The sequence below is a fragment of the Luteimicrobium album genome (assembly GCF_030161555.1).
In the GTDB taxonomy this organism is placed as follows: Bacteria; Actinomycetota; Actinomycetes; order Actinomycetales; family Cellulomonadaceae; genus Luteimicrobium; species Luteimicrobium album.
This window is the reverse complement of the sequence record NZ_BSUK01000001.1, coordinates 2,723,633-2,781,303: the sequence shown is the minus strand read 5'-3', so window position 1 is coordinate 2,781,303 and position 57,671 is coordinate 2,723,633. Positions and strand designations below refer to the sequence as shown.

The 57,671-nt window shown below is 74.2% G+C and carries 51 protein-coding genes and 3 pseudogenes (2 of these 54 running past the window's edge); 26 read left to right on the top strand and 28 right to left on the bottom strand.

Translation table 11 applies throughout. From position 1 onward, the window contains the following. The 3 genes from QQK45_RS14250 to QQK45_RS14240 all read right to left on the bottom strand — a co-directional run. A protein-coding gene (locus tag QQK45_RS14250) for a D-alanyl-D-alanine carboxypeptidase family protein (protein ID WP_284293873.1) crosses the window boundary here: on the bottom strand, window positions 1–783 show its 5' portion. Its footprint begins 609 nt before the window's first position; 783 of the gene's 1,392 nt are visible here — the first part of the coding sequence; the start codon lies at window positions 781–783; its stop codon lies off the left edge, out of view. A gap of 222 nt (window positions 784–1,005) precedes the next feature. Beyond that, the gene (locus tag QQK45_RS14245) at window positions 1,006–2,064 is read right to left on the bottom strand and encodes a hemolysin family protein (protein WP_284293872.1); all 1,059 of its coding nucleotides are present in this window, start codon (window positions 2,062–2,064) and stop codon (window positions 1,006–1,008) included. Continuing rightward, window positions 2,061–3,395 (bottom strand): hemolysin family protein, encoded by a 1,335-nt coding sequence (locus QQK45_RS14240; RefSeq protein ID WP_284293871.1) that lies wholly within the window; start codon window positions 3,393–3,395, stop codon window positions 2,061–2,063. The genes QQK45_RS14245 and QQK45_RS14240 overlap by 4 nt, the downstream gene beginning before the upstream one ends. Window positions 3,396–3,744: 349 nt before the next feature. Here QQK45_RS14240 and QQK45_RS14235 point away from each other — a divergent pair, with 349 nt between their 5' ends. The 6 genes from QQK45_RS14235 to QQK45_RS14210 all read left to right on the top strand — a co-directional run bounded on the left by QQK45_RS14235 (window position 3,745) and on the right by QQK45_RS14210 (window position 12,545). Then, the gene (locus QQK45_RS14235; protein ID WP_284293870.1) at window positions 3,745–4,422 is read left to right on the top strand and encodes a response regulator transcription factor; all 678 of its coding nucleotides are present in this window, start codon (window positions 3,745–3,747) and stop codon (window positions 4,420–4,422) included. Then, on the top strand, window positions 4,419–5,606 hold the full coding sequence (locus QQK45_RS14230) for a HAMP domain-containing sensor histidine kinase (protein ID WP_284293869.1): 1,188 nt from the start codon (window positions 4,419–4,421) through the stop codon (window positions 5,604–5,606). Before QQK45_RS14235 ends, QQK45_RS14230 begins: the two co-directional genes overlap by 4 nt. Before the next feature lie 184 nt (window positions 5,607–5,790). Beyond that, complete coding sequence (locus QQK45_RS14225; protein WP_431310343.1) at window positions 5,791–9,612, top strand: multifunctional oxoglutarate decarboxylase/oxoglutarate dehydrogenase thiamine pyrophosphate-binding subunit/dihydrolipoyllysine-residue succinyltransferase subunit; 3,822 nt, start codon at window positions 5,791–5,793, stop codon at window positions 9,610–9,612. Window positions 9,613–9,772: 160 nt separating this feature from the next. Next, window positions 9,773–10,783 carry an aldo/keto reductase gene (locus tag QQK45_RS14220; protein ID WP_284293867.1) on the top strand — a complete coding sequence of 337 codons (1,011 nt, stop codon included), beginning with the start codon at window positions 9,773–9,775 and terminating at the stop codon, window positions 10,781–10,783. A 4-nt stretch (window positions 10,784–10,787) separates the two neighbouring features. Continuing rightward, window positions 10,788–11,738: an aldose 1-epimerase family protein gene (locus QQK45_RS14215; protein WP_284293866.1), complete on the top strand. Its 951-nt coding sequence runs from the start codon at window positions 10,788–10,790 to the stop codon at window positions 11,736–11,738. Window positions 11,739–11,954: 216 nt separating this feature from the next. Next, entirely contained in the window at window positions 11,955–12,545 is a 591-nt protein-coding gene (locus QQK45_RS14210) for a GDSL-type esterase/lipase family protein (RefSeq protein ID WP_284295060.1), read from the top strand. A 66-nt stretch (window positions 12,546–12,611) separates the two neighbouring features. Here the strand turns inward: QQK45_RS14210 and QQK45_RS14205 are convergent, their stop codons facing one another. Continuing rightward, on the bottom strand, window positions 12,612–13,241 hold the full coding sequence (locus tag QQK45_RS14205) for a PadR family transcriptional regulator (RefSeq protein ID WP_284293865.1): 630 nt from the start codon (window positions 13,239–13,241) through the stop codon (window positions 12,612–12,614). Window positions 13,242–13,332: 91 nt separating this feature from the next. After that, window positions 13,333–14,079 (bottom strand): DUF4097 family beta strand repeat-containing protein, encoded by a 747-nt coding sequence (locus QQK45_RS14200; protein WP_284293864.1) that lies wholly within the window; start codon window positions 14,077–14,079, stop codon window positions 13,333–13,335. A 137-nt stretch (window positions 14,080–14,216) separates the two neighbouring features. Here QQK45_RS14200 and QQK45_RS23310 point away from each other — a divergent pair, with 137 nt between their 5' ends. Beyond that, window positions 14,217–14,291, top strand: a complete 75-nt coding sequence (locus tag QQK45_RS23310; RefSeq protein ID WP_098459088.1) for a 50S ribosomal protein bL37 — start codon at window positions 14,217–14,219, stop codon at window positions 14,289–14,291. An 86-nt stretch (window positions 14,292–14,377) separates the two neighbouring features. On the opposite strand, the gene rsrA is transcribed toward QQK45_RS23310, so the two are convergent. Genes rsrA through QQK45_RS14185 form a run of 3 tightly spaced genes read right to left on the bottom strand, consistent with a single transcriptional unit; the run spans window position 14,378 to window position 16,353 of the window. Continuing rightward, complete coding sequence (rsrA, locus tag QQK45_RS14195; protein ID WP_284293863.1) at window positions 14,378–14,698, bottom strand: mycothiol system anti-sigma-R factor; 321 nt, start codon at window positions 14,696–14,698, stop codon at window positions 14,378–14,380. Further along, window positions 14,695–15,546 carry a sigma-70 family RNA polymerase sigma factor gene (locus QQK45_RS14190; RefSeq protein ID WP_431310281.1) on the bottom strand — a complete coding sequence of 284 codons (852 nt, stop codon included), beginning with the start codon at window positions 15,544–15,546 and terminating at the stop codon, window positions 14,695–14,697. The genes rsrA and QQK45_RS14190 overlap by 4 nt, the downstream gene beginning before the upstream one ends. Window positions 15,547–15,600: 54 nt before the next feature. Beyond that, window positions 15,601–16,353 (bottom strand): MgtC/SapB family protein, encoded by a 753-nt coding sequence (locus tag QQK45_RS14185; RefSeq protein WP_284293861.1) that lies wholly within the window; start codon window positions 16,351–16,353, stop codon window positions 15,601–15,603. Here QQK45_RS14185 and QQK45_RS14180 point away from each other — a divergent pair. From QQK45_RS14180 to hisN, 4 genes are all read left to right on the top strand, one after another. Further along, a complete protein-coding gene (locus tag QQK45_RS14180; RefSeq protein WP_284293859.1) occupies window positions 16,342–16,965 on the top strand; it encodes a DoxX family protein in 624 nt (207 codons plus the stop codon). The two genes, QQK45_RS14185 and QQK45_RS14180, sit on opposite strands and share 12 nt — an antisense overlap. Before the next feature lie 53 nt (window positions 16,966–17,018). Continuing rightward, window positions 17,019–18,359: a 3-phosphoshikimate 1-carboxyvinyltransferase gene (aroA, locus tag QQK45_RS14175; protein ID WP_284293857.1), complete on the top strand. Its 1,341-nt coding sequence runs from the start codon at window positions 17,019–17,021 to the stop codon at window positions 18,357–18,359. Between the two features lie 4 nt (window positions 18,360–18,363). Next, the gene (gene rsgA, locus QQK45_RS14170) at window positions 18,364–19,437 is read left to right on the top strand and encodes a ribosome small subunit-dependent GTPase A (protein ID WP_284293856.1); all 1,074 of its coding nucleotides are present in this window, start codon (window positions 18,364–18,366) and stop codon (window positions 19,435–19,437) included. Window positions 19,438–19,500: 63 nt separating this feature from the next. Continuing rightward, entirely contained in the window at window positions 19,501–20,283 is a 783-nt protein-coding gene (hisN, locus tag QQK45_RS14165; RefSeq protein ID WP_284293854.1) for a histidinol-phosphatase, read from the top strand. A gap of 198 nt (window positions 20,284–20,481) precedes the next feature. On the opposite strand, the gene QQK45_RS14160 is transcribed toward hisN, so the two are convergent. The 3 genes from QQK45_RS14160 to QQK45_RS14150 form a co-directional block, all read right to left on the bottom strand. Further along, window positions 20,482–20,970, bottom strand: a complete 489-nt coding sequence (locus tag QQK45_RS14160; RefSeq protein ID WP_284293853.1) for a DUF6912 family protein — start codon at window positions 20,968–20,970, stop codon at window positions 20,482–20,484. A 4-nt stretch (window positions 20,971–20,974) separates the two neighbouring features. Then, window positions 20,975–21,487, bottom strand: coding sequence for a hypothetical protein (locus tag QQK45_RS14155; protein WP_284293851.1), 513 nt, complete (start codon window positions 21,485–21,487; stop codon window positions 20,975–20,977). Between the two features lie 834 nt (window positions 21,488–22,321). Continuing rightward, window positions 22,322–22,999 carry an SAF domain-containing protein gene (locus QQK45_RS14150; protein ID WP_284293849.1) on the bottom strand — a complete coding sequence of 226 codons (678 nt, stop codon included), beginning with the start codon at window positions 22,997–22,999 and terminating at the stop codon, window positions 22,322–22,324. A gap of 164 nt (window positions 23,000–23,163) precedes the next feature. Here QQK45_RS14150 and QQK45_RS14145 point away from each other — a divergent pair, with 164 nt between their 5' ends. After that, complete coding sequence (locus QQK45_RS14145; RefSeq protein WP_284293847.1) at window positions 23,164–23,385, top strand: helix-turn-helix domain-containing protein; 222 nt, start codon at window positions 23,164–23,166, stop codon at window positions 23,383–23,385. An 84-nt stretch (window positions 23,386–23,469) separates the two neighbouring features. On the opposite strand, the gene QQK45_RS14140 is transcribed toward QQK45_RS14145, so the two are convergent. Beyond that, window positions 23,470–24,084, bottom strand: coding sequence for a hypothetical protein (locus QQK45_RS14140; RefSeq protein ID WP_284293845.1), 615 nt, complete (start codon window positions 24,082–24,084; stop codon window positions 23,470–23,472). 99 nt (window positions 24,085–24,183) lie between these two features. On the opposite strand from QQK45_RS14140, the gene QQK45_RS14135 reads away from it, so the two are divergent. Then, window positions 24,184–25,143, top strand: coding sequence for a LysM peptidoglycan-binding domain-containing protein (locus QQK45_RS14135; protein WP_284293844.1), 960 nt, complete (start codon window positions 24,184–24,186; stop codon window positions 25,141–25,143). Beyond that, window positions 25,140–25,832: an Rv3235 family protein gene (locus QQK45_RS14130; protein WP_284293842.1), complete on the top strand. Its 693-nt coding sequence runs from the start codon at window positions 25,140–25,142 to the stop codon at window positions 25,830–25,832. The genes QQK45_RS14135 and QQK45_RS14130 overlap by 4 nt, the downstream gene beginning before the upstream one ends. A 102-nt stretch (window positions 25,833–25,934) precedes the next feature. Here QQK45_RS14130 and QQK45_RS23305 read toward each other — a convergent pair whose 3' ends face one another. From QQK45_RS23305 to mtrA, 7 genes and pseudogenes are all read right to left on the bottom strand, one after another. Next, window positions 25,935–26,405 (bottom strand): SEC-C metal-binding domain-containing protein, encoded by a 471-nt coding sequence (locus QQK45_RS23305; RefSeq protein ID WP_431310342.1) that lies wholly within the window; start codon window positions 26,403–26,405, stop codon window positions 25,935–25,937. Further along, window positions 26,394–28,892, bottom strand: a pseudogene (gene secA, locus QQK45_RS14125) (preprotein translocase subunit SecA); the annotation flags it as partial. The gene QQK45_RS23305 and the pseudogene secA, both read right to left, overlap by 12 nt. 358 nt (window positions 28,893–29,250) lie before the next feature. Next, entirely contained in the window at window positions 29,251–30,483 is a 1,233-nt protein-coding gene (locus QQK45_RS14120) for a winged helix-turn-helix domain-containing protein (RefSeq protein ID WP_284293837.1), read from the bottom strand. An 80-nt stretch (window positions 30,484–30,563) separates the two neighbouring features. Beyond that, the gene (gene hpf, locus QQK45_RS14115) at window positions 30,564–31,193 is read right to left on the bottom strand and encodes a ribosome hibernation-promoting factor, HPF/YfiA family (protein WP_284295059.1); all 630 of its coding nucleotides are present in this window, start codon (window positions 31,191–31,193) and stop codon (window positions 30,564–30,566) included. A gap of 1,219 nt (window positions 31,194–32,412) precedes the next feature. Then, window positions 32,413–34,179, bottom strand: a complete 1,767-nt coding sequence (locus tag QQK45_RS14110; protein ID WP_284293835.1) for an LpqB family beta-propeller domain-containing protein — start codon at window positions 34,177–34,179, stop codon at window positions 32,413–32,415. Next, the gene (gene mtrB, locus QQK45_RS14105) at window positions 34,176–35,948 is read right to left on the bottom strand and encodes an MtrAB system histidine kinase MtrB (RefSeq protein WP_284293833.1); all 1,773 of its coding nucleotides are present in this window, start codon (window positions 35,946–35,948) and stop codon (window positions 34,176–34,178) included. The genes QQK45_RS14110 and mtrB overlap by 4 nt, the downstream gene beginning before the upstream one ends. A gap of 64 nt (window positions 35,949–36,012) precedes the next feature. After that, window positions 36,013–36,702: an MtrAB system response regulator MtrA gene (mtrA, locus tag QQK45_RS14100; protein WP_284293830.1), complete on the bottom strand. Its 690-nt coding sequence runs from the start codon at window positions 36,700–36,702 to the stop codon at window positions 36,013–36,015. Between the two features lie 30 nt (window positions 36,703–36,732). Here mtrA and QQK45_RS14095 point away from each other — a divergent pair, with 30 nt between their 5' ends. The 8 genes and pseudogenes from QQK45_RS14095 (at window position 36,733) to QQK45_RS14060 (ending at window position 45,820) form a co-directional block, all read left to right on the top strand. Continuing rightward, on the top strand, window positions 36,733–36,867 hold the full coding sequence (locus tag QQK45_RS14095) for a hypothetical protein (RefSeq protein WP_284293828.1): 135 nt from the start codon (window positions 36,733–36,735) through the stop codon (window positions 36,865–36,867). A gap of 550 nt (window positions 36,868–37,417) precedes the next feature. Then, window positions 37,418–38,479: a DUF7847 domain-containing protein gene (locus tag QQK45_RS14090; RefSeq protein ID WP_284293826.1), complete on the top strand. Its 1,062-nt coding sequence runs from the start codon at window positions 37,418–37,420 to the stop codon at window positions 38,477–38,479. Next, window positions 38,476–39,153 carry a DUF4129 domain-containing protein gene (locus QQK45_RS14085; RefSeq protein ID WP_284293825.1) on the top strand — a complete coding sequence of 226 codons (678 nt, stop codon included), beginning with the start codon at window positions 38,476–38,478 and terminating at the stop codon, window positions 39,151–39,153. The genes QQK45_RS14090 and QQK45_RS14085 overlap by 4 nt, the downstream gene beginning before the upstream one ends. Then, complete coding sequence (locus QQK45_RS14080; protein ID WP_284293823.1) at window positions 39,150–40,400, top strand: DUF4350 domain-containing protein; 1,251 nt, start codon at window positions 39,150–39,152, stop codon at window positions 40,398–40,400. Before QQK45_RS14085 ends, QQK45_RS14080 begins: the two co-directional genes overlap by 4 nt. Beyond that, a complete protein-coding gene (locus tag QQK45_RS14075) occupies window positions 40,397–41,419 on the top strand; it encodes an AAA family ATPase (RefSeq protein WP_431310280.1) in 1,023 nt (340 codons plus the stop codon). Before QQK45_RS14080 ends, QQK45_RS14075 begins: the two co-directional genes overlap by 4 nt. A gap of 7 nt (window positions 41,420–41,426) precedes the next feature. After that, complete coding sequence (locus tag QQK45_RS14070) at window positions 41,427–42,722, top strand: DUF58 domain-containing protein (protein ID WP_284293821.1); 1,296 nt, start codon at window positions 41,427–41,429, stop codon at window positions 42,720–42,722. Window positions 42,723–43,700: 978 nt separating this feature from the next. Next, a pseudogene (locus QQK45_RS22390) lies at window positions 43,701–44,744 on the top strand (copper resistance D family protein); the annotation flags it as partial. Next, entirely contained in the window at window positions 44,651–45,820 is a 1,170-nt protein-coding gene (locus QQK45_RS14060) for a cytochrome c oxidase assembly protein (RefSeq protein ID WP_284293819.1), read from the top strand. The pseudogene QQK45_RS22390 and the gene QQK45_RS14060, both read left to right, overlap by 94 nt. 35 nt (window positions 45,821–45,855) lie before the next feature. On the opposite strand, the gene QQK45_RS23300 is transcribed toward QQK45_RS14060, so the two are convergent. Both QQK45_RS23300 and QQK45_RS23295 read right to left on the bottom strand, forming a co-directional pair. Then, window positions 45,856–46,374, bottom strand: a complete 519-nt coding sequence (locus QQK45_RS23300; protein ID WP_431310279.1) for a stage II sporulation protein M — start codon at window positions 46,372–46,374, stop codon at window positions 45,856–45,858. Continuing rightward, window positions 46,281–46,844: a stage II sporulation protein M gene (locus QQK45_RS23295; protein ID WP_431310278.1), complete on the bottom strand. Its 564-nt coding sequence runs from the start codon at window positions 46,842–46,844 to the stop codon at window positions 46,281–46,283. The genes QQK45_RS23300 and QQK45_RS23295 overlap by 94 nt, the downstream gene beginning before the upstream one ends. A gap of 49 nt (window positions 46,845–46,893) precedes the next feature. Here QQK45_RS23295 and QQK45_RS14050 point away from each other — a divergent pair, with 49 nt between their 5' ends. From QQK45_RS14050 to QQK45_RS14035, 4 genes are all read left to right on the top strand, one after another. Further along, window positions 46,894–47,397 carry an RDD family protein gene (locus QQK45_RS14050; RefSeq protein WP_284293818.1) on the top strand — a complete coding sequence of 168 codons (504 nt, stop codon included), beginning with the start codon at window positions 46,894–46,896 and terminating at the stop codon, window positions 47,395–47,397. Further along, entirely contained in the window at window positions 47,394–47,711 is a 318-nt protein-coding gene (locus tag QQK45_RS14045) for a hypothetical protein (RefSeq protein WP_284293816.1), read from the top strand. The genes QQK45_RS14050 and QQK45_RS14045 overlap by 4 nt, the downstream gene beginning before the upstream one ends. 87 nt (window positions 47,712–47,798) lie before the next feature. Next, window positions 47,799–49,682: a SpoIID/LytB domain-containing protein gene (locus QQK45_RS14040; protein WP_284293814.1), complete on the top strand. Its 1,884-nt coding sequence runs from the start codon at window positions 47,799–47,801 to the stop codon at window positions 49,680–49,682. A gap of 118 nt (window positions 49,683–49,800) precedes the next feature. Continuing rightward, on the top strand, window positions 49,801–51,654 hold the full coding sequence (locus QQK45_RS14035) for a SpoIID/LytB domain-containing protein (RefSeq protein ID WP_284293812.1): 1,854 nt from the start codon (window positions 49,801–49,803) through the stop codon (window positions 51,652–51,654). 15 nt (window positions 51,655–51,669) lie between these two features. On the opposite strand, the gene QQK45_RS14030 is transcribed toward QQK45_RS14035, so the two are convergent. The 7 genes and pseudogenes from QQK45_RS14030 to QQK45_RS14000 all read right to left on the bottom strand — a co-directional run. Next, complete coding sequence (locus QQK45_RS14030) at window positions 51,670–52,839, bottom strand: acyltransferase family protein (RefSeq protein WP_284293810.1); 1,170 nt, start codon at window positions 52,837–52,839, stop codon at window positions 51,670–51,672. Window positions 52,840–52,987: 148 nt separating this feature from the next. Further along, window positions 52,988–54,088, bottom strand: a complete 1,101-nt coding sequence (locus QQK45_RS14025) for an acyltransferase family protein (protein WP_284295057.1) — start codon at window positions 54,086–54,088, stop codon at window positions 52,988–52,990. A gap of 480 nt (window positions 54,089–54,568) precedes the next feature. After that, window positions 54,569–55,135 (bottom strand): endonuclease domain-containing protein, encoded by a 567-nt coding sequence (locus tag QQK45_RS14020; RefSeq protein WP_284293808.1) that lies wholly within the window; start codon window positions 55,133–55,135, stop codon window positions 54,569–54,571. Next, window positions 55,132–55,524: a hypothetical protein gene (locus QQK45_RS14015; RefSeq protein WP_284293806.1), complete on the bottom strand. Its 393-nt coding sequence runs from the start codon at window positions 55,522–55,524 to the stop codon at window positions 55,132–55,134. Before QQK45_RS14015 ends, QQK45_RS14020 begins: the two co-directional genes overlap by 4 nt. A gap of 353 nt (window positions 55,525–55,877) precedes the next feature. Beyond that, window positions 55,878–56,545: pseudogene (locus QQK45_RS14010) on the bottom strand (response regulator). Continuing rightward, window positions 56,546–56,704, bottom strand: coding sequence for a hypothetical protein (locus tag QQK45_RS14005; RefSeq protein WP_284293805.1), 159 nt, complete (start codon window positions 56,702–56,704; stop codon window positions 56,546–56,548). Then, window positions 56,701–57,671: the 3' portion of a sensor histidine kinase gene (locus QQK45_RS14000; protein ID WP_284293803.1), read on the bottom strand. 184 nt of this gene lie beyond the right edge of the window; only the last 971 of its 1,155 coding nucleotides appear in the window; its start codon lies off the right edge, out of view; the stop codon is at window positions 56,701–56,703. Before QQK45_RS14000 ends, QQK45_RS14005 begins: the two co-directional genes overlap by 4 nt.

Here is a 57,671-nt window from a genome sequence, read left to right as displayed (position 1 = left end):
CGCGGCGCCCGTGAGCGGGACCGCGATCGTCGCGACGGCGAGCGAGGTGAGGACGGCGACCCGCGGCACCCAGCGGGGACGGTCGCCGCCCGGGCGGGCGCCGGGCTCGAGGTCGACGGCGCCACCGTCGCCCGCACCCGCGCCGCGCCGGTCGCCCGACGGCGACGGTTCGAGGAGGAGCGCCTCCAGCTCGGCCGTCTGCACGTGGGGCCGGTCGTCCTGCTCGAGCGACGGCGCGCCCTGCAGCGGGTGCTCGTGGGCGACGTCCTCGGCGTGCTCGGGGCACGTGGGGCCGACGACGGACGGCGCGGCGACCGCGGGAACGGGGACGGAGGCCGGGACGGCTCGCCCGGTGCGGGGCGCCTCGACCGCGGTGACCCGGGCGACCTGCGGGCCGTGGTGGGCGAACCCGGCCGCGGGCCAGGTGTTCGTGACGCGGGCGGGACCCCGGTTCGGGGCGAGCTCGTCGCGGGCGGGCACCTCGGCGTGCCGCGACTCCTGCTCGGCGGCCGTGAGGAGCATCTCGCGGCGCTGCCGGCGGGTCAGGTAGGGCGCGGAGTCCTCGGCGGTCCGTTCGGGTGCCACGGTCGCGACGGCACGGGGCGCCGTCGCACTCGTGCGGGCCACGGAGGTGGCGGGGCGGGTGGCCGTGACGGGGACGGCGGCGGCGCGGACCGGGGGCGACGGCGGCACGTGCACCACCGGCGCGTCCTGCGCGCGCAGCGCGGCTTCACGGCGCTCGCGGCGGGTCAGCAGCGGGGGCGACGACGTCGCGGGTTCCACGGCACCTCCGGGGTCTCGGGTCGGACGGGAACAGCAGGTACTTCGACGACTCCACACCCGCCGGGAGGGACGTCCCTCCACGGCCGGTGGCCCCCGCGCCGCGCACAGCCTACGCGATCACGGAACGATAACGGAAGCACCCGTGACGAACCGGTGGACGAGCGATGTCACCACGGTCCGGGAATCAGTGGGACACCCGTCCCGGACGGCGGTCCCACGGCCTCACCGTGGCCGCGCCCGGCGCAGCGTGTCGCCACGCTGCATCGCGTCCCTGACCTCGCCGACGAGCTCCTCGAGGATGTCCTCGAGGAACACCACGCCGACGGGCTCGTCGCCGTCACGCACGAGCGCAAGGTGCGCCGCGGAGCGCTGCACGGCCTGCAGGACATCCTCGATCTCGTCGTCGGGCGAGGCGACCGCGAGCGCCCGGACGCGCCACGACGGCACGGGCTCGTCGCGGTCGCCGTTCGTCGCGTACAGGACGTCCTTGAGGTGCAGGTACCCGACCGGCACACCGTCCCGGACCACGGGGAAGCGGCTGAAGCCGGTGCGCGTGACGAGGTGCTCGACGTCGTCGGGGGTGCAGCCCTCCGCGACGGTCACGAGGTCCGCGAGCGGGACCATGACCTCGCGCGCGGTCCGCTCCGAGAACTCGATCGCGCCGGTGAGGAGGCCCTGCTCGTCCTGCAGGACCCCCTCGGCGGCGGAGTGCTCAACGATCGACTGGACCTCCTCGACCGTGAAGGCGGACGCGACCTCGTCGCGCGGCTCGACGCCCGCCGCGCGCACGGCATGGTTGGCGAGCCAGTTGAGCGCGCCGATCACGGGCCGCAGGGCGCGGGCGAGGAGCACGAGCGGCGGCGCGAACAGCATGACCGCGCGGTCGGGACCCGACACCGCGAGGTTCTTGGGCACCATCTCGCCGAGCACGACGTGCAGGTAGACGACGACGGCGAGCGCGAGCACGAGCGCGATCGGGTGCGCGAGGTCGGGGCTCGCGCCGATCGCGTGGAGCGGGACCTCGACCAGATGGGCGAGCGCGGGCTCCGCGACGATGCCGAGGCCGGTCGAGCACACGGTCACGCCGAGCTGCGCGCACGCGAGCATGAGCGACACGTGCTCCATCGCGTAGAGCACGGTGCGGGCGCGGACGTTCCCGGCCGCGGCCAGGGGCTCGATGGAGCTGCGCCGCGCGGACAGGACGGAGAACTCGGCACCGACGAAGAAGGCGTTGCCGAGGAGCAGGACGATGCCGAGGACGAGGCCGGCCGTGGAGCTCATGCCGCACCTCCGTCCGGGCCGGGGACGCCGCCCGCGGCGCTCACCCGGAGCTGCTCGACCCGACGGCCGTCCATCACGTCGACGCGCAGGCGCACGCCCCCGACCTCGACCTCGTCGCCCACGACAGGCACGCGCCCGAGCTCGGTCATGACGAGCCCGCCGAGCGTCTCGTACGCGCCGGACTCGGGGACCTCGAGCCCCGTCTGCTCGGTGAGCTCGTCGGGGCGGAGCTGGCCCTGAACGCGCCACGACCCGTCGCGCAGGGACCGGGCGCCGACGACGCGCGCGTCGTGCTCGTCGGAGACCTCGCCCACGAGCTCCTCGACGACGTCCTCGAGCGTCACGACGCCGGACGTGCCGCCGTACTCGTCGACGACGACCGCCATCTGGAGCCCGAAGCCGCGCAGCTCGACGAGCAGCGGCCCGAGCCCGACGGTCTCGGGGACGCGCGGCGCGTCGACCATGAGCGCGGCGACGGGCACGTCCGCGCGCCGCTCGGCCGGGACCGAGACGGCCCGGCGCACGTGCACGAGGCCGACGACGTCGTCGCGGTCGCGGTCGATCACGGGGAAGCGGGAGTGCCCGGTGGCGCGGACGACGTCGAGCAGCTCGGCGGCGGAGGCCTCCTTGTGCAGGACGTCCATGCGCAGGCGGTCCGTCATGACGTCGACGGCGGTCAGCTCCTCGAGGTCGATCGTGTTGGTGAGGAGCGTCGCGACGCTCTCCTCGAGCGTGCCCTCGGCGGCGGAGCGCCGCACGAGCGCCGCGAGCTCGGTCGACGAACGGGCCCCTGACAGCTCCTCGACGGGCTCGACGCCGACGCGGCGCAGGATCGCGTTGGCGGAGCCGTTGAGCACCACGACCACGGGCCGCGCGGCCGTGGTGAAGGCACGCTGCAGCGGCACGACGAGCCGCGCCGTCGGGTACGGGAGCGAGAGCGCGAAGTTCTTGGGGATGAGCTCGCCGAAGAGCATGGAGAACACGTTCACGACGACGAGCGCAACGATCCCCGCGAGCGCCACGGCGACGCCGCGCGCGAGGGCGGTGTGCCCGAGACCCGCGACGACGAGGTCGTAGAGCGCCGGCTGGGCGGTGTAGCCGAGCAGGATCGTCGTGACCGTGATCCCGACCTGGGCCGAGGACAGCTCGGTCGACAGCTCGGACAGGGCGGTGCGGACGGAGCGGTCGCGCCGGTCCGGCTCGTCGCCGTGCCCGGACCCCTTGAGGACGGCCGGGTCGAGCGTGACGAGGGCGAACTCGCTCGCGACGAACACCGCGGTCCCGGCCGTGAGCACGACACCGAGAACGAGGAGGAGCCAGTCGCTCAGCACGTGGCGCCCACCACCCGGGCGAAGGACGGCCGCCCGGGTCCGCGCACGGCGCGGGCGGGGCGGGAGGGACGAGAGGACCTATGTCGTGGGTCGTCACCGTTCATGGTGCGCACCATCGTATCCGCGCGGGGGCGCCACGGTGCCCGGCACGCCCGGTCCACGAAACCTCCATCGGACGCACAGACCGCGCCCAGCACGACCTCCGGGCAGTTCACACCCCTGTGTGCCAGTCTTTCCCTATGGCACCGAGCTCTCTGCCGTCCGGACAGCCGGGCGGGCGTCCGAACACCCCGGCGGGCAACGTCGTCGGGCGGCCCACCCTCGCCCCACGGGCGAGCCGAACGCGACCGTGCTCGTCGTCGAGGACGAGCCCGCCATCGCGACCGCCATCGCGCAGCGCCTCACGGCCGAGGGCTGGCGGGTCGAGGTCGCGCGCGACGGGCTGTCGGGCGTCGACGCGGCGCTGCGGCTGCGCCCCGACGCCGTGGTCCTCGACGTCATGCTCCCGGGCATCGACGGGCTGGAGGTCACGCGCCGGATCCAGGCCGAGCACCCGCTACCCATCCTCATGCTGACCGCCCGCGACGACGAGACCGACATGATCATCGGGCTCGGCGTCGGCGCCGACGACTACATGACGAAGCCGTTCTCGATGCGCGAGCTCGTCGCGCGCCTCAAGGCGCTGCTGCGGCGCGTGGACCGCGCGGCTCAGGTCGCGTCGTCGCCCGTCGCCCAGCCGCCGCTCGAGGTCGGGGACGTGACCATCGACCAGGCGCAGCGGCGCGTGTACCGGGCCGGCGAGGAGATCCACCTCACGCCCACGGAGTTCGAGCTCCTCGTCATGCTCGCGAGCTCCCCCAAGACCGTGCTGACGCGCGAGAAGCTCCTCGCGGAGGTGTGGGACTGGGCGGACGCATCGGGCACCCGGACCGTCGACTCCCACATCAAGGCGCTGCGCCGCAAGCTCGGCGCGGACCTCATCCGGACCGTGCACGGCGTGGGGTACGCGTTCGAGCCGACGGCATGAGCCGCACCGGCGAGCGCGCCGGGGCCCGGATCGCCCGGGTGCCCGACGTCCGCCCGCTGGACCGCTTCCAGTCGATCCGGATCAAGCTCGGGATCCTCGTCGCGGCGACCGTGACGTTCGCGGCGTTCGTCACCTGGCTGGGCCTGCGCAACCACCTCGGCCCGAGCCGGACGCTGCCGCTCGCGATCGTCCTGTCGCTCCTCCTGACCCAGGTGCTCGCGCGCGGCATGACGTCCCCGCTGCGCGAGATGACGGCGGCCGCGCGCGCCATGGCGGACGGCGACTACACGCGGCGGGTCACCGCGACGAGCCGGGACGAGGTCGGGCAGCTCGCGGGCGCGTTCAACCAGATGGCGAGCGACCTCGCCGCCTCCGACCAGGTGCGCCGCGACCTCATCGCCAACGTCTCGCACGAGCTCCGCACGCCCGTCGCGGCGCTGCACGCCCAGCTCGAGAACGTCGTCGACGGCGTCACCCCCGCGACCCCGGCGACGCTGCAGCAGGCCCTCACCCAGACCGAGCGCCTGTCGCGCCTCGTCGCGTACCTGCTCGACCTGTCGCGCATCGAGGCGGGCGCCGCCGCGCTCAACTACGAGACGATCCCGCTCGGTGACTTCCTCGAGGAGGTCGCGGAGTCGGTGTCCATGCTCGACGCGGGCAAGCAGCTCCAGTACGTCGTCGACGTGACGCCCGAGGACCTCGAGCTCGAGGCCGACCCGGTCCGCCTCGACCAGGTCGTCACGAACCTTCTGCACAACGCGATCCGGTACTCGCCGCAGGACGGTCGGATCCTGCTCGAGGCGACGCTCGCGCCGGGCGGTGACTGGATCGTCGTCGATGTCGTGGACGAGGGGCCCGGCATCGACCCGGAGGACCGCGGGCGGATCTTCGACCGGTTCCAGCGCGGGTCGGCGACGGCGCAGCTCGGCTCGTCCTCGACCGGCGGCACCGGCATCGGCCTCGCGATCGTCCGCTGGGCGGTCGACCTGCACGGCGGGACGATCGAGGTCGCCGACGACGGCGCCGGGGGCGCCCGGATGCGGCTGCGGCTCCCCGTGCACGCGCGCCGCGGGGGCGGGCTCGCCGCTCGGAGTGACGGCCGTCACATTGTCACGGTCACCCGGGTGAAAGAGATACCGGGATACCGAAAGATGGGGCTCGACAACCCCTTTTTTCGGTCCTGACGAGCAGGATTTGCCCTCCTGTTGCCGCCCGTAGAGCCGTTGTGAAGATCCGCGGGATTGCTCGCGTCGCGGGCCGCGCACGTGCCGGTGACAGGAGTGCCGAGGGCCTACGCTGGTACGGGTGGGCGCGCGGTTGTGCGTCCCGACAGCAGACACGAAACGTGTGAAAGTGGGCGATCCCCGAGTGTCCCCGAAGGCTGAGTCAGAGTCGATCAGCGCGCTGCGCGCCTCGTTCGGTGCGAACGAGTGGCTGGTCGACGAGCTCTACGACCAGTACCGCGCCGACAAGAACTCCGTCGATCCGGCGTGGTGGGAGTTCTTCGAGGACTACCGTCCGGACGGCGACGACGCCGCGGCCGCCGGTGCTCCGGCGAACGGCGCCACCACGAACGGCGCGGCGACCAACGGCACCGCGGCGAACGGCACGAGCCACACGGCTGCCGCGCCCGCTCCCGTCGCGCCCGCGGCTCCCGCCACGGCTCCCACGCCCCGGGCCGTGCAGCCCGCGCACGAGCCCGCGCTCCCCGCCGAGCCGAGCGCCCCGTCGCCCACGTCCCCCCGCCCCGTCGCGACGGCGCAGCCCGCCACCGCGCCCTACGCCGACGTCCCCGTGGCGCGGTCCGCGAGCGCGCTGCCCGCCGAGGCCACGGACGAAGCCACGAAGCTCCGCGGCCCCGCCGCGCGCGTCGTGACGAACATGGAGGCCAGCCTCCAGGTCCCGACGGCCACGTCGGTGCGCGCCGTGCCCGCCAAGCTGCTCGTCGACAACCGCATCGTCATCAACAACCACCTCGCGCGCACGCGCGGCGGCAAGATCTCGTTCACGCACCTCATCGGCTTCGCGCTGATCGAGGCCGTGGGCGAGATGCCGTCGATGAACGCGTCGTACACGCAGGTCGACGGCAAGCCCGGCATCCTCAACCCGGCGCACGTCAACCTCGGCATCGCGATCGACCTGCCCAAGCCCGACGGCTCGCGCCAGCTCGTGGTGCCCGCCATCAAGGGCACCGAGTCGATGGACTTCGCGCAGTTCTGGAACGCGTACGAGGACATCGTCCGCCGCGCGCGCACCAACAAGCTCACAGTCGACGACTACAGCGGCGTCACGATCTCGCTGACCAACCCGGGCGGCATCGGCACGGTGCACTCCGTCCCGCGCCTCATGAGCGGCCAGGGCGCGATCGTCGGCGTCGGCGCGATGGACTACCCGGCGGAGTTCGCGGGCGCGTCCGAGGAGCAGCTCGCGCGCCTCGGCGTGTCGAAGGTCGTCACGCTGACCTCGACGTACGACCACCGGATCATCCAGGGCGCCGGCTCGGGCGACTTCCTGCGCCTGATCGGCAACAAGCTGCTCGGTCAGGACGGCTTCTACGACCGCGTCTTCGCGGCCCTGCGCATCCCGTACGAGCCGGTCCGCTGGGCGCGCGACAACAGCACGGACCCCGAGGCGGAGGCCGTCAAGCCGGCCCGCATCGCCGAGCTGATCCACGCGTACCGGTCGCGCGGCCACCTCATGGCCGACACCGACCCGCTGACCTACCGCCAGCGCAAGCACCCCGACCTCGACATCCAGAACCACGGCCTCACCCTGTGGGACCTCGAGCGGACGTTCCCGACCACGGGCTTCGGCGGCAAGACCCAGGACTCCCTGCGCAACATCCTGGGGCTCCTGCGGGACGCGTACTGCCGCACCATCGGCTTCGAGTACATGCACATCGCGGACCCGGCGCAGCGCAAGTGGATCCAGGAGCGCCTCGAGGCCGGGTACGCCCGGACCCCGCGCGAGGACCAGCTGCGGATCCTGCGCCGCCTGAACTCCGCCGAGGCGTTCGAGACCTTCCTCCAGACGAAGTTCGTCGGGCAGAAGCGCTTCTCGCTCGAGGGCGGCGAGTCCGTCATCCCGCTGCTCGACGCGATCCTGTCGCGCGCCGCCGAGAACGGGCTCGACGAGGTCTGCATCGGCATGGCGCACCGCGGCCGCCTCAACGTGCTCGCGAACATCGCCGGCAAGAGCTACGCGCAGATCTTCGCGGAGTTCGAGGGCAACGTGGACCCGAAGTCGGTCCAGGGCTCGGGCGACGTCAAGTACCACCTCGGCACGGAGGGCACGTTCACCGCGGAGTCCGGCGCGCAGACGCAGGTCTACCTCGCGGCGAACCCGTCGCACCTCGAGGCCGTGGACCCGGTGCTCGAGGGCATCGTCCGCGCCAAGCAGGACCTCATCGACCTCGGCGGCGACGGGTTCTCCGTCCTGCCGATCATGATCCACGGCGACGCGGCCTTCGCGGGCCAGGGCGTCGTGTCCGAGGTGCTCAACCTGTCGCAGCTGCGCGGGTACCGCACGGGCGGCACGATCCACGTCATCATCAACAACCAGGTCGGCTTCACGACCGCCCCCTCGTCGTCCCGCTCGACGACGTACGCGACGGACGTCGCGAAGGGCTACCAGATCCCGATCTTCCACGTGAACGGCGACGACCCCGAGGCGTGCGTGCGCGTCGCAGAGCTCGCCTTCGCGTTCCGCGAGCAGTTCGACCGCGACGTCATCATCGACATGGTCTGCTACCGCCGTCGCGGCCACAACGAGGGCGACGACCCGTCGATGACGCAGCCGCTCATGTACAACCTCATCGAGGCCAAGCGGTCGGTCCGCAAGCTCTACACCGAGAACCTCGTGGCCCGCGGCGACCTGACGGTCGAGGAGGCCGAGCAGGCGCTCAAGGACTACCAGACTCAGCTCGAGCGGGTCTTCACCGAGACCCGTGAGGGCGGCTACACGCCGCCCGCCGAGACCGAGCCGATCGCCGGCCTCGAGCGACCCGAGTCCCAGCGCGAGGACGCCGGCACGGTCGTCGGCTGGAAGACGGCGATCAGCCCGGCCGTGCTGGAGCGCGTGGGCGCGGTGCAGGTCTCGCCGCCCGAGGGCTTCACCGTCCACCCGAAGCTCCAGCAGATGCTCGCGAAGCGGCACGAGATGTCGACGCAGGGCGGGATCGACTGGGGCTTCGGCGAGCTCGTCGCGTTCGGCTCGCTCCTCATGGAGGGCACGCCCGTGCGCCTCGCCGGGCAGGACTCGCGCCGCGGCACGTTCGTGCAGCGCCACGCCGTCCTGCACGACCGCGAGACCGGGGCCGAGTGGACGCCGCTGCTGTACCTGTCGGCCGACCAGGAGAAGTTCTGGGTCTACGACTCGTCGCTGTCCGAGTACGCGGCGCTCGGCTTCGAGTACGGCTACTCCGTCGAGCGTCCCGACGCGCTCGTGCTGTGGGAGGCGCAGTTCGGCGACTTCGTCAACGGCGCACAGACGGTCATCGACGAGTTCATCTCGTCCGCGGAGCAGAAGTGGGGCCAGAACGCCTCGCTCGTCATGCTCCTCCCCCACGGCTACGAGGGACAGGGACCCGACCACAGCTCGGCCCGCATCGAGCGGTTCCTGCAGATGTGCGCGGAGGACAACCTCACGGTCGCGCAGCCGTCGACGCCCGCGTCGTACTTCCACCTGCTGCGCCGCCAGGCGTACGCCCGGCCGCGTCGCCCGCTCGTCGTCTTCACCCCGAAGCAGCTGCTGCGCCTCAAGGCGGCGGCGTCGGGCGTCGAGGACTTCACGAGCGGCACGTTCCGCCCGGTGATCGGCGACGAGACCGCGGACCCGACCAAGGTCACGCGCGTGCTGCTGTGCACGGGCCGGGTCTACTACGACCTCCTCGCCGAGCGGGCCGCCCGCAAGGACGAGACCGTCGCGATCGTGCGCCTCGAGCAGCTCTACCCGTTCCCCGAGGACGAGATCCGAGCGGAGCTCGGCCGCTACGCGACGGCCGACGTCGTGTGGGTCCAGGACGAGCCGGAGAACCAGGGTGCCTGGTCGTACGTGCACATCAACCTGCCCGACGACCTGCCCGAGGTGACGGTCGTGTCCCGCCCGGCGTCCGCGTCGACCGCAGCCGGCACCGCCAAGAAGCACAAGGCGCAGGCGGCGACCCTGCTGGAGCAGGCCTTCACGCACTGAGCACCACCTGACGAGGCCCGGCGGCCGGCACGGTCGCCGGGCCTCGTGCCGTCCGAGCGAGCACACTGGACGCGCACACCCCTGCCCGCACCACCGCAGGGGCCACCTGGTCCACGTCGCCACCCCGGTGGCGGACGCGGACCGAGAACGAGGAAGACCCGTGGAACACCACCTCCTCGGCCGCACCGGCCGACTCGTGTCCGTCGTCGGACTGGGGACCTGGCAGCTCGGCACCGACTGGGGTGACGTCAGCGAGGCCGACGCGCACGCCGTGATCGACGCGTCGCTCGAGGCCGGCGTGACGTTCGTCGACACCGCCGACGTCTACGGCGACGGCCGCAGCGAGCAGCTCATCGGCTCCTACCTGGCCGAGCACCCGGGCGCGCAGGTGACCGTCGCCACGAAGATGGGCCGACGCGTCGAGCAGGTTCCCGAGGCCTACACGCTCGACGCCTTCCGCGGGTGGGTCGACCGGTCGCGCACGAACCTGCGGACCGACCGCCTCGACCTCGTGCAGCTCCACTGCCCGCCCACGGCCGTCTACTCCGACGACGCCGTCTTCGACGCGCTCGACACGCTCGTCGACGAGGGCGCGATCGCGGCCTACGGAGTGAGCGTCGAGCGTACCGAGGAGGCGCTGACCGCCATCGCGCGCCCGAACGTCGCCACCGTGCAGATCATCCTCAACGCGTTCCGGCTCAAGCCGCTCGACGAGGTCCTCCCCGCCGCGTCCGAGGCGGGCGTCGGGATCATCGCGCGCGTGCCGCTGGCGTCGGGCCTGCTGTCCGGCCGGTACACGGCGCAGACGACCTTCCCGGACAGCGACCACCGGACGTACAACCGTCACGGTGAGGCGTTCGACGTGGGCGAGACGTTCTCCGGGGTCGACTACGAGACGGGCGTCGAGGCGGCGCAGGAGTTCGCGCGGCTCGTCGAGGAGCTCGGAGCCCCCGACGACGCTGCCCCCGCGCTCACGCCCGCGCAGGCAGCGATCGCGTGGCTGTGGCAGCAGCCCGGCGTGTCGACCGTGATCCCGGGCGCACGCAACGCCGACCAGGCCCGCGCGAACGCCGCGGCCGGCTCGGCGCGCGTCCTGGGCCCGACCTTCGAGCGCGGCGTCCGCCGCATCTACGACGAGCGGTTCCGCGCCGCCCTGCACGAGAAGTGGTGACGCGATGACGGACACGACGACGACCCGGACGACGGCGCACGCCCCGTCGGGCGAGCAGGTGGTCCTGCGCCACGGCGCGCACGAGGCGGTCGTCACCGAGGTGGGTGCGACCCTGCGTGCCTACTGGGTGGACGGGCTCGAGGTGGTCCAGCCCTACGCGGTGGACCAGATCGCGCCCGCGAGCCACGGTGCGGTGCTCGCTCCGTGGCCGAACCGGCTCCAGGACGGCGCCTACACGTTCGACGGCACGGACCACCAGGTCCCCGTCAACGAGGTGGGGCGCATGACGGCGCTCCACGGGCTCGTGTGCTGGGTCCGGTTCGAGGTGACCGCGCGGACGACGACGGACGCCGAGGACGCGGTCGAGCTCACCCACCGGATCGTCCAGACGTCCGGGTACCCGTTCGACGTCGTCGTGACGGTCCGCTACGCGCTGGGCGACGCGGGCCTGACCGTCACGACGACGGCCACGAACGACGGGGCGCGTCGCGCACCGTACGGGCTGGGCTTCCACCCGTGGCTGTCGACGCGCGGCGCGGCGGTCGACGACTGCACGCTGCGCCTCGACGCCGACACGCGCGTCACGACCGACGGCCGGCTGCTGCCGGTGGGCACCGAGCCGGTCGCGGGCCCGTACGACCACCGGGTCGCGTCGACGCTGACGGGCGCCGCGCTCGACGACGCGTTCGTCGGCGTGCTGCGCGACGCGGACGGCCTCTCGTGGGCCGAGCTGGGCACGCCCGACGGGCGCACGACCCGGGTGTGGATGGACGAGACGTTCGGCTCGTGGCAGGTCTGCACGGGCGACTTCATCAACCCGCCGAGCATCCGGCGCAGCGCCGTGGCCGTGGAGCCGCAGACCTGCTACGCGGACGCGTTCCGCACGGGTGAGCTCCTCGTCGTGCTCGAGCCCGGCGCGTCGCACACCTCGCGCTGGGGTCTGACGCTCGCTTGATCTCCCCGTGTGGGCACCCGTTCGGCGGTCCGGGGCAGCTCCGGAACAGCCGAACGGATGCCCACACGCGGTACGGACCGCCGGCTCCCAGGGAACCGGCGGTCCGTACGTCACAATGATCGGGTGGTGGACGCGGACGGACGGAGCACGGTGAAGCAGACGAGCCAGGCCGGCGCCCCGGCACAGGCGGGTGCCGCCGGGGACGACCGCACCGAGCTGCGCGTGTGCGTCGTCGGCGACGAGCTCGTGGCCGGCGCGGGCGACGCGCGGGGCCTGGGCTGGACGGGCCGGGTCGCCGCCCGCACCCGGTTCGACGGCGTCACCGTGGTGATGCCGCTCGCCATCCCGGGCGAGGGCTCGTCGGCCCTGTCGCAGCGCTGGGACGCCGAGACGTCACGCCGGTTCTCGGGCGCTCCCGGGGCGGACAACAGGCTCGTCGTCGCGCTCGGGCGGCACGACGTCGACACCGACCTCTCCCTCGCGCGCAGTCGCCTCAACCTGGCGAACGTCCTCGACGTCGCGGAGCAGCGCCGCCTGCCGACCTTCGTCGTCGGGCCGCCGCCCGGCGCACCCGAGCAGAACGGTCGGCTCCAGGAGCTCTCCGACGCCTACGCCGACGTGGCCAGCCGGCGCCGGGTGCCGTACGTCGACACGTTCGCCCCGCTCGTCGGGCACGAGCAGTGGCTCGGCGACCTCGCGACCGGTCCCACGGGCATGCCCGGCCAGGCCGGCTACGGGCTGATGGCGTGGCTCGTGCTCCACACGGGGTGGCACGCGTGGCTGGGCCTGCCGGACCCTGCTCTCTGACCGCGGCGCGGGGACAGGCGCCCGCAGCCCGGTGAGCAGCAGCGCGACCCCGAGCACGGCCCGCTCCTACCGCAGGGTCGCGCGGATCGCGGCGCGCGCGGAGTCGAGCACGGTGCGCGCGGTCTCGACCGTCACCCGGCTCACGGCGTCGACGGCGTCCGCGCGCCGCAGCTCGGCGCGCAGGTCGTCGCGGAACGCCTGGAGCATCGCGTCGACCTCGCGCCGCGCCCGGTTCGACGCCGCCCGGGCCTGCCGGTCGCGGTCCCGCGCGTCGGACGCCGGTCCTCGAGGCGTGCGACGGGCCTCCTCGCGCGCCTCCTGGGCGGCGAGCGCGAGCTCGGCGCGCAGCCCCTGCATGGAGCTGGCGACGTCCTCGCGCAGCGACTGGGCACGCTCGCGGACCGTCTCGTCGATGCCGCGCTCGAGGCGCGTGACGTCGTCGGCCCGGGCGGCGAGCTCCTCGCGCCCGGCGTCGGTCAGCGCGTAGGGGGCCGTGCGGCCTGAAGCCGCCCTGCGCACGAGGCCCTCCTCCTCGAGCCGCGCGAGCCGCGGGTAGACGGTGCCGGCGCTCGGTCGGTACGTGCCGCCGAACCGGTCCGAGAGCGCGGTGATGAGCTCGTAGCCGTGGCGCGGACCGTCGGCGAGGAGCGCGAGCAGGTACAAGCGGAGCTCGCCGTGCGCGAAGACCGCGACCATCAGGCGTCCCGCCCGTCCGTCGCGCCGGAGTCGGCGTCGGCGTCGTCGGGTGCGCGTCGCTCGAGGACCGTGAGGTCGCCGGACACGACGCTCACGACGACGGAGCCGAGGGCTTCACCCCGTTCAGCACGACACCCTTGTGGTGCCGGTCGACCTGCTCCACGCCGTCCACCGTGACCCGGCCGGACGCGGCGTTCAGACGGAGGCCGAGCCGGTCGACCTGGGGCGCCCGCAGCACGACGTCCCCCGAGACGGCGGAGATCTTCGCGGTGCGCGGGGTGCTCGTCAGGTCGAGCGTGAGGTCGCCGGACACCGTGCTTGCCTTGATGTCGGGGACGTCGCCGGCGAGGGTGACGACGCCCGAGACGCTGGAGCTCGTGACGTCGCCCGTGTGGTCGCGGACCACAAGCTCGCCGGACACCGTGCTGACTGTGAGTTCCCCCGTGCACTGGTCGACCACGACGGGGCCGCCGACGGTCGAGATCTTGGCGGGGCCGCGCAGGCCGGCGACGAGGCCGTCGGCCTTGACCACGGCGAGCTTGAGGGCGACGTCCGCAGGGACGGTGATCTGCACGTCCGCGGACTCGTCCGAGCGGAACAGCCGGAACTTCTCGGCGAAGCCCGCGAAGCCGAGGTTGCGGTAGCCGACCTTCAGCGTGCGGCCGGAGACGTCGACCTCGAGCGGTCGCCCGGTGAGCGCATGGATCTCCACGCGCGCGCCGGGCCCGTCGCCCGCGACGACGTCGACCCTGCCGCGCACGAGCGTGACCTCGAGCTCGGCGACCTTCTCGGCGAGGTCGATCGTGGTGGGCTCCGCCACCGTCCAGTGCTGTCCCATCGCTGTCCTCCGCTCTCGCGCCTGCCGACGCGATATATCTCGTTTCTGCGCACACGCTATATCGCGTTCGTGGCGCTGGCAACCCCCGCCGTGTGGGACCATGGAGGGCGAACCCTCACGACTCGAAGGAGACAGCCATGAGCAAGCGCGGGCGCAAGCGTCGCAGCCGCAAGGGCAACGCCGCGAACCACGGCCGTCGTCCCAACGCCTGAGCATCCTCGGGCAGGACGGCACGAGGCCCCGGTCTCCTCACGGAGACCGGGGCCTCGTCACATCCTGGCCCGGGGTGCCGGGCGCGTCACGCCTCGCGGGTGATGACCGCCGTCGCCGAGAACTGCGCGTACAGCCGGGCACGCAGCGTCTCCGGGGCACGGTCGGCGCACGAGCGGCGCAGCAGCTGACGCACCAGCTCGTCCAGGCTCAGCTCGGCCAGGCACGGCGAGCAGTGCGCGAGGTGCGCGCGCATCCGCGCGGCGTCGTCCTCGGTCATCTCCGAGTCCAGGTACTCCCAGAGGTGCTCGACGACGTGGTCGCACTCCCCGCCCTCGCTCACCGCGTGCGGGATGGGCTCGATGCCCTCGGCGGCATCGGCGTCGCCGGAAGGAACGTTCCTGCTCACGACTGACCTCCCGTGCTCGTCCCCACGAGCCCTCGATCCTGTGCGTAGTCGGCCAGCAGCTCGCGCAGCTGGCGCCGCCCCCGGTGCAGACGCGACATCACGGTGCCGATCGGCGTCCCCATGATCTCCGCGATCTCCTTGTACGGGAAGCCCTCGACGTCCGCGTAGTACACGGCCATCCGGCGATCCTCGGGAAGCTGCTGCAGCGCCGCCTTGATGTCCGAGTCCGGCAGTCGGTCCAGCGCCTCCGCCTCGGCCGAGCGCAGCCCTTGCGACGTGTGCGACGCCGCGCGCGCGATCTGCCAGTCCTCGACGTCCTCCGCGTTCGACTGCAACGGCTCGCGCTGCTTCTTGCGGTAGGAGTTGATGAACGTGTTCGTGAGGATCCGGTACAGCCACGCCTTGAGGTTCGTGCCCGGCTTGTACTGGTGGAACGCCGCGTACGCCTTGGTGAACGTCTCCTGCACCAGGTCCTCGGCGTCCGCCGGGTTCCGGGTCATCCGGAGCGCCGCCGAGTAGAGCTGGTCGAGGTAGGCCAGCGCGTCCCGCTCGAAGCGCGCGGCACGGGCCGCCTCGTCCTCGGTCGCGGGCGCGCGGTCGGTGTCGTCGGGGTCGACGTCGATCGTCGGAGCGGGCGAGCCGGCCTCGGGAGCCGGGTCGCGTGGGGTCTCAGTCATCGCCACCGAGCCTAGTCCCCGAACCTTCGCGGGGCCTGGGCTCGCAGCCCGCCCCGACGCGCCGCGGGGTGCGAGGCGCACCTCGGGCCATGCGGCCGCAGCACCGTCGCCGAAGGGGCCCGGCCGCACGTCGGACCGGACCGGAGGACTCTCGAGCACACCGCACGTCACGCAAGCCAGAACGTCTGCCCGGGCACGGAACATTCCCGCGGACGTGGCACGAGATCAGGGCTCGGTCTCGTCGCCGGTCGCCACCGTGAGGACGCCGTCGAGCTCGCTGAGCGCCCCGACGACGGACTCGACGTCGCCGCGCCCACCCAGCCGGACCGTGCCCTCGACGGACGTCGCGTCGACCGTGCCGGCGTCGGAGGGCACCTGCACGTGCGCGTGTTGCGACGTCGCCAGGTCGCGGACCGCGAACCCCGCGTCGGTCACCACGGCGAGGACCTCGCGCAGGAGCCCGCGCCCGTCGAGGTACTGGACGCGCAGCGCGGGCCACGGCTCGCCGAGGTGGTCGCGCACGAAGCCCGCGAGCGGCGCGAGCAGCAGGATCGCGACGAAGTAGGCGACGGTCGCGACGAGGGCGAGCACGAGCAGGCCCGCCCCCGCGGCGGCACCGACCGCAGCCGTCAGCCAGATGCTCGCCGCCGTCGTCAGGCCGCGCACCGAGCCACGGCGCACGAAGATGATGCCACCGCCGATGAAGCCGAGGCCGGACACGATCTGCGCGGCGACCCGCGACGGGTCGAGGACCACCTGCCCGGGGACCAGCACGTCGGTGAACCCGTACTTGGACACGAGCATGAAGAGCGCCGACCCGAGGCCCACGACTGTGGAGGTCCGCACACCCGCGGACTTCTGCTTGAGCTCGCGCTCGAGCCCGATCGCCGCCGAGAGGACGAACGCGGCACCGAACTCGGCGACCTGGGTCCAGCCCTGGCCCGTCGGCTCGAACGCGAGAGCGGCATGGACGACCACCCGTCCAACGTAGGCGGCGCGGCCGGGCTCGGCACCGCGGACGCGGCCGGGTGGGTGCGCCCCGTCCGCGCGGTGGCGTGCGAGCGGGTGGTGCGACAGTCTGGACGGATGCTGCTGCGACACCTCGCCCGACCGCTCCTCGCCGTCCCGTTCGTGTACGACGGCGTGAGCGCCGCGCTCCGGCCCGCACCCCACGTCGAGGTCACCGAGGCCGCACTCGACCAGGTGGGCGCCGTCGTGCCCGCGGTCCGGGAGGCCACCCGGGGCCGGATCGCCCTCGTCGTCCGGATACACGGGGCGGCGACGGCGGTCGCGGGCCTCTTCCTCGCCGTCCACAAGGCGCCGCGGACGGCCGCGCTCGTGCTCGCCGCCCTGACCGCACCGCTCGCAGTCGCGAACCAACCCGTCACCCGCGGGCCGGGCTCGCGCGACGAGCGCACCGGTCGCTTCGTCAGGGCGCTCGGGCTCACGGGGGCGGCGCTCCTCGCCGCCGCCGACACCGAGGGCCGGCCGGGCGTCCGGTGGCGCGTGCAGCACGCCCGCGACGAGCGGCACGCGCGGCACGAGGCGGTCGACGAGGCCGTGCGCGAGGCCACGGGCGAGGGCGACTGACCACCGGGCGGCCACGCCGTCGACCGCGTGCCCCGGCCCGATAGCCTGAGGTCATGACGACCCCCGGGACCGCGCCGCTCACCGCCCTGCCGACCGACGACGCACCCTGGGCCGCCCCCGTCGCCGACGGCCCGCTCGACGCGACCGTCGAGGTCCCCGGCTCCAAGTCGCTCACCAACCGGCTGCTCGTGCTCGCGGCGCTGGCCGACGGCCCGGGCGTCCTGCGCGGCGCGCTGCGCAGCCGCGACTCCGACCTCATGGTCGCGGGCCTGCGCGCGCTCGGGGTCGGCGTGGAGGTCGACGGGTCGACCGTGCACGTGACCCCCGCGCCCCTGCGCGGCGACGCGGACGTCGACTGCGGCCTCGCGGGCACCGTCATGCGGTTCCTGCCGCCCGTGGCCGCGCTCGCCGACGGCACCGTGCGGTTCGACGGCGACGAGGCCGCGCGCGTCCGTCCGATGGCGCCCGTCCTCGACGCGCTGCTCCAGCTCGGCGTGGGCGTGGACGACGCCGGACGCGGACGACTCCCGTTCACCGTGACCGGCACGGGCGCGGTGCGGGGCGGGACGGTCGACGTCGACGCGTCCGCGTCGAGCCAGTTCGTGTCGGGTCTGCTGCTCGCGGGCGCGCGGTTCGACGAGGGCCTCACGGTCCGCCACGTGGGCTCGCGGCTCCCGTCGCTCCCCCACATCGAGATGACGGTCCTCACGCTGCGCGAGGTGGGCGTCGAGGTCCAGGTCTCGGGCCTGGGCGGTGCGCCCGACGACGTCCCGACCTGGCGGGTCCTGCCCGGCACCGTCGCCGCGCGCGACGTCCGCGTCGAGCCCGACCTGTCGAACGCGGCGCCGTTCCTCGCGGCGGCGCTCGTCGCGGGAGGCTCGGTCCGCGTGCCGGGGTGGCCCGCCGAGACCACGCAGCCCGGTGCTCTCGTCCCCGGCATCCTCGAGCGGATGGGCGGCCGCTGGTCCCTCGACGACGGCGTCCTCACCGTGTCCGGCGACGGCACCGTCCACGGGATCGACGTGGACCTGTCCCCCGCGGGCGAGCTCGCGCCCACGATCGCGGCGCTCGCCGCCGTCGCCGACTCCCCCAGCCGGCTGCGCGGCATCGCGCACCTGCGCGGGCACGAGACGGACCGCCTGGCCGCGCTGCGTGCCGAGATCGTCGCGCTCGGTGGCGGCTGCGAGGAGACCGACGACGGCCTCGCCATCACGCCCGCGCCCCTGCACGGCGGCGTCTGGCACTCGTACGCGGACCACCGGATGGCGACGTCGGGCGCGCTCGTCGGGCTCCGGGTGCCGGGCGTCGAGGTCGAGAACGTGTCCACCACCGCCAAGACCCTGCCGGGCTTCACGGCGCTGTGGTCCGGGATGCTCGCCGGCGGGCGGGGCTGAGCCCGTGGGCCGCCGCGTCCTCGACGAGTCCGACGTCCGGTCGCGCCCGTCGCGCCGCGGCACCCGCCCGCGCACCAAGCAGCGCCCCGCCCACGAGGACGCCCTCGACGGGATGGTGACCGCCGTCGACCGCGGCCGGTACACGCTGCTGCTCGACGAGGACGGGCCCGACGAGCGCACCGTCGTCGCCATGAAGGCGCGCGAACTCAACCGGGACCGCGTCGTGTGCGGCGACCGGGTCGACGTCGTCGGCGACACGAGCGGCGACGAGGGGACGCTCGCCCGGATCGTGCGGATCGGCGAACGCCGGACCGTGCTCCGCCGCACCGCCGACGACACCGACCCCTACGAACGGATCGTCGTCGCGAACGCCGACCAGCTCGTCATCGTCACCGCGCTCGCCCAGCCCGAGCCGCGGACGGGGTTCATCGACCGCTCCGTCGTCGCCGCGTACGTGGCCGGGATGGGAGTCCTGCTGTGCCTCACCAAGGCGGACCTCGCGAGCCCTGACGAGCTGCGCGACCTGTACGAGCCGCTCGGGGTGCGCGTCGTCGTGACGCAGCGGCAGCCGGACGGGTCCGGGGTCGCGGGTGTCGACGTGCTGCGAGAAGCCGTCGCCGGGCGGGTCTCGGTGCTGCTCGGGCACTCGGGCGTCGGGAAGTCGACGCTGGTCAACGCGCTCGTCCCCGGCACCGGACGGGCGACCGGGCACGTCAACGACGTCACGGGCCGTGGCCGGCACACCTCGACCTCCGCGGTCGCGCTCCGGCTCCCCGTGCCCGACGGCGGCCTCGCCCCCGGGGCGCACCGCGGCTGGGTCATCGACACGCCCGGCATCCGGTCGTTCGGGCTCGCCCACGTGGAGGTCGAGGACGTCCTGCACGCGTTCGAGGACCTCGATGCCGTCGCCGTCGAGCGGTGCCCCCGCGGCTGCACGCACCTCGCCGACGCCCCGGACTGCGCGCTCGACGCGTGGGTCGACGAGGCGCCCGACGACGTCACGCGCGAGGCCCGGGCCGCGCGGCTCGCCTCGTTCCGGCGGCTCGTGGAGGCCCGCGCGTCGGGCGAGCGGGACTGACCACAGCCCGCCGGTCCCGCGTGGGTGCGACCGGCCGGGCCGCGCCACCACTACGTTGTCACCATGACCCGCTACGACGACGACCTCCGTCTGGCGCACGTGATCGCCGACCAGGTCGACCAGCACACGATGTCCCGGTTCAAGGCGCTCGACCTGCACGTCGAGACGAAGCCGGACCGCACGCCGGTCTCCGACGCCGACCGCGACGCCGAGCGGATGATCCGGTCCACCCTCGAGCGGGCACGCACCCGCGACGCGATCCTCGGCGAGGAGTTCGGGGCGACGGGGTCGTCGCCGCGGCGGTGGATCCTCGACCCCATCGACGGCACCAAGAACTTCGTCCGCGGCGTGCCCGTGTGGGCGACGCTCATCGGCCTGGTCGACGGCGACGAGGTCGTCGCCGGGCTCGTGTCGGCGCCCGCGCTGGGGCGGCGCTGGTGGGCGGCGAAGGGCTCAGGAGCGTGGACCGGCAAGTCCTTGTCCGCCGCGACGCGCCTCCAGGTCTCCGGCGTGACGGAGCTCGAGGACGCCTCGTTCTCCTACTCCAGCCTCACCGGTTGGGAGGAGCGCGACCGGCTCGACGCGATGCTCGACCTGCACCGCACCGTCTGGCGGACCCGCGCGTTCGGGGACTTCTGGTCCTACGTGCTCGTGGCCGAGGGCGCCGTGGACGTCGCCGCGGAACCCGAGCTCGAGCTCTACGACATGGCGGCGCTCGTGCCGATCGTGACGGAGGCGGGCGGCCGGTTCACGGGCCTCGACGGCAAGCCCGGGCCGTTCAGCGGCAACGCGATCGCCTCCAACGGCCACCTCCACGACGCCGTCCTCGACTACCTCGGCGACTGACCGCGACGTCGACCCCCGCTCGGGGTACCTCGCGAAGGTGGGACGACGACGCGGGGCGTGGGTCGGGTGGACGGCGCGCGATCGTGGCGGGTCTGGCGGGAGCCGAGCGAGGGACGAGCGAGGCGGATGGAAGATCGCGCGCCGACCACCCGACCCGCGCCCACCCCGCCACGGACGCAGACCTGGACCCGGAGCACCTCAGCGAGGCGCCTGGTCCAGCTCCGTCCAGTCGTACCAGAGCAGGTCGCGGTCGACGACGGCCTGGAGCGCGTCGTCGAGGTCCGCCTCGGCGACCTGTCCCACGCGCAACACGTCGGGTCCGGCGTCGGTCTCGTCGACGTGCGCGCACACGACCTGCGCGTCGACGTCGTCGGTGACCTGCACGGTGCTGGGCGACACGTCGTCGCCGGTGGCGAGGGCGTCACCGACGACGGCGTCCGGCACCTCGACGGTCACGACGACGCGCAGCGGCGACGACGCCCCCTGCAGGACGAGCCCGAGCGAGTCGTCGGCGGCGGCGAGCCAGGCGGCGTACTCGAGGCCCTCGTCGTCCTCGTCGGGCAGCTCGGCGCGCAGCGCGGGCGTGACGGCGTGCGCGACGCGCGGAGCGACCGGCCAGGTGGCCCGGCTCGCGGTGGTCGTCACGGTGTCGAGGTCGTCGCGGGTCGCGGGCACGTACAGGCGCATGGCCTCAGTGTGCCCGTTCGAGCGCCTCGCGTCGTACCGGCCCGCCGACGACGGCGCCGTCGGGCTCGGCGTGGACGGGCAGGAGCTCGCGCACCCGGCCCGCGAGCCCGGTGAGCGCGGCCCGGACCGACGACGAGGGCGCGCACTCGGCGATCACCCTGCCCTCGAGCACGGCCCGGTCGCACGCGGCGGGGTCGTCGGGCAGGAGGACGGGCGCGTCGACGCCGGCGTACCGGGCGAGGACGTCGCTCACGGCCTGCGCGGGGCGGGTCCCGCTGGCGCGCCCTCGGACGCGGTTGACGGCGACGACGCGGGGCGCGAGGACGCCTGCGTCGTCGAGGTCCCCGAGGGCCCGGACGAGCCGCTGGATGCCGACCGGGTCGGCCCCTCCGACGACGACCACGACGTCCGCCGCGCCCAGGGCCGACAGGGTGGCGGCGTTGCGCTGCGGCGCGCGCGTGTCGTAGGTGAGGAGCTCGTCGTGCTCGAGCGAGAAGCCGCAGTCGACGACCGTCACGTCGGCGATCTCGCGTGCCTTCTCCCAGACGACGTCGAGCGAGGAGGAGGAGCTCGACCCAGCGCGCCGGCCGCGTGATGCCGGTGAGCACCCGCAGGCGGGCGAGCACGTAGGGACTGAGGCGCGCGAGCGTGACGGCGTCGAGCACGCCCTGGGCCGCCGCCCGCGACGCGGAGGCGAGCCCGACGGACTCGTCGAGCATCCCGAGGAGCTGGGCGACGACCCCGCCGTAGGTGTCCGCGTCGGCGAGCAGTACCTCGACGCCGGTCTCTGCGGTCGCGCCCCGACGACGGCCGGCCCGCCGCCCCGCGCCGGCGAGCTCCGCGGCGAGGTTCACGGCGACGGTCGACCGTCCCGGCGCCCCGGTGGGGCCCCAGACGGCGACGACGCTGCCGGCGCGCCGCACGACGGGTGCCTCCTCGAGCCGGGGCATCGCCCCCGTCTCGGGGCGGGCGGGGTCGCGCAGGGCGTCGCGGACGGTCCCGGCGAGGGTCGCGCCGTCGGCGAGCGCCGTCGTCAGGGCGAGGAGCCGGTCCGGGCCGAGGGCGCGGACGCGCTGCTCCTCGTGCACCACGTCGTCGTGCAGCACGACGACGCGCACCCCGGCCTCGTGGAGCGCCGCGACGGCGGACCGGTCGAGCCCGGTCAGGTCGCTCGACACCACGGCCACGGCGCCGAGACCGGCCGCGGACGCGGCGAGGAGCTCCGCGACGTCGGCGCAGCGCCGGACGACGACCGTGCCGGGGTCAGCGGCGAGGGTCGTGGCGACGCCGGCCTCCGCGGGTCCGCGGACCGCGCAGAGGACGGGGACGGGGGTCGGGTCGGAGAGTGCGCTCACCGGGCACCGCCGGGCACGACGGTGACGGTGCCGTCGGCGGCGAGAGCCGCGAGGACGGTGGGCAGGTCGCCCTGGGGCACGAGGACCTGGACGGTGGTCTGCCCGCCGCCGACGAGGCTCGAGCCGGGCTCGTCGACCTGGGCGACGACGGCGCTCTCGGTGATCCGTCGCGGCGTGGCGGCGGCGTCGGAGCCGGTCGCGCCGGTCGCGGCCTTGGGCACGAACCACACGTCCACGGTGGAGCCGGCCTCGACCCGGTCGGAGATCGTCCCGCCCACGGGCACCGCGACGGTGCGGACGTCGACGTCGGAGGCCTTGCCGAGCGCGGCGCGCGGCAGGAGCTCGCCCGCGTGCACGACACCGGTCACGACGGTCCCGGCGGCGAGCCCACCGCCCTCGGGCACGAGGTAGCGGGCGGCCTCGCCCCCGAGGTTGACGTCGACGACGCGCAGGTCGGAGGCGGCGACGGGGTCGCCCGGGACGAGGTCGTGCGCGGCGACGTACACGGGTGCGGTGTCGCGCGCTGACGACACGACGGTCGCCCCGAGCGCGACCGAGCCCGCGACGAGGGCGCACCCCACGAGGAGCCTCGGGTCGCGCCAGGTCGGCCGGCGCAGCCGCGGGGCCACCGGGGCTGGGAGCTGTTCGAGCGTGGGCCGGAGGGTCGTCGTCATCGTCGGTCCGTCTCCTCGGGGAGGTCGTGGGGGTGGTCTGCTGGGTGGGGTCGGCTCGGGCCGGGCAGGACGCAGTCTCTCGCGTACCGGCGGGTAGCGGCCCGACCGCCCGTGGAGCTGTGGACAACGGGCTCGGGGCCGGGCCCGCGTGCGAAACTCAGGTCATGGCTTCCCGGTTCCTCACGCTCGCCGACGTGATGGAGGTGCTGAACATCTCCTCGGCGCAGGCGTACGCCCTCGTCCGCTCGGGGGAGCTGCCCGCGATCCAGGTCGGCGGGCGCGGGCAGTGGCGGGTCGAGGCGACCGTGCTCGAGGAGTACATCCAGCGCCAGTACGCGCAGACGCGGGCACGGATCGACGCGGGCACGCTCGACGAGCGCGCCTGACCGCCACGCGCCGCGGCCCTCGTCCGCGCACCGGCCGACGCGCCTCTGACCGGCTCGGATCTCCCCTGCCGCTCCGTCACGCCGTCAGACCACCTCGCTGACGCACAGCACGCGGTCGAGCGGGAGGGCGGTCGTGGCCGGTCGCGGCGCCCGCCCCCAGCCCCCGAGGTCATTCGGCCCGGTGCCGTGGCCGCCGGTGTCGTCGAGCTCGACGTAGTCCTTGCCGACACGCGCGATCCGTCCGGCGACCGTGCCGGCGCGCGTCCGCACGAGCACACGCACCCGGTCCCGGGCGAGCGCACGGAGCGCCGGCCCGAGGCCCAGGCGGCGCTCGACGACGCCCGCACCCGGCGCGGCCAACGGCGCCACGCCCTGGACCCACGTGACCGCGCGGAGCGGGACGAGGTGGCGACGCACGCCCTCCTCGAGCTCGAACCAGTGCTCCGCAGCGGAGGCGACGCGGCCGCGGACGAGCGCGCCGTCGTCGAGCGCGACCGTGAGGAGCGAGCCGCCGGAGGCGCGCAGCCGCGCACCGAGGGCGACGGCCGCGTGCTCGGCGCGCGTGAGGTCCTCGACGCGGGCGTCGAACTCGCTGCGCGTCATGGCGGCGAGCTGCGCCTCCATGTCCTCGAACAGGTCGTCCCAGCGCACGCGCCACAGGGTGCACGAGTAACGGATCTTCCGGTCGCGCTCGTCCACATGGCGAACACACCCCTTGACCCGGGATCAGCATTCGGCTTTGATCGACCCCAAACGACATCAAACGACATCATCAGCGATCAGGGGGCGAGGATCGACATGGCCCGCACAGCACGACCGGACGCTCCGCCGACACGCGCCGCCGACGGAGCCGGATCCTTCGGGGCGTTCGCGGGGCTCCTGGGGCTCGCCGTCGCGGCCCCCGCGCTCGCGACCTGGCTCGTCGTCGTCGCCCACGGGCTCGTCGCGCCGGCGCTGGGCCCCGACCTCGCCCTCGCCTCACGCCTCGACGTCCTCGGCGTGGAGCGCCTCGTCGCCGTGCCGATCCTCCTCGTCGGTGCGGTCGTCGCGGCGCGCCTCACGATCCACACGCTCCTCGCGCTCGGCTACGTCGCCGCCGTCCGTGCCGGGCGACCGCTCCCCCGGCTCCGGGACGTTGTCGCACAGCGGGCGCCCGTCATGGTCCGCGCGCTCGCGCGGCGGGCCGTCGGGGCGGGCGTGGGCATGAGCCTCGGCGCCGGGGCCGCGCTCGCCGGGTCGGCCGCCGCCTTCGCTGCGCCCGCCGCGATGGCCGCTCCCGCAGCGGCCACGCTCGTCGACCACGATGCCGCGCACGGCGCCACCGGGTCCGGCGCCGACGCCGGTTCAGCCGCGAGCCGGCCCGACGCCGCCCGTCCGGCGGGCGCGCTCGACCTCGGCTGGCACGAGACCGTCACGACGCCCGACGACGGCGCCGACCACGCCGCCGCCCCGCAGTCCCGCTCGGGAACCCCCGAGACCGCGCTCGACCTCGGCTGGCACCCGCTGGCGACGGCGCCCCCGACCGCCTCGACGCCGACCGCCGCACGGGCCGCCGACACCGGCCGGCCCACCCGCGTGACCGTCCACCACGGCGACTCCCTGTGGGCCATCGCCGCCGCGCACCTGGGCCCGCACGCGTCCGACGCCGAGATCGCCCGCGCGTGGCCCCGCTGGTACGAGACCAACCGGCACGTCATCGGCGCCGACCCCGACCTGCTGCTCCCTGGAACCGTGCTCGTCGCACCGGAGCCGGCATGAACCACCCGCCCGGCGGCCCCGACCGCCCCCTCGACCCGACCCACGAGACGCTCGCCCCGAAGGAGATCGCGATGACCGCTCTCGCCGCACCCGCCCGTCCCGCACGTACCGGCCACACCGCGGCCCGGCCCACCCACCCCCGCGGCAACGGCGTGCGCGTGCGCGCGACGCCCGGCCCGGGGCGGGGCGACCTCCTCGACGCGGAGCCGGTTCCCGTCGTACCGCTCGTACGCGTGAGCGGTCCGCGCGTCGTTGCCGACCTCGACGAACTCGCCGACCGTGCCCGACGGCTCACCTCGGACCCGCTCTCCGAACCTCTTCCCACGACGTCCACCGACGCCGCGGACGGCGAGCCGGAGCTGCCCGACCCGACCCGCCTGTGCTGCGCCGTCGTGCGGGGAGCCGTGGAGGTCGCACGCGGTGACCGGCCCGTCGCGCAGCTCGCGCGCTGGGTCTCCCCCACCGTGCTCGAGGCGCTCGGCACGCGCGCCGCGCTCGTGCGCGGCCTGCCCCGTCCCACCCGGGTGCCCCGGCCCGCCCTCGTCCGCCGGGCCCGGGTCGTCCGGCTGGGCCCGACCGTCGCCGAGGCGAGCGTCGTCGTCGAGGACGTCGACCGGGTGCGGGCGGCCGCGCTCCGCGTCGAGGCGCACCGCGGGCAGTGGCGGGTCGTCGCGCTCGAGATCGGCTGACCCCGGGGCCCGCTCGACCGGGCTTGGAACGACGACGGCGCCGGGACCCGCAGGTCCCGGCGCCGTCGTCACGTCCAGACCGTCAGGCCCGGGCCGCGAGGATCACTCCTCGTTCTTGCCGTGGCAGAGCTTGTACTTCTTGCCCGAACCGCAGGGGCACTGCGCATTGCGCGGCGTCCCCGGGAAGGTCCGGCCGTCCGACTCCGGTGCGCCCGCCTCACCGTGCAGCGCCTTGCGGGCCGCCGACGCGTCCCCGCTGGTGCTCGTCGAGCCGTCGTCCGACGGCGCCGTGTACTGGAGGGTCGCCGGGCGCTCCGGACCATCGAGGCCCTTGCCGACGAGGCGACCGGGTGCCGACGGCGCGGACGCCGCCGCGCGGCGCTCCGCCTCGAGCTCGCGCTCGGCCTCGACGTCCAGGGCCTGCGCCTCGGGGCTCGTCGGGTCGTCGAGCGCGGCGAGCTCCGCGGCCGCGGCCTCGAGCTCGGCCTGGAGCCGCGGGTCGTCGGCGGAGACGTCGGGACCGGCGCCGTCCGACGACCCGATCGTGATCTCCTCCGCCGGCTGGACCTGCACCTCGAGCTGGAACAGGAACGAGACCGTCTCCTCCTTGATGGCGTCCGTCATCGCCTGGAAGAGCTGGAAGCCCTCGCGCTGGTACTCGACGAGCGGGTCGCGCTGGGCCATCGCGCGCAGCCCGATGCCCTCCTTGAGGTAGTCCATCTCGTAGAGGTGCTCGCGCCACTTGCGGTCCAGGACGGACAGCGTCACGCGACGCTCGAGCTGACGCATGTTCTCCTCGCCGAGCTCCTCCTCACGAGCCTTGTACGCGTACTCGGCGTCCGAGAGGATCTCCGTGAGGATGACGTCACGCGTCAGGTGGTGGATCTCCCCCGCCTGCTCGACGACCTCGTCCGGCGTGATCGACACCGGGTACACGCCGCGCAGCGCGGTCCACAGGGCGTCGAGGTCCCACTGGTCCGGCTGGCCCTCGGCCGTCGCGCCGTCCACGTACGCCGTGAGGACGTCCGCGATGAAGTGCTGGACCTGCTCCTGCAGGTCCTCGCCCTCGAGCACGCGGCGACGCTCGTCGTAGATGACGGTGCGTTGGCGGGACAGGACGTCGTCGTACTTGAGGACGTTCTTGCGGATCTCGAAGTTGCGCGACTCGACCTGCGACTGCGCGCTGCGGATGCCGCGCGTCACCATCTTCGACTCGAGCGGCACGTCGTCGGGGAAGCCCGCGCGGTTCATCATCGACTCGGCGAGACCCGAGTTGAACAGGCGCATGAGGTCGTCCTGCATCGACAGGTAGAACCGGGACTCACCCGGGTCGCCCTGACGGCCGGAGCGGCCACGGAGCTGGTTGTCGATGCGGCGCGACTCGTGCCGCTCCGTGCCCAGCACGTACAGGCCGCCCAGCTCGACAACCTCGTCGTGCTCGGCCGCGACCGCGGTCTTCGCCTTCTCGAGGGCGGCCGGCCACGCCTGCTCGTACTCCTCCGGCGTCTCGTTCGGGTCGAGACCGGCCTGGGCGAGCGTGTCGACCGCCATGTGCTCGGCGTTGCCACCGAGCATGATGTCGGTACCGCGGCCCGCCATGTTCGTGGCGACCGTGACGGCGCCCTTGCGGCCCGCCTGCGCGACGACGCGGGCCTCGCGCTCGTGCTGCTTCGCGTTGAGGACCTCGTGCGGGACGCCCTGCTTCTTCAGCAGGCTCGACAGGAGCTCCGACTTCTCGACGCTCGTCGTGCCGACGAGGACGGGCTGGCCCTTGGCGTGCCGCTCGACGATGTCCTCCACGACCGCGCTGAACTTGCCGGCCTCGTTCTTGTAGACGAGGTCGGGCTGGTCGATGCGCTGCATGGCGCGGTTCGTCGGGATCGGCACGACGCCCAGCTTGTACGTGCCCTGGAACTCGGCAGCCTCGGTCTCGGCCGTACCGGTCATGCCCGAGAGCTTCTCGTACAGGCGGAAGTAGTTCTGGAGGGTGATCGTGGCGAGCGTCTGGTTCTCGGCCTTGATCTCGACACCCTCCTTCGCCTCGATCGCCTGGTGCATGCCCTCGTTGTAGCGACGGCCCGGCAGGATGCGGCCCGTGTGCTCGTCGACGATGAGCACCTCGCCGTTCAGGACGACGTAGTCCTTGTCCCGCTTGAACAGCTCCTTGGCCTTGATGGCGTTGTTGAGGAAGCCGATGAGCGGGGTGTTGAGGGACTCGTACAGGTTGTCGATGCCGAGGTAGTCCTCGACCTTCTCGATGCCGGGCTCGAGGACGCCGACGGTGCGCTTCTTCTCGTCGACCTCGTAGTCCGCGTCCTTGGTCAGGCGGCGCGCGACCCGCGCGAACTCCGTGTACCAGCGGTTCGCGTCGCCCGACGACGGCCCGGAAATGATGAGCGGGGTACGCGCCTCGTCGATGAGGATCGAGTCGACCTCGTCGACGATCGCGAAGTTGTGGCCGCGCTGCACGAGCTCCTCGGTGCCCCACGCCATGTTGTCGCGCAGGTAGTCGAACCCGAACTCGTTGTTCGTGCCGTACGTGATGTCGGCGGCGTACTGCTCACGCCGCTCGGCCGGCGTCTGGCCGGTGAGGATGCAGCCCGTGGTCAGGCCGAGGAACCGGTAGACGCGGCCCATGAGGTCGCTCTGGTACTCGGCCAGGTAGTCGTTGACCGTGATGACGTGGACGCCCTTGCCGGTGAGCGCGTTGAGGTACGCCGGCGCGGTCGCGACGAGCGTCTTGCCCTCACCGGTCTTCATCTCGGCGATGTTCCCGAGGTGCAGGGCCGCCCCGCCCATGAGCTGGACGTCGAAGTGGCGCTGGCCGAGCGTGCGGCGCGCAGCCTCGCGGACCGCCGCGAACGCCTCGGGGAGCAGGTCGTCGAGGGTCTCCCCCGCCGCGAGCCGCTCCCTGAAGCGGTCGGTCTCCTCGCGCAGCTCCGCGTCGCTGAGCTCGGTGAAGCTGGGCTCCAGCTGGTTGATCTGCGCAGCGAGACCGCTCAGCTTCCTGAGGATCCGGCCCTCGCCGATGCGCAGGACCTTGTCGACAATCGCAGGCACGCACGTCTCCGTTCGGTGGGACCCCGGCCGGGCGGCCGGGAGTCGGCGCCCTCCACCACGAGGGTGCACCGCGGGACCATCGTAGGCGCAAAGCCTGAACTCCTTCTGCGCGTTCCCCCAGGGCGAACCACCCGCCGACGGCAACGTCGGGTTCGCCGACGGTGACGCCCGCGTGGTCGGGGCGCGCGGGGGGGGATGGGGTGCGGGGGAAGGTGGCGAAGGGCGTCGAGGAGTGCACACGGCCCCCGGGCCGAAGGGCGACAGCCCGAGCCGCCTTGCCGCGCACCCCACCCGCCGCAACCACGGCGCACGACGTCACCGCCGGCGAACCGGGCGTCACCATCGGCGGACGACGGGCTCAGCGCGCGATCCGCACCGCCGTGAGCGCGGGGGCGAGCGCCCCGACGGGCTCGACCACCACGTCGCCGAGCCCCAGCCAGCTCGCGAGCACGTCCAGCTCCTCGGCGAGCTCGGTCGCCGTGTCCGGGCGGGTGTCCGGCTCGTCGTGGGCCGCGAGGACGCGCAGCACCCCGGCGGCGCGGTCCGCCTTGAGGTCGACGCGGGCCGTGATCGCGTCGCCCTGGAGGAACGGCAGCACGTAGTAGCCGTGCACCCGCTTGGCGGCGGGCACGTAGATCTCGATCCGGTACCGCGTCCCGAACAGCTCCTCGAGGCGGCTGCGCTCGAACACGAGCGGGTCGAAGGGGCTGAGCAGCGTCCGCGCGTCCGCGACGCGCGGGAACGTCGCGTCGCGGTACGCCCAGACCTTCGCGTCCCAGCCCCGCACCACGACAGGGCGAAGGGTGCCCTCCTCGACGAGGTCCTCGATCGCCCGGTCGACGAGCGGCCCCCGCACCCGGTAGTAGTCGGCGAGGTCGCGGCGCGTGCCCACGCCGTGCGCGCGTGCCGCGATCTCGACGAGCGTGCGCACCTGGTCCTCGGGCGGCGGGGTCGGTGCCGCGAGCACGGTGGGCGGGAGGACCCGCTCCGCCAGGTCGTAGCACCGCTCGAACGCCGCGTTGCGCCGCGCGGGCACAACCTCCCCGGTGAAGAACAGCAGCTCGAGCGCACGCTTGGCCACGGTCCAGTTCCAGCCCCACGCGTCGCGCGTCCGGGGGTGCTCGTGCTCGAACAGCTCCTGGACCCGGCTCGCCGTCACGGGCCCGGCGTCCGCGACGACCTCGCGCACGCGCGCGACGACGTCGGGGTGCTGGTGGACCACGGAGCGGATGTTCCCCCACGCCTCCTTCTCGTAGGAGGCGCGCCGGAACGCGAACGAGGGGAACAGCTCGACCGGCACGTACGACGCCTCGTGCGCCCACGCCTCGACCACCCGGCGCGGAGCCCGGCCCGACGCGCGGTCCAGCAGCCCGACGTCGTAGGGGCCGAGGCGCGCGTACAGCGGCACGAGGTGGGCGCGCGCGAGGACGTTCACGGAGTCGATCTGGAGGACCTGCAGCCGGCCGACCACCCGCTGCACCCCGGCCATCGTGACCCGCGAGCCGGGACGGTCGGGACGTCGTCGGGCGAGGCCCTGCGCCGCGAGCGCGGTCCGCCGGGCCTGGGCGATCGTGATCGTCTCGGGAGCCACCCCCAGCCTGCCCGCCACCACCCACACGGCCGTGCGCCCTCCCGACGGCCGGGCCGTCGGGAGGGCGCACACGGATCGGGTCAGACGCAGTCGCAGGACGTGTCGAGCTGCACGACGCCGTAGGTCCAGCCGTGCCGTCGGTACGCGACCGACGGACGCTTCGTCTCGCTGTCGACGAAGAGGAAGAAGTCGTGGCCGACCATCTCCATCTCGTACAGCGCGTCGTCCACGGACATCGGCTTCGCCTGGTGCAGCTTCTCGCGGATCACCACGGGCGAGTCGCCCAGCTCACGCTCGACCGAGTCCCCCGGGTGCTCCGGGGGCGTGGGCACCGGCTCCGGGACGTCGGGCTCCGGGATCTGCGACGGCGGCCGGACGTCGACCGGCGGGTCCACCTGGTACTGGCGGTGGTCCTTGCGGCGGTCGCGCGCGCGGCGCAGCCGTTCGGAGAGCTTGTCGAGGGCGAGGTCGAGCGCGCCGAAGCGGTCGTCCGCGGCTGCCTCCGCCCGGACCACCGGCCCCTTGGCGCGCACCGTGAGCTCCACGCGCTCCCGCACGCTCGCGAGCCGCGGGTTGTTCTCCCGCGTCACCTCCACGTCCACGCGCTGCGCGGTCGGGGCGAGCTGCTCCACCTTCGCGAGCTTGTCCTCCGCGTGCTGGCGGAAGCGGTCCGCTACCTCGGTGTGCCGGCCGACGACGACGATCTCCATATGAGCCTCCGTGAGGATGGACGCCCGCCTGCCACTTCGGGGCGGCGGTGCGTCGGTTCGAACGGGTTCGGGCACCGCGTCGGTGCCAGGTGGGGCATCACCTCCCGACGTTCGGGCTCGGCGTCCGGCGACGGCGCCTGAGGAGCGCCGACGATGGCGGCGTCCACGGGTGCCGGTCGTCCCGGACCTGGGGCTCACCCCCACCCTAGCCCGGGGGTCCGGCACGTCGCGGAGCATCGTCGTCCGTCCGGGGTGAACCGTGCTGTCCCTCCTCACGTCCGGTCCGGGCGCCGCGGCGTCGGGCCTCGGGGTCGCCGCGAGGACGAGCGCCCCGACGACGACGGCCCCCGCCCGCGCCAGCACGGACTCGCAGGTGGCGAGCGTCGCGCCGGTCGTGAGGACGTCGTCGACGAGGAGCACCGGACGTCCCGCGCACCGCTGCGCCGCCCCGCGCGCCCGCACACGGTCCCGGACGTTCGCGGCCCGGGCGCGGGCCCCGAGCCCCACCTGGTCACGCCCCCGGCGCTCCGCGAGCGCGTCGACGACGTCCACCCGGCCGAGCGGCTCGCCCGACGATCGGAGCGCACCCGCCGCCCGGACCGCCAGCTCGCGCACCGGGACGCGGCCGCGCGCGAGCCGGGACGCCCACGTCGACGGGGCCGGCACGACGGCGAGGCCGGCACCGTCCTCGCGAGGCACCGCACCGGCGAGCGCCCGCCCGAGCGGGGCGGCGAGCTCACGCGCCGCGCGGGCCACGGCGTCCCCGAGCGGTGCGCTCAGGTCCGCCCGGCCACGGTCCTTCCAGCCGACGACGACGCCCCGCACCGCGCCCGCGTACGGCGCGAGCGCCCAGACCGGCAGGAGGGGCCGCCCGTCGAGGCGGTCGAGCCTCGGGGCACCGGCCTCGCAGCGGCGCGGCCCGCCGAGGAGCGAGGCGCACACGCCGCACAGCGGCACGTCGAGCTCGCCGCACCCGGGGCACTCCACGGGCACGACGACGCGCGCGACGTCCCGCACGGCCGTCCACAGCCGGCGCAGCAGCCGCGAGCCGGCGTCCCCCGCCGGAGGGTGGGGCCGGGGCGACGGGGCAGGAGCCTGAGGTGTCGTGAGCGTCGGCACCGGCCCACGATCCCTCACCCGGCCCCGGACGAGGGCGCGTCGGAAGCCCGCGGTGCGTGACGTCGTCGGGCACGAGGCTGGGGGTGGCGCCCGACCGGTGTCAGCCGGGGAAGGCGGCCGCCTCGACGCCCTTCGCGACCGACAGCCACGTCGCACCGGTCGCACGCCGGCCGAAGAGCTCGTGCGACGACGTGACGGCGTAGAGGGCCGACTCGCCGCGGCCCGACGCGATCGACACCACGTCCGAGACCGACGACAACGACCGCGCGTAGTCGGCCACGGGGACGATGTTGACGGTCGGGCTGGTGCCCGAGCCCGTGCGGCCCAGCACGGCGAGGTCGTCCTCGTCGACCCAGACGACCTGCCGGGCGTCGGTGATGGTCGCGCCCACCGTGACCGGGTCGGACAGCCGCACCGGCGCCCCCGCTCCGCTGCGCACGACGCCCGCGAGATCCACCTGCACGCCCGTCGCTCCGCTCGTCACCAGGGCCACCCGGGCGCCGTCGCGCGAGACCTGCAACGACAGCACCCGGCGCCCCTGGAGCCACGTGACCGCGAGCCGCGTGTGCGCACCGTCCTTGTCGAACAGCTCGAGGTACCCCTCGTCGTCACCGCGCGCCGACCACACCCAGCGGAACCGGTCCGCCGAGGGCCCAGCGACGTCCTCGCCGGTCAGGAGGGTCCGGCGCGCGTCGCCCGACACCTGGACGAGGCTCGCCGTGCCCACCCGGACGACCGCCGGGTTCCCGTTCGTCCCGACCGCGAGCGCGGTCACGTCCGACGGCGTGGTGATGGTCCCCGCGAGGGCGTCCTGCTTCCCGGTGGCCGCGTCGAGCCTCCGCACCCGGTGGCCAGTCACCACGTAGGGGTCGTCGCCGGGCGACGGGTCGCGTGACAGGCTCGCGGGGCCCGTGACCTTGAGCGGGCTGCCCGCGGCCTCGAGCTGCACGGAGCGCACCTGGGGGAACTGCGTGAGGACGGACGTGAGCTGCTGAAGCAGGACGGCGCGGTCCGTGCCCGACGCGGACAGCACGGGGGCCGTGAGGTCGACGGTCGCCACGCCGTCCTCGTCGACCGCGACCGCGTCCACGCTGAGCGAGGTGCCCTCCGGGACCACCGAGTCCACCGAGTCCCGCAACCACGTCACAGGCCCCTGGAGGACCGCCTGCACCGCCTGTGTCTGGGCGGTCCGCTGCGGGAACCAGCGCACGTCGGGCACGAGCACCTGGTGGTCCATGCTCGGGAAGTACACGCTCACCGCCCGGTAGACGTACTCGAAGTTCGCGGCCGACATCGCGATGCCGTCGTCGAGCTCGGTGATCCGCCACTGTCCGTCGCTGTCGGCCTCGAGCGTGAAGGTGAGGTCCTTGGTCCGGTTCGGGGCCTCCTGCTGGAACTCGCCGTCCGACGCGACGGTGGCGAGCGACGCCAGCCCGCCGTGCACGACGGTGCGGGCCCCCGGGGTCGGGGTCGGCTCGGCGGCCTTGTGCGTGCCGTCCGCCGGTGCGCCCTGCCGCTCGGTGAGCGTCGGCTCGCCCGAGAACACGGTGACCGAGTCCCACGGGTCCCAGCCCGAGACGTCGGGGGCGAGGAACTCCTTCGCGACCGTGAAGTCGTCGCCCACCCCCGCCGCCTGGGCGTCGATGAAGCCGCGCACGATGTCGAGCGGGGACGCGTCCTCCTGGGGCGAGTCCGGCGTCCCCAGGTAGACGGGCCCGGGGCCGGGGACCGCCGTCGTGCCCGCGTGGACGCCGCCCGTCACGGGCAGCGACGAGCAGGCCGCGAGCACCACGACGACGGCGCCCGCGAGCGCGGCGAGGAAGGCGCGGCTCCGCCCATGGGTGCGTGGGGCAGGTCGGGACGTCACGGTGCCTCCTCGTCGTGCCCGGCGTCGTCGTGGTGGGCGACCGCGGTGAGGTCCGGGAGCGCCGACGGGCCGCTCGTCACGTCCGCCCCGGCGCCGTGCATCGGGCCGAGCTCGACCTGCGCCTGCGCGGGCCACGAACGCGGCACGTCGCTCGTCGGAACGAGCGGGAGCGGGGAGCCCGTGAGCTGGATCCCGGCGCGCCGCGGCAGGGTGAGCCGGAACGCGGCACCGCGCGAGGGACGCCCCCACACCTCGAGCCAGCCGCCGTGCAGGTGCGCGTCCTCGAGGGCGATCGCGAGGCCCAGACCCGTGCCGCCCGTCGTGCGGGCCCGCGCCGGGTCGGCCCGCCAGAACCGGTCGAAGACGTGCTCGCACTCGGCCTCCGTGAGGCCCACGCCGAAGTCGCGCACCACGACCGCGACGGCGTCGTCGTCCCCGCCGACCGCGATCTCGACCGGCCGGCCCTCGGCGTGCTCGATCGCGTTGACGACGAGGTTGCGGACGACGCGCTCGATGCGCCGCGGGTCGAGGTCGGCGACGACGGGCGCCGCCGGGAGCTGCACCGACACCCAGACGTCCTTGCGCTCGGCGAGCGTCAGCACGTTCTCGACGACGTCGTCCACGACCTTCGAGAGGTTGGCGCGCTCCGCCTCGAGCCCCACGGCGCCCGCGTCGAACCGGGAGATCTCCAGCAGGTCCGCGAGGAGCTCCTCGAACCGGTCCACCTGGGTGCGCAGCAGCTCCGCCGACCGGCGGGCGCCCGGCGAGAAGTCCTCGCTCGACGCGTGCAGCACGTCGCCGGCCATCCGGATCGTCGTGAGAGGCGTGCGCAGCTCGTGCGACACGTCGGACACGAACCGCCGCTGCAGCGACGACAGCTCCTCCCAGCGGGCGATCTGCACCTGGAGCGACTCCGCCATCCCGTTGAACGCCCGGCCCAGCGTCGCCATCTCGTCCGTGCCGCGCACCGCGAGCCGCTCGTCGAGGTGCCCGTCGGCCAGGCGGCCCGCCACCCGCGCCGCGTTGCGGACCGGCGCCACGACCTGCCGGGTCACCAGGAAGATCGAGACCCCGACCAGGCCCAGGAGCACCACCCCGCCGAGCAGGAGGATCGACTGGATGAACCGAAGCGTGTCCTCGTCGTCCTGCAACGAGTACAGGTAGTAGAGCTCGAACGTGCCGACGATCGGCACCTGCACCGTGGACCCCACGACGACACCCGGCTCGACAGCCCCGTCGGCGAGCGGGATGCCCACCGACTGCCAGTACTGCCCCGTCCCGCTCTCGACCTGGGAGCGCAGGGAGTCCGAGATCAACGGCAGGTAGTTCGCCGCCGACATCGCGTCCGTGACCGAGCCCGCCGACGTCGAGCCCACCGGCTTGAGCAGGAAGACGTCCCGGTTGCCCGAACCGCCCGTCTGCAGGCGCAGGACGGTGTCGTTGAGCAGCTGCTGGACCTCGGTCGAGTCCTTCGCGGACGCCGACGTGAACGTCGACTGGGTCTCCTGCGTGGACCGCTGCGACTCGAGCAGCACCTGGTCGACGCGCCGGTCGAACAGACCGTCCCGCACCGACTGGGACAGGTACGCGCCCAGCGCGAGGATCGCGAGCAGGCCCACGACGAGCGCCGTCGTCACGACCCGGACCTGCAGCGACGCCCGCCAGCGCTCGACGGCGCGGCGCGGCAGCGCGAGGCACCACCGGGACACGCGGCGCCACGTCAGGCGCAGCCGCACCCCGAGCCCGCGGCTCGACCGTCGCCCTGCCACCCGTACCGTCCTCGTCCTCGCGTCCTGCCCTTCCCGTCACCCCGCCGCCCGTGGGCGACAGGCCTCAGCTCGCGGCGGACGTCGCCCCGGCCTTGTACCCGACGCCGCGCACCGTCAGGACGATCTCCGGGCTCTCCGGGTCGTGCTCCACCTTCGACCGCAGCCGCTGCACGTGGACGTTCACCAGGCGGGTGTCGGCCGCGTGCCGGTAACCCCACACCTTCTCCAGGAGCACCTCGCGGCTGAACACCTGCCACGGCTTGCGTGCCAGCGCCACCAGCAGGTCGAACTCCAGGGGCGTCAGCGCGATCGGAACCCCGTCCCGCGTGACCCGGTGCCCCGTGACGTCGATCTCGACGTCGGCGACCTTGAGGACCTCCGGCATCGGGTCCTCCGTGCGGCGCAGGCGCGCCCGGATCCGCGCCACCAGCTCCTTCGGCTTGAAGGGCTTGGAGATGTAGTCGTCGGCGCCCGACTCGAGCCCCGTCACGACGTCCACCGTGTCGCTCTTCGCCGTCAGCATGATGATCGGGGTGCCGGACTCCGCGCGGATCTCGCGGCACACCTCCGTGCCGTCCTTGCCCGGGAGCATGAGGTCGAGCAGGACCAGGTCCGGCTGCGACGCCCGGAACACGCCCAGGGCGGCGTCGCCGTCGGCGCAGAAGACCGGTTCGAAGCCCTCCGACTTCAGCACGATGCCGATCATCTCGGCGAGGGCGGTGTCGTCGTCGACAACCAGCACACGAGCTCTCATGGGCAAAGTCTGTCATGCGCCGCCGACGGCGTGGGGAGCCCGCCGCAGGCCGCCGACGGCGACGCCGGGTTCGCCGACGGCGCCACCGTCACCATCGACGAGCGGAACGTCACCGTCGGCGAAGGTGAGACGACGGCCGAGCGGGTGGGTGCGGGGACGTGGTGAAGGGCGTCAAGGAGTGCGCACGGCCCCCAGGGCCGCAGCACGACAGCCCGAACCACCTCACCGCGCCCACCCGCGCGCGTCACCACCGGCGAACCGCGCGTCACCGTCGGCGCATCCCGCTAAGGTGGCGGCACGCAGAGGGGCAGGCACCGACCGTCTGCGGCGCGTCGACCGCGCGGACCACGTCCGGATGCCTCCATGCGACCCGAGGACCGATGAGCACACCCGAGACCGGGCCCGAGCAGCCCGCCGGCGACGACCGGCCCGCGCCCCCGCCCCAGCCGCGCTACGGGCAGTACGCCCCCGGCTACGGGCCCGCGGGCGCGACCCCGCCCGGCCAGCCCGCGCCCGGCCAGCCTGCGCCCGACCAGCCGGGTTACGGCGCGCCGGGCTACGGGCAGCAGTACGGGCAGCCGGGCTACGGCCCCGGGTACGGGCAGCAGACGTACGGACAGCAGACCTACGGCCAGCCGACGTACGGTCCCCCGGTTACGGCGCGCCCGGCGCTCCGCCCTTCGTCCCGGTCGCGCCGCGGCCCGGGATCGTCCCATTGCGGCCACTCGGTCTCGGCGACGTGTACGACGGCGCGTTCCGCGCCATGCGGCACAACCCCAAGGTCGTGCTCGGGCTCCCGGCGCTGCTGTCGGTGCTCTCGGCGGTCGTGTCCGCGGTGGCGACGTGGCTGGGCCTGACACAGCTGTCGTGGTTCTACGACGTCCTCGACGACCTGGACTCGGGCCGCTACTCGTCGATCGAGGACCCGTCGGCGTCGACCCTCTGGGGGATCGGTCTCGTCATCCTCGCGGCCGTCGTCGTCGAGGTCCTCGTGAGCGTCCTGGCGAACGGGCTCGTGATCTCGAGCGTCGGACGTTCGGTCCTGGGGCGCGTCGCGAGGCCGAGCGAGGTCTGGGCGGCCGTGCGCGGGAGGCGGCTCGGCGGCCTTGTCGTGCTGTCGCTGTTCACGTCGGTGGTTCCGGTCGTCGGGTTCACGGTGTGGCTCCTGCTGACGGTCCTCCTGGCCCAGGCGTCGACGGGCGCCGCGGTGGCGTTCGGGATCATCGGGTTCCTGGCCCTCGTCGTCGGGCTCGTGTGGTTCTGGGTGCACGTCATCTTCGCGGCGCCCGCGTACGTGCTCGAGCGGGTGGGGCCGCGCAAGGCGATCGCGCGCGCGTGGGCGCTCGTGCGCGGCGCGTTCTGGCGGGTCTTCGGGATCATGGTCCTGACCCTCGTCCTCACGTACATCATGTCGGCCGTCGTCCAGTTCCCGGTCAGCATCCTCAGCACGGTCGTCGGCGTCGGGACGTCGTCCTCCGACTCGGTCACGGGCGGCTCGCTGGTGGCGTACCTCGTCGGGACGGGCATCGCCTCCCTGGTCGCGGGCACGCTCGCGACGGCGTTCCTCGGGAGCGTCGTGGCCCTGCTCTACATCGACCAGCGCATGCGCCGGGAGGGTCTCGACGTCGCGCTCGCCGTCGCAGCGAACGCGCCCGAACCGGGCGACGGCCCCAAGCCGCCCGTCCCGCCGACGACCCCGCCGACCCAGCCGGGCCTGTGGGACGGCTCGGGTGGCTGGGGCAGCGGCCCGACGCCACCGGGGTCCACGGGCCGGTGATCCTCGCCGGCCTGCTCGTGCGGGCGTCCGGCGTGCGGCTGGACGCGCCGCCGGTGACCCCCGACGGCCCGACGGCGCAGCGCTGGGCCGTCGACGAGCTGTCCCGGCCGGAGTACCACCAGCACGAGTCGCTGCTCGCCCGGTTCCTGCGCTGGCTCGGTGACCTGTTCGACGGCGCCCCCACGCTCGGCCTGCCGCCCGGCTGGGCGGCGGTCGTGGTCGTGGGAGTGGTGCTGCTCGTCGTCGGGGTCGCGCTGCTCGTCGCGGGGCCGGTGCGCCGCACCCGCCGGGTCCACGCGCCGCGCCCGGTGTTCGACGACGCGGCCCGCTCGGCCGCCGAGCTGCGCACCCTCGCGGACGACGCCGCCGCCGCGGGCGACTGGGACGTGGCCGTCGTGGAGCGGTTCCGGGCGCTCGTCCGCTCGCTCGAGGAGCGCGTGGTCCTCGCGGAGGTCCCGGGACGCACGGCGGACGAGGCGGCCCGTGAGGCGTCGGCGGCGTTCGGCGCGGGGCCGGCCGCGCGCCTTGCGGCGTCCGCGCGCACCTTCGACGACGTCCGGTACGGCGGGCGTCACGCCGGTCCCGGCGACGACGCGGCCCTCCGCGCGCTCGACGACGAGCTCCGCACGAGCACGCCGCACCGCACCGACGCACCGGCGGGGGTGGGCGCGTGACGCTGACCGACCCCTTCCCCGCGACCGACACCCCGCCGCACCGCCCCGGCGGCTCGGGGCCGGTGCGCGGCGACGGCACGACCACGAGGACCCGCGCCCGTCGGCGGTGGCGCGCCATGCGCTGGGTCGTCGGCCTCGTGCTCCTCGGCGCGTTCGTGACGCTCCTGCTCGCGCTGCTGCGCCCGCCGTCGTCGGACACCCCGTACGCGCCGGACGCCGCCGGCCCGGACGGGGGCCGCGCCGTCGCGCAGATCCTCGGACGCCACGGCGTGCACGTGACGTACACGCGGTCCGCGGAGCGGGCCGCGAGCCTCGCCCGCGCGGGCACGACGCTCGCGGTCCTCCCGGGCGACACGTACGGCGACGACCTCAGCGACGCGGACCTCGACCTCCTGGCCGGGACGGACGCGGACCTGGCGCTGGTCGGGCCGAGCGACGCGTCGCTCGCCGCCCTCGCGCCCGAGCTCACCTGGGGCTGGGGCGGCGGGTACGTGACGACGTCGACGGCGAGCTGCGCCGACCCGGACGCGCGGGCCGCGGGGACCATCACGAGCGCGGGCGGCGGCTTCCTCCCGTCCGGTCCCGCGGCCGACCGGGTCGTCACCACCTGCTTCCCGCCCGATGCCGCCGAGGCCCGCACCGGCTCGTACGCGGTCGTCGACGGGACCCGCCGCGTCGCGGTGCTCGACGACGCCGTGATCCTGACGAACGCGCACCTCGCCGAGGCCGGGAACGCGGCGCTCGTCCTGCGGATGCTGGGCCGGCACGCCGACCTCGTGTGGCTCGTGCCCGAGGCCGACCGCGGGGCCGACGCCTCCGACGGCACCGGCGCGTCCGCCCTGCTGCCGCCCGGCTCCGGTGCGGTCGCGGCGTGGCTGCTCGTCGTCGCCGTCGTCGCGATCGTGTGGCGCGGGCGGCGGCTCGGCCCGCTCGTTGCCGAGGACCTGCCCGTGGTGGTCCGCGCGTCCGAGGCGACGCGCGGCCGCGGGCGGCTCTACCGGGCCGGCGGGTCGCGCGGGCACGCCGCCGCGGGCCTGCGCGCCGCCACCGCTGCCCGGCTCGCCGCGCGCCTCGGCGTCCCGGCCGGCGCGACCCCCGAGGCGCTCGTCGACGCGGTCGTCCGCGCGACCGGCCGCCCCGCCCCCGACGTCCACGGGCTGCTGTACGGCCCACCCCCGCCCGACGACGCCGCGCTGCTCACGCTCGCGCGGCACCTCGACGACCTGGAGAGCGAGGTCCGACCGTGACCGAGACCCCGAACGTGCCCCCGGCCCCCGAGCCCGTGGCGCCGCCCGACGACGCAGCACCGGCCCCCGACCTCGCGCTGCAGCACGCGCTGGCGGACGTGCGCACGGAGGTCGGCAAGGCCGTCGTCGGGCAGGACGCGGCCGTGTCGAGCCTGCTGGTCGCGCTGCTGTGCCAGGGGCACGTGCTCCTGGAGGGCGTGCCGGGCGTCGCGAAGACGCTCCTGGTGCGGACCCTCGCGGCCGCGCTCACGCTCGACACCAAGCGCGTCCAGTTCACGCCCGACCTCATGCCCGGCGACGTGACCGGCTCCCTCGTGTACGACGCGCGGACGGCCGCGTTCTCGTTCCGCGAGGGCCCGGTGTTCACGAACCTCCTGCTCGCGGACGAGATCAACCGGACGCCGCCCAAGACGCAGGCGTCGCTGCTCGAGGCGATGGAGGAGCGACAGGTGTCGGTGGACGGCGAGCCGCGCCCGCTGCCCGAGCCGTTCATGGTGATCGCGACCCAGAACCCCGTCGAGTACGAGGGCACGTACCCGCTGCCCGAGGCGCAGCTCGACCGGTTCCTGCTCAAGGTCGAGCTGCCCGTGCCGGAGCGCGCCGCCGAGGTCGAGGTGCTCGCCCGGCACGCCGCCGGCTTCGACCCGCGCGACCTCGCCGCCGCCGGGGTGCGGCCCGTCGCGGGAGCCACCGAGCTTGCCCGGGCTCGCGCCGGCGTGCGGACCGTGCAGGTCGCGCCCGAGGTGCTCGGGTACGTCGTCGACGTGTGCCGCGCGACGCGGAGCTCCCCGTCGCTCTCGCTCGGCGTCTCGCCGCGCGGCGCGACCGCGCTCCTCGCGACCGCGCGCGCGTGGGCGTGGCTGTCGGGCCGCGGCTACGTCACGCCCGACGACGTCAAGGTCCTCGCGCACCCGACGCTGCGCCACCGCGTCCGGCTCCGGCCCGAGGCCGAGCTCGAAGGTGTCACGGCCGCGAGCGTGCTCGACTCCGTGCTCGCGTCGGTCCCGGTGCCCTGGTGAGCGGCTCGTGATCCTCACCTGGCGGGCGTTCGCGCTCGCGGGCGTGCTCACGGTCGCCGTGCTCGTGGCACCCACCGCGGCGACGGTGATCGTCGCGACGGCCGTGCTGGTGCTCGCGTGCGTGGTCGACGTCGCGCTGGCCGCGAGCCCGCGCGACGCCGTGCTCGAGCGCGAGGTCGTACCCGCGGCGGTCCGGCTCGGCGGCACCGCGCGCAGCGTGCTCACGCTACGCAACGGGTCGCCCCGGGCGCTGCGCGGCGTCGTCCGGGACGCGTGGGTGCCGTCCGCGGGGGCCGGCGACAACCGCCACCCGCTGGCGCTCCCGCCCGGCGAGGCGGTGCGGCTGACGACCGGGCTCGCACCGACGCGCCGCGGCGACCGTGCCGCCGGTGCCGTGACGATCCGGTCGCTCGGCCCGCTCCGGCTCGCCGGACGCCAGGCGTCGCTGCCGGTGCGCGGGCGGCTGCGAGTGCTGCCCGAGTTCGCGTCCCGCAAGCACCTGCCCTCACGGCTGGCCCGGCTCCGCGAGCTCGACGGCCGCGCGACCGTGCAGGTCCGCGGCGAGGGCACCGAGTTCGACTCGCTGCGCGAGTACGTCATCGGCGACGACGTCCGCTCCATCGACTGGCGCGCGACCGCCCGCCGCGGGGACGTCGTCGTGCGGACGTGGCGGCCCGAGCGGGACCGTCGCGTGGTCGTGGTGCTCGACACGTCCCGGACGTCGGCCGCGCGGGTGGGCGACCAGCCTCGCCTCGACGCCGGCATCGACGCCGGGCTCCTCCTCGCCGCGCTCGCGTCGCACGCGGGCGACCGGGTCGACGTCCTGGCCTACGACCGTGCCGTCCGGGCCCGCGTGCGCGGCGCGTCGGGGACGCGGCTGCTGCCCGCGCTGGCCGAGGCGCTCGCGACCGTCGAGCCGGAGCTCGTCGAGGCCGACTGGCCGGGGCTGGTCGGGCAGGTGCGGTCGCTCGTCTCGCAGCGGGCGCTGGTCGTGCTCGTGACGACCCTCGACCCGGCCGCCGTCGAGACCGGGTTGCTGCCCGTCGTCGGGCCGCTCGCCGCGCGGCACCAGGTGCTCGTCGCGTCCGTCGCCGACCCGGAGCTCGACGCCCTCCGGGCCGACCGCGACTCGAGCGCCGACGTGTACGACGCGGCCGCCGCCGAGCGCGTGGGCCTCGAGCGCGCCGCCGTCGCGGGGATCCTGCGCCGGCGCGGCGCGGACGTCGTCGAGGCCGGGCCCGACGAGCTGGCCCCGCGCGTCGCCGACGCGTACCTGGCCCTCAAGGCGGCCGGCCGCCTCTGACCGCCGACCTGTCAGAACGTGATGCCCGGATACGGTGCGCAGGTTCTGACAACTCCCGCGGGTACCCTCGGGGGCATGGCCCGCCTGACGCGCGAGGAGCGCCGCCGCCGCACCGCGATCATCGTCGTGATCGCGCTGCTCGCGACGTTCGTGATCCCCTTCCTGGCGATCGTCCTGACCTGACCGTGTCCGCCGCCCCCGCCTCGGCAGCACCCCGGCCCGCGCCCTCTGCGCCGGGCGCCCACGCGCTCGTCGTCGCCCGCACGCTGCTCGTCGCGGTGACGAGCCTCGTGCTCGCGGCGGGCGCCCACGCGGTGTGCGGCGGAGGCCTCCCGGGCGGGTTCGGGCTGGCGACGGTGGCCGCTGCCGCGGCGCTGACCGGCGCCCTGTGCGCCCGCGCCCGGCTACGGGCCGCCGTGACCGTCCCCGCGCTCCTCGCGCTCCAGCTCGTCGCGCACGCGGCGTTCTCCGTCCTGTCCGCCGCCGGCCCGACGACGTCCCTCGCCCCCGCACGTTCGCTCGCCTCCCACGCGGGTCACCTCGCCCACGGCGGGCCGGCCGTCACGGGGTCGACACCCCTGACCGGCGCCGGGGCCGCCGTCGGGCACGGCGCTCACGGGCACGGGCTCCTCGCGGGCCTCACCGGTTCGCCGGTGGACCACGCGATGCTCGCCGCGCACCTCGCCGCGACGCTCGCGGTCGCGGTGCTGCTCGTCGTCGGCGACGCGGCGGCCGTCCGCGCGTTCCGGTGGTGGGCCTGCGTGCTCCCGGCCGTGCTGGCCGTCGTCGCCCGCCCGCTCCCCGGCTCCGCCGGCCGCTCTCCCCGCACACGGCCCCGCGGCCGTCGCAGGGTCGGGTCGTCTCGGGTCCGCTGCTCCGGCGCGGACCGCCGCTCGTGCTCGCGTAGGCGCCGGGCCGCGGTCCGTCGCGCCCGCGCGCCCTCGGACCACCTGACGCCACGACCCGTGGAGCACCACCATGACCCCGCCCTCTCCTGGGCTGCCCGCGTCCGGGCCGCCGACCTCGGCTGCGCCTCCCGGCGCAGCGCAGGCCCCCGTACCGCCGTCCTCCGCCCGGCCTCCTGCTCGCGACGGCGACGCCCCACCGCCGCGGCCGGTCCCGCCGGGCGCCGTCCTGCTCGCCGCGATTCCTCTGGGCGTGGTCGCACTGCTCGTCGCGCTCGCCTTCACCGGGGCGCTGCAGGGCGTGAGCGTCCTCGACGCCGGCCCCGTCGTCGACGTCGGCCTGCCGGTGGCGCGCGCGGTCCAGGACGGTGCCGCCGCGATCACGATCGGGTTCCTCGTGCTCGCGGCGACGGCGATCCCCGGCGCCCGGTCCGGGTCGCAGGTGATGGGGCGCTCGCAGTGGGTCGCGACCCGGTGGGCGGTGCGCGCGGGCGCCGTCTGGCTCGTCGCGCTGCTCGCGAACCTCGTCCTCGAGGCCGCCGACATCATGGGCGTGCCGCTCTCGTCGCCGGGCTTCGGGCACCAGGTCGTGTTCCTGTCCCTGCACGTCGAGCTCGGTCAGACCCTGCTCGTCTCGGCGTGCCTCGTGGCCGCGACGCTGGTCGTCCTGCTCACGAGCCGTCGGACGACGGCCGTCGGCATCGCGGCCGTCCTCGCGCTCGGAGCCCTCCTGCCCCTGGCGCTCGGCGGTCACGCCGCGGGCAGCGCGGAGCACGGCAACGCCGTGAACGCGCTCGCCGTCCACCTGCTCGGCGTCACGGTGTGGCTGGGTGGCCTCGTCGCCCTCGTGCTGCTGCGGGGCACGCTCGGCCGGTCGCTGCCGGTCGTGACCCAGCGCTACTCGATGCTCGCCGGGATCGCGTTCGTGGCGGTCGCCGCGTCCGGCGTCGTCAACGCGTGGCTGCGGCTCCAGTCGCCCGCGGACCTCGTCACCACCTCCTACGGCGTGCTCATCCTGGTCAAGTGCCTCGCGCTCACCGCCCTCGGGCTCGCGGGCTGGTGGCACCGGCAGCGGACCGTCCCGACGATGCGCGACGGCGACCGCGGCCCGTTCGTCCGGCTCGCGCTCGTCGAGGCGCTCGTCATGGCGGTCACGCTGGGCGTCTCGGTCGCGCTGTCCCGGAGCGCGCCACCGGTCGCCCAGAACCCCGTCACGGGGGACGTCCGCTACGAGCTCCTCGGCTTCCACTACCCGCCGCCCGTCACGCCGCTGCGCATGCTCACCGAGTTCCACCTCGACTGGGCGTTCGCCGCGCTCGCCGTGACGATGGCCGGGCTGTACGTGGCCGCCGTCGTCCGCCTGCGCCGTCGGGGGACCGCTGGTCCGCCGGACGCACCGCGGCCTGGCTCCTCGGCTGCCTCCTGTTGCTGTACTGCACGTCAGGCGGCCCGGCGGTCTACGGGTCGGTGCAGTTCAGCACGCACATGATCCTGCACATGGGGCTCATGATGTTCGTGCCCCTCCCGCTCGTGCTCGGGGCGCCCGTCCTGCTGGCGCTGCGCGTGCTTCCGGCACGGGCCGACCACAGCCGTGGACCGCGCGAGTGGATCCTCCTCGGCGTCCACTCGTGGTACGCGAGGCTGCTCGCCAAGCCCGCCGTCGCGGGCGTGATCTTCGCGGGCAGCCTCGTCGCGTTCTACTTCACGGGCTGGTTCCAGGCGGCGCTCTTCGACCACCCGGTGCACGTGCTCATGCAGGTGCACTTCCTGCTCAGCGGGTACCTCTTCTTCTGGCTGCTCGTCGGCGCCGACCCAGGGCCCGAGCGGCCGGCGCCGCCGCTGCGGCTCGTCGTGCTCCTCGTGACGCTGACGTTCCACGCGTTCTTCGGGATCGCGCTCATGTCGACGGACGCGCTCATCGCCGCGGACTGGTGGCACGCCATGCAGTACACGGACGACGCCGCGCTGCTCGCCGACCAGCACAGCGCGGGCGGGATCGCGTGGGGTGCGGGCGAGTTCCCGACCTTTCTCGCCGCCGTGATCGTCGCCGTCCAGTGGCAGGCGTCCGACAAGCGGGAGGCCCGGCGCACGGACAGGCAAGCGGACCGCGACGGCGACGCGGAGCTCGTGGCGTACAACGCGCAGCTCGCGGCGCTCGCCCGTCGGGACGCCGAGCGCGGCGAGGGCCGCTGAGCCCGGCCCGAGCGGCCGTCGTCGGGCGGGGGACCTCAGGCCGCGACCGGCCGGACGTCTCCCGCCCGCTCCGCGTCGACGTCGCCCGTCTCCCCCGCGCGGGCGGCGCGCCGGCCGAGCACGAGGACGTACGCCCAGAACGCGGCGAGCGCGAGCGCCCCGATCGTGAGCTTGAGCCACTCCGGCAGCCCCGAACCCGTCACGAACCCCTCGATCAGCCCGGACACCGCGAGCGCCACGACGAGCGTGATCGCGACGGTGAACAGGGCGCGTCCCTCCTCGGCGAGCGCGCGCGACCGCGGCCGGGGACCGGGGTCGACGAGGGTCCAGAAGATCCGCAGCCCCGCCGCGCCCGCGGTGAACAGGGCCGTGAGCTCGAGCATGCCGTGCGGGAGGATCGACGCGAAGAAGTCGTCGAGGCGGCCGTAGGTCGCCATGAGCCCGCCGACCGACCCGACGTTCACGGCGTTCTGGAACAGCACCCACACCGGGCCGATCCCCGTGATGCCGAGCGCGACGCACACCGCCGAGAGCCACGCGTTGTTCGTCCACACGACGCTCGCGAACGTGCTGCCGGGCGCGTAGTAGTCGCCGAAGTCGTGCAGGACGTACTGGTCGCGCGCGGATTTCGGGCCGAGGACGCGAGCGCCCCGGGGTCGGTCGCCACCCACCACCCGACGACGACGGCCACCGCGACCGACGCGAACGCGACCCCCGCGATCCACCAGCGGATCCGGTAGAGGGCTGCCGGCGCGGAGACGACCGCGAACCGGACGACGTCGGACCAGGCCGGCTCGTGCGCGCCGGCGAGCCGCGCCCGTGCCCGGGACAGCGACGCCGACAGGTTCGCGACGGCGGTCGGGTCGGGCGCCGTGGACCGGATCGTCGACAGGTCCGTCGCGACGGCCTGGTAGAGCCGGGCGAGCTCGTCGGCCTCGGCGCCGTCGAGCCGGCGACTCCGGGCCAGCTCGTCGAGGCGCGCCCACTGGTCGGCGCGCACGGCGGTGAGGGCGTCCAGGTCCACGGCGCCACCCTCCCACACCCGCCCCTGGTGGTGCCGGTACGCTCGCCGGGTGGAGGCTCCCGCGGACGGCGTGCTCATCGGCGAGGCCGTCGTGCTCGAGACGCGTCCGGCGTCGTTCGCGTCCCGCATGCTGGCCGGGCTGCTCGACCTCGCGGTGCTGACCGTGCTCGCGATCGCGGGCCTGATCGTGATCGGCGAGCTCGCGACGGACGCGAGCGGCCCCGCGTACGCGATCGTCCTCCTGGTCGTCCTGCTCGTGGGCGTCCCGACGACCGTCGAGACGCTGAGCCGCGGCCGCTCGCTCGGCAAGCTCGCCGTCGGGACGCGCGTCGTCCGGGACGACGGCGGCCCCGTCCGGTTCCGGCAGGCGTTCGTCCGGGCGCTCGTGGGCGTCGTGGAGATCTGGGCGACGGCCGGCTCGATCGCGCTGATCGTCAGCCTGTGCAACGCGAAGGGCAAGCGCGCCGGCGACTACCTCGCCGGGACGTACGTGCTGCGGGTCCGGGGCGGGCCGATGCTCGCCCCGCTCCCGCCCGTCCCCCGGCGCTCGTGACGTGGGCCCGCACCGCCGACGTCGCCCGGCTGCCCGACGGCCTCGCCCTCGCCGCCCGCCAGTTCCTCGGTCGCGCGGCTCGGATGGCGCCGGCGAGCCGGGCGCGCCTCGGCACGGACCTCGCAGCGCGCGTCGAGCGCTTCGTCGCCCCGGGACCGCCGTGGGGCACACCGCCCGAGGCCTTCCTCGCCGCCGTCCTGACGGAACGGCGTGAGCGCGAGCACCTGGCTGCGGCGCGCGCCACGCAGACCCAGCGCGAGCTCGCGGAGCGGGTCGCGCTGCTTCCGTTCGGCGTTCCCGATCCGCGGCGCTGACGGGCCGCGCAGAGCCCTCACACTTCCCGTCCACAGGCTTCGGCCGGACGGTTCAAGAAGGTCATCCACCCGTGGCAGAGTGTGCCCGTGACCTCGACCTCCGGTGCCCGCGCGAAGCTGCTCGGAACCCTCGCGTCCGTCCTCACCGCGCTCGCCGTCGTCGTCGGGTCGGTCGGTCTCGCGGCACCCGCCCAGGCCGCGACCACGCACGTCACGCTGGCCGGGCACTCGACCGCGTGGAGCGACCAGAAGACGACGCTCACCGCGACCTGGAAGCTCGGCAGCAAGGCCCACAAGGGCAAGGTGACGCTCCAGCGGAAGTCCGGGAAGACCTGGAAGAAGGTCGCCACCAAGACCACCACGAGCAAGGGCGTCGCGAAGTTCTCCGTCAAGCCGGCGTCGACCACGACCTACCGCCTGCTCACGTCCGGCAAGAAGGCCTCCAAGGCCAAGAAGCTCACGGTCAAGAAGGCGTACACGCTGACCACCACCGCGGGGTCGACCATCATGGCCGGGACCGGCAAGACGTTCAGCCTCACTTACCACCACCACGGCAAGGCCGCGTCCGGGACGGCGCTCGTCGAGCGGCACAGCGGCTCGACGTGGGTCAAGGTGACCAGCGTCAAGATCAGCAAGGGGCACGGCAAGGTCACCCTCAAGCCCACCGCGACGACGACGTACCGGTTCCGCGTCTCCGGCAAGGTCACCAGCGCGAGCCACAAGGTCACCGTGAAGGCACCGTCGACGTTCAGCATCACCGGCTCGGGCTCCGGGCACGGCGTCGGGCTCTCGCAGTACGGGGCGTACGAGATGGCGCTCGAGGGGAAGTCTGCCGCGCAGATCCTCCAGTACTACTACCCAAAGACCGAGGTCGGGACGACGACGAACCCAGCCCGTCGCATCCAGGTGCAGGTGTTCGGTCACGGCTCGGACACGGCGTCGACCACGACCGTGAGGATCAGTGCCGGGAACTTCCAGATCCTCGGCGATGCCGAAGACCTCGATCCCACGACGGTGGCGTCCACGACGCCCGTCACCCTCACGGTCGCCAACGGAAAGGTCACCGCGCGGGCCGGGGCGGCCTCGGTGACAGCCAGCACCATCCGGATCCAGTGGTCGGGGACCACGTTCCTGCCGTCGTCGGTCCCCGCCTACGCGACGGTCGCCGGCGCGCAGGGGACATACCGCAACGGCGAGCTGATCGTCACAGCGATCGACGGACAGCCCAACGTCGTCAACGACGTCCTGCTCAACACCGAGTATCTCTACGGGATCGACGAGATGCTCTCGGTCTGGGGCACGGCCACTCGCACCACGGACGGTGCGACTCACTCCGGCCTCGCAGCCCTTGAGGCGCAGGCGATCGCCTCACGCAACTATGCGCTGCTCCCCGCGCTCAAAGCGCCGATGGCCTCGTGCAACTGCCACGTCTACGACGACACCCGCTCCCAGAACTACACCGGGTGGAAGAAGCAGAACGGTTCCGGCGGAGCGACGTGGGTCAAGGCGGTCAACGCGACGACCACGGCGACGACCGACGACGTCGTGACCTACACGGACCCCGACACGCACGTGACTTCCTACGCCGAGACGGTCTACTCCGCGGCTCCTGGCTATCCCACCTCCTCCACGGGCGGGACGGCCAACAACAAGGACGCGTTCGGCACCCCGGCGATCCCGTACCTGCAGCACGTCACGGACCCGTACACGAAGGAGTACCCGCACCTTCCGGCGTCGGTCGCGCACTGGACGGACTCGATCTCGCAGGCGACCGCGAAGAAGGTCTTCGGGCTCTCGAGCGTGCGGTCGATCGCGGTCACGTCCCGCTACTCGAGCGGCCAGGTCGAGACGCTCACCGCGACCGCCGACAACGGGACCACCAAGAAGGCGCTGACCAAGACGTCGGAGCAGTGGCGGACCACCCTCGGGCTCCCCGCCGCCTGGGTCACGTCGTTCACCCCGAGGAAGTGACCGTGCGCCGTCGGGCGGTGGCCTGACCTGCCAGAACGTCGCTCCGGGTGACGAACTCGGACCACCGTGTCACGGTGGAGCGATGGGGATACTCGGACGAATCCGCGACGTCGCGGTCATGACGGGCCTGTCCGGGGCGCTGGCCGCCGGGCTCACGCTCGGCCTCGCCGGGCTCGCGGCGCCCGCGCAGGCAGCGACGACGACCATCACCCTGACGGGGCCGTCGAGCGCCTACCAGGGCGTGTCGACGAAGCTCACGGCGACGTGGAAGGTCGGCGGCAAGGCGCACGCGGGCACGGTGACGGTGCAGCAGCGCGTGAACGGGGTCTGGTACCTGCTCGGCACGACCAAGACGTCGAGCAAGGGCACCGGCACCATCAGCGTGAAGCCGCACGCGACCGCGGTGTTCCGGGCCAAGACGTCGTCGGGCGCGTACTCGGCGACGAAGACGCTCACCATCAAGGCGCCGTACGCGGTCCAGGCCAAGGCGGGCACGTCCACGATCACCAAGGGCAAGTCCACGACGATCTCCGCGACCTACACGTACCGAGGCGCGAAGGTCTCCTCGACCACCGCGACGCTGCAGCGCAAGAGCGGCTCGACGTGGGTCAAGCAGGCCTCCGTGAAGATCAGCAAGGGCGCCGGCACGGCCACGGTGAAGCCGTCGACGACGACGTCGTACCGGTACGTCGTGTCGGGCAAGGCGACGAGCGGGACCGTGAAGGTGACCGTCAGGACGACCGCTCCGAAGGCGCCCTCGTCGTTCACGGCCAAGGGCTCCGGCTACGGGCACGGCGTCGGGATGTCGCAGTACGGCGCGTACGACATGGCGCTCGCGGGGAACAGCTCGTCGACGATCCTCAAGACCTACTACAAGGGCACCACCCCGAAGTCGGTCACGACGCCCACGAGCATCGCCGTCCAGGTCTGGGGCCCGGAGCCCTACGGCTACGCGGCGGGCCGCTACTCCGACACCGCGAAGTCGACGACGGTCCACGTCGACACCGGGACCTGGCGCCTGCGCTCGTCGAAGGGCACGACGCTCTACGAGGGCAAGGCGCCGATCACGGTGACCATCGGTGTCAGCGGGTCGAAGGTGACCGCGTCGTTCGGGGTCACGAGCGGTTCCAAGACCGTCACCAAGAAGTACACCGACTCGACGCTGCGGATCCACTGGTCCGGGACGACGTACTACAAGTCGACCTCCACCAAGGCCGTCGCGACCGTCAAGGGCGCGCAGGGCTCCTACCGCAACGGCCGCTTCACCATCACGAACATCGGCGGCCACCCGAACATCGTCAACGACCTGCGCCTCAACACCGAGTACCTGTACGGGATCGCGGAGATGCCGTCGTCGTGGGGCGCCGGCAAGGGCAAGTCGGCGCTGGCGGCGCAGGCGGTCGTCGCCCGCAGCTACGCGCTCACCAAGCTCGGCAGCACCAACCCGAAGTGCCGGTGCAACGTCGTCGACGACGTCCGCGACCAGAACTTCACCGGCTGGAAGAAGCAGGACGAGGGGACGAACGGCTACTACGGCAAGCTCTGGGTCGCCGCCGTCGACACGACCGTGAGCTCGACCACCCAGGCCACGGCCCTCACCTACGGCGGCAAGGTCGTCGCGACGCACTACTACTCGTCGTCGGGCGGGCGGACGGCGAGCTCGCAGGACGTGTGGGTCGCGAAGGTCCCGTACGAGCAGTCGGTCGCGGACTCCTGGAGCCTCAAGGCTCCCGGCAACTCGTACGCGTCGTGGACACGGAGCGTGTCGCAGGCCACCGCGAAGAAGGTGTTCGGACTGCCCGACGTGAAGTCGATCAGCGTGTCCTCGACATACTCGAGCGGCCAGATGAAGACGCTCACCGCCACCTCGACGTCGGGCAAGAAGGCGAGCATCACAGGGAAGGCGGAGACCCTCCGCGCCAAGTTCGGGTTCCCGGCGGCGTGGGTGTCGTCGTTCACGGCCAAGAGCTGACGACTACGGCGCAGCTCACCGTCGGCGCTCGACCCGCCCGAACACCGCCACGAGTCCCCCGAGGGCGGCGGCCATCGCGGCGAACCAGGTGAGCCGTGTCGACCACCAGTCGCCGGACCACGGCACGGGCAGGCGCTCGTGCATACCGAGCATCACGACGCCTGCAACCGCGAACATCGCCGTGAGGTGCCACAGGTAGAGCGTCATCGAGCGGGCGCTCACCCACGCGACGAGACGCGCACCGCGGCCCGACGCCCAGCGCGCCAGGGCGTCCCGGGCGAGCAGGGCGAGGCAGACCTGGGCGATGGCGAAGGCCGCCACGGGCGCCGTCGGCGGAGCGAGGTTGGAGATCGCGTCGCCGGGCATCCCGACGAGGCTGATCGGGTACGGGCCGGCGACGATGAGCGTCACGGCCGCGGCGACGCCGCCCATCGCGCCCGCAACGAGCGCCGCCGGACGACGCGTCAGGGTGCCCTCGGCGCACGCGACGCCGAGCGCGAACGGGACCAGCCACACGAGGAGCAGGTTCACCCAGCCGGCCGCCGGGTGCCCGGCCTCGATCCGGAGGTAGTCCACCCCGACGACGGCGACCGCGGCCAGCCCGACGGCGGCCGGCAGCCGCTCCCCCAGCCGTCGGACGGCCCGCACCACGAGCGGCGTCGCCGCCGTGAGCGCCAGGTACACGCCGAGGAACCACAACGGCTGCGGGACCTTGTGCAGCACGGGCACGACGACGCCGTCGGGCACGCCGAGCGCCCGCAGCGCCACCGCCGCGAGCGCCCAGACCCCCAGGAGGACGCCGACCGGCCGGACGAGCCTGCGCACGCGATGGACGGTGAGGGCCCAGGTGCCGCGCGTGGTGGCTCGCCGCTCATGGCCCGCGGCCGCGCCTGCCGCGAAGAACAGCAGCGGCAAGGGCATGAGCCACGTCACGAGCCAGCCCGGGCCCGAGCCCAGGGCGTTGCCCACGTGCAGGGACCCGCCGCTGATGGACGCGTCGACCATCGACCAGTGCAGGGCGATGACGCCGAGCGTGCCGAGCGCACGGACCACGTCCACGAACAGGTCGCGCGCCGGGCGGGGCGAGCGGGCCGGGCGGGCCGGGCGGACGACGGCGCGGTCCTGGGGGCGACGCACCGGCAGGGTCGCGGGGCGGGGCGGGGACGGGGGTGCGGCGATCGCCATGAGACGCTCCTGGGACGGTTCCTCGGGGACGCCTCCATCCTTCGAAACCGCAGGTCAGGGCGGTATGACGCGCTCCTCCGACCTCGCCGTGGGGGCGCGCCAGGGCGGCACGGGGGACGTCCCCCGTGCCGCCCTCGGGTCGAACGGCTCAGGCCTCGCGCAGCCGCGGGACGACGCGGCCGAGCACCCCGGAGGTCCGCGTGAGCGCGCCCCCGACGGCGCGACGCAGGGCCGGCCCGGCGCGCCGCTCCACACCGTGGTGGACGAGAGCGGCGACGAGGAGCACGACGAACAGCGTCGTCGCGAGCGTCAGGTAGGCGGGCACGCCGGCCGGGAAGAGGTGGATGAGCCACCAGCCCCACCACTCGTGCAGCAGGTACACCGGGTACGTCAGCGCGCCGGCGAGGACGAGCCAGGACCAGCGCACCCGGCGCAGCGGCGTCCACGTCGCGGCGAGGAGCAGGCCCAGCGCGACCAGCAGGCCGACCCGGACCACGTCCGTCGAGACGGCGTGCTCGGTGGTGCCCGCGAACCGGCCCTGCAGGCGCGGGGCCAGCAGCCACACCACGAGCGCCACGTTCGACGCGAGCACCGCGAGCCGCGTGGGCGCCACACCGTGCCGTGCCACCAGGAACACCATCATCCCGGCCGCGAAGAGGCCCGCGTACTGGTCGACCAGCAGGGCCGCCGGCCAGTTGATCCCTCCCGGCCACGACGACCAGTCGACGTGCACGCCGACCTGCGCCAGCCCCACCGCGAGGAACCACGCCACGGGCGGCCACACCGCGCACAGCCACGTGACCCGGCGGGGCGTGAACCCCCACACCATGAGCAGCCCCACCAGCAGGTAGAACCGGAGCTCGGTCCAGAGCGTCCAGTACACGCCGTCCACGTCGTTCACCCCGAAGGCGGCCTGCGCCATCGTGAGGTTCGCGGCGACGTCGTGCACGCCCAGGTCCTTGCGCGGCCACACCACGAGCAGCAGGAAGCCCGTCGACAGGACCCCGAGCCAGTACGCCGGGTACAGCCGGCCGACACGTGACGCCACGAACGACGGGACCGACCGACCCCACGCGCTCATGAGGATCACGAACCCGCTGATCATGAAGAACAGCTCCACGCCCAGCGCCCCGTACACCGTGACGCCACCGAGGTTCGGGAAGACGCGCGCCACGTCCGTGTGCCAGGCGGGGTTGTCGCGGGCGGTGAAGTGGTAGAGCACCACGCCGAGCGCAGCGAGGAGGCGCAGGCCGTCGACGAGCGCAAACCGCTCGCGGTGCTGCGGTGCCGTGGGGGCCGGGTCGGTGCTGGTCGTGCTGGGCTTTCGTGGTGCTGGTGCTGGTCGTGAGCGTCGTCGGTGTCGGTGCCGGCGCGGTCATACGCCTCCCCTCGGACGTGGCGCTGGGCCCGTCCTCGGTCTCGGTTGTGCGTGCCACCTGCTCGCACGGTCGCGTGTCGTTATCTGTTCGTGATCTTTCGACCGTACGAACGCTGCGCCGTCGGATGCAAGCCGGGAGGCACGAACCGGGCAGATCACCAGCAGACCCACAGCCGCCACCTGGTCCGCACGCACCGCCTCAGGATCGCCGGCGCCCCGCGCCTGGTCGTAGCGGCACCAGCCACCACAGCTCCGCTGCGGAGCCGCCGACGCCCGGGCCGGCGACGACCTGCCGAGCAATATGCCCGACTCGTACCACGGATGGGCGCGCCATCGTGGTGGCTGGTGCGGCTACGCGTACGGACGGATGACCTCGAAGTCGGGACGCCGGCCGACGAACACGGCGCGCACCGCGCGCACGACGCAGTCCGGGTCGTCCATCACGTCCCCGTAGGTGAAACGCAGCACGACGAGCCCACCCGCGTGCAGGGCCCGGTCCCGGTAGCGGTCGTTCCGAAACGCCCACCGGCTGGAGTGGAACTCGTACCCGTCCAGCTCGACGACAACACGGCCGTCCACGAGCAGGTCGACCCGACCGACGCCTCGGAACTTCGCCTGTGTCCGGACGGAGTACCCGGCGTCGAGCAGGGCAAGCCGCGCGAGCGTCTCGATGATCGACTCACCGCCCGCGTCACCGAGGGCGAGCGTCGACCAGACGCGCGAGGGCGCGTTGGCCGGGATGTGCCGACGCACGCCCTCGACGGTCGCGAGCTTCTTGAACAGCGCGCTGTCGAGCGCGACGACCGCGTCGTCGCGTGGGAGGCACCGCAGCGCCCGCGCGAGCGCGCGCTCGACGGACCGCACCCGCCCGTCCATCACGGCGAGCCCGAGCTCCTCGTCCGAGCGGTGCAGCCTCACCCGGCGCAGCTCGCGTCCAGGCCGTCTGGCGTCGTTGCGGCCACGCGGAACGAGCAGGTGGGTGCGGGTCGGGGGTCGAGCACGGTGACGTCCTGCAGCCGCAGCGCGCTGACGCAGTCGACGTGCGCGTCGAAACGCGCGGCGACGACGAGGTCCGGCTGCGCGGCCGGCAGTGCGTACGTCCCGTGTCCCACCTTCAAGGCGAGACCGCGCCGGACGAGGTGGCTCAACACGGCACGGTCGTGGGGTCGGCGCACGAGCTCGGCGTAGCGTGCGCCGCCACCGGCGGCGACGAGGCGGCGATAGACGGTCGACACGCGGAGCTCTTCGTCGGTGGGCGCTGGGCGTGGCATGGACCAGTGGTCCCACAGCACGCGGGTCGACGTCATCCCTCACCAACGAAGATGTGGACAACCGATGCAGCCGCCTCGCTGTGGGTGGCACCGAACCGTTGTGCGACCTGACGACCTCGCCGCCGTGCGACACCGCTCCGGTCGGCCCGCGCACGCCTCCGGCATCGCGCCCCGCACGCGGGCGCCTCACGTGGCGCGGCGCCGCGTCGTCGGCTCGGGGGGTGCGCGCCCGGGCGTAGCGGCACCAACCACCGCAACCGGGGACGCTCATGCTCGTTGGTAGCGTCCAGAGGTGCCGAAACGGCACGGATGTCCGAAGCTCATCGCACGGCCTGCAGCCGCTGCGGTGGCTGGTGCGGCTACCGCGCGACCACGCGCGGCGCGGGACGCTACTGCCCGCGCAGGTAGCGCAGCACCGCGAGCACGCGGCGGTGGTCGGCGGCGGCCTGCGGCAGGTCGAGCTTGTCGAAGATCGACGTCACGTTCTTCTCGACCGCCCCGTACGACAGGAACAACGCCTCGGCGATCGCACCGTTCGAACGCCCCTGCGCCATGAGCTCGAGCACCTCGCGCTCGCGGGGGTGAGCCGCCCGAGCCCGTCGTCGCCGCGGGACGCGCCCATGAGCTGAGTGACGACCTCGGGGTCGAGGACGGTCTGCCCGCCGGCGATCCGCTCCAGCGCAGCGAGGAACTCGCCCACGTCGGCGACGCGGTCCTTGAGCAGGTAGCCGAGGCCCCGCGCGTCGTCGGCGAGGAGCCGGGACGCGAACTGCGTCTCGACGTACTGCGAGAACACGAGCACGCCCTGTCCGGGGTGGGCGGCGCGCAGCTCGATGGCCGCCCGCAGCCCTTCGTCGGTGAAGGTGGGGGGCATGCGGATGTCGACGACGACGACGTCGGGGGCGCCCGCTCCCCCGTCCGCGACGAGCGCGGCGTAGGCGGCGCGCAGGGTGTCGGCCTCCGGGACGGCCCCGACGACCTCGTGGCCCCGCCGCTGCAGCAGGGCGACGAGGCCGTCGCGGAGGATCGCGGAGTCTTCCGCGATGAGGATGCGCACTTACTTCTCCCCGGGGACGACGGTGGGCAGGAGGACGTCGACGCGGGTCCCGGCGCCGGCGGGGCTGACGACGTCGAGCGTGCCGTCGACGGCGCGGACGCGCTCCACGAGGCCGGCGAGCCCGCTCCCCTCGCCCGGCCGCGGGTCGGTGAGGTTCACGGCGGCACCGCCGACGCCGTCGTCGCGGACCCGGATCCGGACGTACCGGCTCGGCTCCGCGGATCCGGGGGCCGGGGCCGCGCGGCGGCGGCGGGCTCGACGAGCACCCACACCGTCGACGCGTGGGCGTGCTTGGCGGCGTTGGTGACGAGCTCGGCGACGGCGTAGTAGGCGAGCGCCTCGATCGCCGGGGCGAGGGCGTCCCGCTCGGACAGGGCCGGGTCGACGTCGACGACGGTCCGCACGGGCGAGCGCGCGGCGAGCGTGCCGAGGGCGGCGGCGAGCCCGTTGTCGAGCACGGGCGGGTGGATGCCGCGCGCGATCTCGCGGAGCTCGGTGAGGGCTTCCTTGGTGGAGTCGTGGGCGAGGGTGACGAGCCCGAGGGCGTCGGTCACGGTCGGATCGTCGCTCTCCGCGCCCGACGACGCCCCCGCGAGCTGCTCCTTCGCCTCGCCGAGCTGCATGGCGACGGCGACGAGCCGGGCCTGGGTGCCGTCGTGGAGGTCGCGCTCGATGCGGCGGAGGCGGGCGTCGGCGTCCTCGACGGTGCGGCCGCGGGACCGCTCCAGGTCGGCGACGCGGAGGCTGGCCTGGGTGGGGCCGAGCAGGTTGACGATGAGGAGCCGGGTGAGGTGGACGAACCCGCGCTGGACCTGCGGCCACAGGAAGAACATGACGAGGCTGACTCCCGCGAGCGCCCACATCCGGCCGTGGGTGTCGACGAACCAGTTGTCGCCGAACGATGCGCCACGGTGCCAGCTGCCGTCAGGCGCCTGCTGCATCGGGAGCCAGCGGTACCAGATGCCGTACGTGAGCCCGCCGAGCCCGTATGCGAGGAACACGAGCGAGAACACGGCCCCGACGAGGTTCGTCACGAACGACAGGAACAGGAACGCGAGCGCACGCCAGCCGGCGGTGTCGCCGAGCATGCGGCCCATGCCGCCCCAGAACCCGCGTCCGCGGCGGA

Bases quoted from the DNA above. Each gene is read 5' to 3' on its own strand.
- QQK45_RS14035 (WP_284293812.1), top strand. From the start codon at position 49,801: ATGACGGGCCTGTCCGGGGCGCTGGCCGCCGGGCTCACGCTCGGCCTC.
- QQK45_RS14145 (WP_284293847.1), top strand. From the start codon at position 23,164: ATGGCTTCCCGGTTCCTCACGCTCGCCGACGTGATGGAGGTGCTGAAC.
- aroA (WP_284293857.1), top strand. From the start codon at position 17,019: ATGACGACCCCCGGGACCGCGCCGCTCACCGCCCTGCCGACCGACGAC.
- QQK45_RS14200 (WP_284293864.1), bottom strand. From the start codon at position 14,079: ATGGGACAGCACTGGACGGTGGCGGAGCCCACCACGATCGACCTCGCC.
- QQK45_RS14160 (WP_284293853.1), bottom strand. From the start codon at position 20,970: ATGCGCCTGTACGTGCCCGCGACCCGCGACGACCTCGACACCGTGACG.
- mtrA (WP_284293830.1), bottom strand. From the start codon at position 36,702: ATGAGAGCTCGTGTGCTGGTTGTCGACGACGACACCGCCCTCGCCGAG.
- QQK45_RS14245 (WP_284293872.1), bottom strand. From the start codon at position 2,064: ATGAGCTCCACGGCCGGCCTCGTCCTCGGCATCGTCCTGCTCCTCGGC.
- QQK45_RS14135 (WP_284293844.1), top strand. From the start codon at position 24,184: ATGGCCCGCACAGCACGACCGGACGCTCCGCCGACACGCGCCGCCGAC.
- hpf (WP_284295059.1), bottom strand. From the start codon at position 31,193: ATGGAGATCGTCGTCGTCGGCCGGCACACCGAGGTAGCGGACCGCTTC.
- QQK45_RS14130 (WP_284293842.1), top strand. From the start codon at position 25,140: ATGAACCACCCGCCCGGCGGCCCCGACCGCCCCCTCGACCCGACCCAC.
- QQK45_RS14030 (WP_284293810.1), bottom strand. From the start codon at position 52,839: ATGGCGATCGCCGCACCCCCGTCCCCGCCCCGCCCCGCGACCCTGCCG.
- QQK45_RS14215 (WP_284293866.1), top strand. From the start codon at position 10,788: ATGACGGACACGACGACGACCCGGACGACGGCGCACGCCCCGTCGGGC.
- hisN (WP_284293854.1), top strand. From the start codon at position 19,501: ATGACCCGCTACGACGACGACCTCCGTCTGGCGCACGTGATCGCCGAC.
- QQK45_RS14180 (WP_284293859.1), top strand. From the start codon at position 16,342: ATGGACGACCACCCGTCCAACGTAGGCGGCGCGGCCGGGCTCGGCACC.
- QQK45_RS14150 (WP_284293849.1), bottom strand. From the start codon at position 22,999: ATGACGACGACCCTCCGGCCCACGCTCGAACAGCTCCCAGCCCCGGTG.
- QQK45_RS14015 (WP_284293806.1), bottom strand. From the start codon at position 55,524: ATGACGTCGACCCGCGTGCTGTGGGACCACTGGTCCATGCCACGCCCA.
- QQK45_RS14205 (WP_284293865.1), bottom strand. From the start codon at position 13,241: ATGGTCGCGGTCTTCGCGCACGGCGAGCTCCGCTTGTACCTGCTCGCG.
- QQK45_RS14230 (WP_284293869.1), top strand. From the start codon at position 4,419: ATGAGCCGCACCGGCGAGCGCGCCGGGGCCCGGATCGCCCGGGTGCCC.